The 56,456-nt window shown below is 63.7% G+C and carries 55 protein-coding genes (2 of these 55 running past the window's edge); 18 read left to right on the forward strand and 37 right to left on the reverse strand.

The window, feature by feature from the left end; all coding sequences use genetic code 11:
* Positions 1–1,745, forward strand: the 3' portion of a protein-coding gene (locus ACN0X7_RS05380; protein WP_417514896.1) for an ankyrin repeat domain-containing protein. 88 nt of this gene lie to the left of the window's left edge; only the last 1,745 of its 1,833 coding nucleotides appear in the window; the start codon falls outside the window, past its left edge; its stop codon occupies positions 1,743–1,745.
* 34 nt (positions 1,746–1,779) lie between these two features.
* On the opposite strand, the gene ACN0X7_RS05385 is transcribed toward ACN0X7_RS05380, so the two are convergent.
* On the reverse strand, positions 1,780–2,922 hold the full coding sequence (locus tag ACN0X7_RS05385; RefSeq protein WP_417514898.1) for an acyl-CoA dehydrogenase family protein: 1,143 nt from the start codon (positions 2,920–2,922) through the stop codon (positions 1,780–1,782).
* Complete coding sequence (locus ACN0X7_RS05390; protein WP_417514900.1) at positions 2,922–3,959, reverse strand: NADP-dependent oxidoreductase; 1,038 nt, start codon at positions 3,957–3,959, stop codon at positions 2,922–2,924. The genes ACN0X7_RS05385 and ACN0X7_RS05390 overlap by 1 nt, the downstream gene beginning before the upstream one ends.
* A gap of 156 nt (positions 3,960–4,115) precedes the next feature.
* On the opposite strand from ACN0X7_RS05390, the gene ACN0X7_RS05395 reads away from it, so the two are divergent.
* Together ACN0X7_RS05395 and ACN0X7_RS05400 are read left to right on the forward strand one after the other, a co-directional pair.
* The gene (locus ACN0X7_RS05395; RefSeq protein WP_417514902.1) at positions 4,116–4,772 is read left to right on the forward strand and encodes a VOC family protein; all 657 of its coding nucleotides are present in this window, start codon (positions 4,116–4,118) and stop codon (positions 4,770–4,772) included.
* Positions 4,773–4,804: 32 nt separating this feature from the next.
* Positions 4,805–5,596 (forward strand): NAD(P)-dependent oxidoreductase, encoded by a 792-nt coding sequence (locus ACN0X7_RS05400; RefSeq protein ID WP_417514904.1) that lies wholly within the window; start codon positions 4,805–4,807, stop codon positions 5,594–5,596.
* A 2-nt stretch (positions 5,597–5,598) separates the two neighbouring features.
* Here ACN0X7_RS05400 and ACN0X7_RS05405 read toward each other — a convergent pair whose 3' ends face one another.
* Positions 5,599–7,164 carry an acyl-CoA carboxylase subunit beta gene (locus tag ACN0X7_RS05405; protein WP_417514906.1) on the reverse strand — a complete coding sequence of 522 codons (1,566 nt, stop codon included), beginning with the start codon at positions 7,162–7,164 and terminating at the stop codon, positions 5,599–5,601.
* A gap of 110 nt (positions 7,165–7,274) precedes the next feature.
* On the reverse strand, positions 7,275–7,715 hold the full coding sequence (locus ACN0X7_RS05410; protein ID WP_417514908.1) for a MucR family transcriptional regulator: 441 nt from the start codon (positions 7,713–7,715) through the stop codon (positions 7,275–7,277).
* A gap of 403 nt (positions 7,716–8,118) precedes the next feature.
* Between ACN0X7_RS05410 and ACN0X7_RS05415 the strand changes: the two genes are divergently transcribed.
* The 3 genes from ACN0X7_RS05415 to ACN0X7_RS05425 are packed head-to-tail and all read left to right on the forward strand — an operon-like array spanning position 8,119 to position 11,557.
* A complete protein-coding gene (locus tag ACN0X7_RS05415) occupies positions 8,119–8,898 on the forward strand; it encodes a class II aldolase/adducin family protein (protein ID WP_417514910.1) in 780 nt (259 codons plus the stop codon).
* Between the two features lie 2 nt (positions 8,899–8,900).
* Positions 8,901–10,226, forward strand: a complete 1,326-nt coding sequence (locus ACN0X7_RS05420) for an NAD(P)/FAD-dependent oxidoreductase (protein ID WP_417514912.1) — start codon at positions 8,901–8,903, stop codon at positions 10,224–10,226.
* The gene (locus ACN0X7_RS05425; RefSeq protein WP_417514914.1) at positions 10,226–11,557 is read left to right on the forward strand and encodes an MATE family efflux transporter; all 1,332 of its coding nucleotides are present in this window, start codon (positions 10,226–10,228) and stop codon (positions 11,555–11,557) included. The genes ACN0X7_RS05420 and ACN0X7_RS05425 overlap by 1 nt, the downstream gene beginning before the upstream one ends.
* On the opposite strand, the gene ACN0X7_RS05430 is transcribed toward ACN0X7_RS05425, so the two are convergent.
* The 4 genes from ACN0X7_RS05430 to ACN0X7_RS05445 are packed head-to-tail and all read right to left on the reverse strand — an operon-like array spanning position 11,541 to position 14,395.
* Entirely contained in the window at positions 11,541–11,783 is a 243-nt protein-coding gene (locus ACN0X7_RS05430) for a hypothetical protein (RefSeq protein WP_417514916.1), read from the reverse strand. The two genes, ACN0X7_RS05425 and ACN0X7_RS05430, sit on opposite strands and share 17 nt — an antisense overlap.
* A 24-nt stretch (positions 11,784–11,807) precedes the next feature.
* A complete protein-coding gene (locus ACN0X7_RS05435; RefSeq protein ID WP_417514918.1) occupies positions 11,808–12,878 on the reverse strand; it encodes an AbrB family transcriptional regulator in 1,071 nt (356 codons plus the stop codon).
* Positions 12,875–13,831 (reverse strand): succinylglutamate desuccinylase/aspartoacylase domain-containing protein, encoded by a 957-nt coding sequence (locus tag ACN0X7_RS05440; RefSeq protein ID WP_417514920.1) that lies wholly within the window; start codon positions 13,829–13,831, stop codon positions 12,875–12,877. Before ACN0X7_RS05440 ends, ACN0X7_RS05435 begins: the two co-directional genes overlap by 4 nt.
* 33 nt (positions 13,832–13,864) lie before the next feature.
* Positions 13,865–14,395, reverse strand: coding sequence for a class I SAM-dependent methyltransferase (locus tag ACN0X7_RS05445; protein WP_417514922.1), 531 nt, complete (start codon positions 14,393–14,395; stop codon positions 13,865–13,867).
* Positions 14,396–14,484: 89 nt separating this feature from the next.
* On the opposite strand from ACN0X7_RS05445, the gene ACN0X7_RS05450 reads away from it, so the two are divergent.
* Together ACN0X7_RS05450 and ACN0X7_RS05455 are read left to right on the forward strand one after the other, a co-directional pair.
* Complete coding sequence (locus tag ACN0X7_RS05450) at positions 14,485–14,901, forward strand: DUF1178 family protein (RefSeq protein WP_417514924.1); 417 nt, start codon at positions 14,485–14,487, stop codon at positions 14,899–14,901.
* Between the two features lie 95 nt (positions 14,902–14,996).
* A complete protein-coding gene (locus tag ACN0X7_RS05455; RefSeq protein ID WP_417514927.1) occupies positions 14,997–16,850 on the forward strand; it encodes an SLC13 family permease in 1,854 nt (617 codons plus the stop codon).
* Positions 16,851–16,858: 8 nt separating this feature from the next.
* Here the strand turns inward: ACN0X7_RS05455 and ACN0X7_RS05460 are convergent, their stop codons facing one another.
* The 4 genes from ACN0X7_RS05460 to rmuC form a co-directional block, all read right to left on the reverse strand.
* The gene (locus tag ACN0X7_RS05460; protein ID WP_417514929.1) at positions 16,859–17,542 is read right to left on the reverse strand and encodes an ABC transporter ATP-binding protein; all 684 of its coding nucleotides are present in this window, start codon (positions 17,540–17,542) and stop codon (positions 16,859–16,861) included.
* Positions 17,535–18,779, reverse strand: coding sequence for a lipoprotein-releasing ABC transporter permease subunit (locus tag ACN0X7_RS05465; RefSeq protein WP_417514931.1), 1,245 nt, complete (start codon positions 18,777–18,779; stop codon positions 17,535–17,537). The genes ACN0X7_RS05460 and ACN0X7_RS05465 overlap by 8 nt, the downstream gene beginning before the upstream one ends.
* Positions 18,780–18,787: 8 nt before the next feature.
* Complete coding sequence (gene proS / locus ACN0X7_RS05470; RefSeq protein ID WP_417514933.1) at positions 18,788–20,104, reverse strand: proline--tRNA ligase; 1,317 nt, start codon at positions 20,102–20,104, stop codon at positions 18,788–18,790.
* 109 nt (positions 20,105–20,213) lie between these two features.
* Positions 20,214–21,611 (reverse strand): DNA recombination protein RmuC, encoded by a 1,398-nt coding sequence (gene rmuC / locus ACN0X7_RS05475; protein ID WP_417514935.1) that lies wholly within the window; start codon positions 21,609–21,611, stop codon positions 20,214–20,216.
* A gap of 37 nt (positions 21,612–21,648) precedes the next feature.
* Here rmuC and ACN0X7_RS05480 point away from each other — a divergent pair, with 37 nt between their 5' ends.
* On the forward strand, positions 21,649–21,861 hold the full coding sequence (locus ACN0X7_RS05480; protein ID WP_417514937.1) for a hypothetical protein: 213 nt from the start codon (positions 21,649–21,651) through the stop codon (positions 21,859–21,861).
* A 40-nt stretch (positions 21,862–21,901) separates the two neighbouring features.
* On the opposite strand, the gene ACN0X7_RS05485 is transcribed toward ACN0X7_RS05480, so the two are convergent.
* The 9 genes from ACN0X7_RS05485 to ACN0X7_RS05525 form a co-directional block, all read right to left on the reverse strand.
* Positions 21,902–22,291, reverse strand: coding sequence for a hypothetical protein (locus ACN0X7_RS05485; protein WP_417514939.1), 390 nt, complete (start codon positions 22,289–22,291; stop codon positions 21,902–21,904).
* 67 nt (positions 22,292–22,358) lie between these two features.
* Entirely contained in the window at positions 22,359–22,892 is a 534-nt protein-coding gene (gene ppa, locus ACN0X7_RS05490; protein ID WP_417514941.1) for an inorganic diphosphatase, read from the reverse strand.
* 54 nt (positions 22,893–22,946) lie between these two features.
* Complete coding sequence (gene acs / locus ACN0X7_RS05495; protein WP_417514943.1) at positions 22,947–24,887, reverse strand: acetate--CoA ligase; 1,941 nt, start codon at positions 24,885–24,887, stop codon at positions 22,947–22,949.
* A gap of 24 nt (positions 24,888–24,911) precedes the next feature.
* A complete protein-coding gene (locus tag ACN0X7_RS05500; protein ID WP_417514945.1) occupies positions 24,912–25,565 on the reverse strand; it encodes a hypothetical protein in 654 nt (217 codons plus the stop codon).
* A 2-nt stretch (positions 25,566–25,567) separates the two neighbouring features.
* Positions 25,568–26,326: an ABC transporter ATP-binding protein gene (locus tag ACN0X7_RS05505; protein WP_417514947.1), complete on the reverse strand. Its 759-nt coding sequence runs from the start codon at positions 26,324–26,326 to the stop codon at positions 25,568–25,570.
* On the reverse strand, positions 26,323–27,075 hold the full coding sequence (locus ACN0X7_RS05510) for an ABC transporter ATP-binding protein (protein ID WP_417514949.1): 753 nt from the start codon (positions 27,073–27,075) through the stop codon (positions 26,323–26,325). The genes ACN0X7_RS05505 and ACN0X7_RS05510 overlap by 4 nt, the downstream gene beginning before the upstream one ends.
* 9 nt (positions 27,076–27,084) lie before the next feature.
* Positions 27,085–28,242, reverse strand: a complete 1,158-nt coding sequence (locus tag ACN0X7_RS05515; protein WP_417514951.1) for a branched-chain amino acid ABC transporter permease — start codon at positions 28,240–28,242, stop codon at positions 27,085–27,087.
* A gap of 3 nt (positions 28,243–28,245) precedes the next feature.
* Positions 28,246–29,274: a branched-chain amino acid ABC transporter permease gene (locus ACN0X7_RS05520; RefSeq protein ID WP_417514953.1), complete on the reverse strand. Its 1,029-nt coding sequence runs from the start codon at positions 29,272–29,274 to the stop codon at positions 28,246–28,248.
* Between the two features lie 91 nt (positions 29,275–29,365).
* Positions 29,366–30,712 (reverse strand): ABC transporter substrate-binding protein, encoded by a 1,347-nt coding sequence (locus ACN0X7_RS05525; RefSeq protein ID WP_417514955.1) that lies wholly within the window; start codon positions 30,710–30,712, stop codon positions 29,366–29,368.
* A gap of 211 nt (positions 30,713–30,923) precedes the next feature.
* Here ACN0X7_RS05525 and ACN0X7_RS05530 point away from each other — a divergent pair, with 211 nt between their 5' ends.
* The 4 genes from ACN0X7_RS05530 (at position 30,924) to ACN0X7_RS05545 (ending at position 36,058) form a co-directional block, all read left to right on the forward strand.
* A complete protein-coding gene (locus tag ACN0X7_RS05530) occupies positions 30,924–32,516 on the forward strand; it encodes a helix-turn-helix domain-containing protein (protein ID WP_417514957.1) in 1,593 nt (530 codons plus the stop codon).
* 80 nt (positions 32,517–32,596) lie between these two features.
* The gene (locus ACN0X7_RS05535) at positions 32,597–32,965 is read left to right on the forward strand and encodes a response regulator transcription factor (protein WP_417514959.1); all 369 of its coding nucleotides are present in this window, start codon (positions 32,597–32,599) and stop codon (positions 32,963–32,965) included.
* A gap of 119 nt (positions 32,966–33,084) precedes the next feature.
* On the forward strand, positions 33,085–33,339 hold the full coding sequence (locus ACN0X7_RS05540) for a hypothetical protein (protein WP_417514961.1): 255 nt from the start codon (positions 33,085–33,087) through the stop codon (positions 33,337–33,339).
* Positions 33,326–36,058, forward strand: a complete 2,733-nt coding sequence (locus ACN0X7_RS05545) for an ATP-binding protein (RefSeq protein ID WP_417514963.1) — start codon at positions 33,326–33,328, stop codon at positions 36,056–36,058. The genes ACN0X7_RS05540 and ACN0X7_RS05545 overlap by 14 nt, the downstream gene beginning before the upstream one ends.
* Before the next feature lie 41 nt (positions 36,059–36,099).
* Here ACN0X7_RS05545 and ACN0X7_RS05550 read toward each other — a convergent pair whose 3' ends face one another.
* The 6 genes from ACN0X7_RS05550 to ACN0X7_RS05575 are packed head-to-tail and all read right to left on the reverse strand — an operon-like array spanning position 36,100 to position 41,566.
* Entirely contained in the window at positions 36,100–37,332 is a 1,233-nt protein-coding gene (locus ACN0X7_RS05550; RefSeq protein WP_417514965.1) for a cytochrome P450, read from the reverse strand.
* Positions 37,333–37,380: 48 nt separating this feature from the next.
* Positions 37,381–38,049, reverse strand: coding sequence for an HAD family hydrolase (locus tag ACN0X7_RS05555; protein WP_417514967.1), 669 nt, complete (start codon positions 38,047–38,049; stop codon positions 37,381–37,383).
* On the reverse strand, positions 38,039–39,010 hold the full coding sequence (locus tag ACN0X7_RS05560; RefSeq protein ID WP_417514969.1) for an NAD-dependent epimerase/dehydratase family protein: 972 nt from the start codon (positions 39,008–39,010) through the stop codon (positions 38,039–38,041). Before ACN0X7_RS05560 ends, ACN0X7_RS05555 begins: the two co-directional genes overlap by 11 nt.
* The gene (locus ACN0X7_RS05565; protein ID WP_417514971.1) at positions 39,007–40,149 is read right to left on the reverse strand and encodes an SMP-30/gluconolactonase/LRE family protein; all 1,143 of its coding nucleotides are present in this window, start codon (positions 40,147–40,149) and stop codon (positions 39,007–39,009) included. The genes ACN0X7_RS05560 and ACN0X7_RS05565 overlap by 4 nt, the downstream gene beginning before the upstream one ends.
* Entirely contained in the window at positions 40,146–41,231 is a 1,086-nt protein-coding gene (locus tag ACN0X7_RS05570; protein ID WP_417515576.1) for a sulfotransferase family protein, read from the reverse strand. Before ACN0X7_RS05570 ends, ACN0X7_RS05565 begins: the two co-directional genes overlap by 4 nt.
* Before the next feature lie 5 nt (positions 41,232–41,236).
* Positions 41,237–41,566 carry a DMT family transporter gene (locus ACN0X7_RS05575; protein WP_417514973.1) on the reverse strand — a complete coding sequence of 110 codons (330 nt, stop codon included), beginning with the start codon at positions 41,564–41,566 and terminating at the stop codon, positions 41,237–41,239.
* 76 nt (positions 41,567–41,642) lie between these two features.
* Between ACN0X7_RS05575 and ACN0X7_RS05580 the strand changes: the two genes are divergently transcribed.
* Positions 41,643–42,170 (forward strand): gamma carbonic anhydrase family protein, encoded by a 528-nt coding sequence (locus tag ACN0X7_RS05580; RefSeq protein ID WP_417514975.1) that lies wholly within the window; start codon positions 41,643–41,645, stop codon positions 42,168–42,170.
* Here the strand turns inward: ACN0X7_RS05580 and ACN0X7_RS05585 are convergent.
* Entirely contained in the window at positions 42,167–42,601 is a 435-nt protein-coding gene (locus tag ACN0X7_RS05585) for a DUF3429 domain-containing protein (RefSeq protein WP_417514977.1), read from the reverse strand. The genes ACN0X7_RS05580 and ACN0X7_RS05585 overlap by 4 nt on opposite strands.
* 272 nt (positions 42,602–42,873) lie before the next feature.
* Between ACN0X7_RS05585 and ACN0X7_RS05590 the strand changes: the two genes are divergently transcribed.
* The 3 genes from ACN0X7_RS05590 to ACN0X7_RS05600 are packed head-to-tail and all read left to right on the forward strand — an operon-like array spanning position 42,874 to position 45,552.
* Positions 42,874–43,824 carry a GNAT family N-acetyltransferase gene (locus tag ACN0X7_RS05590; RefSeq protein ID WP_417514979.1) on the forward strand — a complete coding sequence of 317 codons (951 nt, stop codon included), beginning with the start codon at positions 42,874–42,876 and terminating at the stop codon, positions 43,822–43,824.
* A gap of 2 nt (positions 43,825–43,826) precedes the next feature.
* Positions 43,827–44,369: a DUF1190 domain-containing protein gene (locus ACN0X7_RS05595; RefSeq protein WP_417514981.1), complete on the forward strand. Its 543-nt coding sequence runs from the start codon at positions 43,827–43,829 to the stop codon at positions 44,367–44,369.
* Positions 44,362–45,552, forward strand: a complete 1,191-nt coding sequence (locus ACN0X7_RS05600; RefSeq protein WP_417514983.1) for a glutathionylspermidine synthase family protein — start codon at positions 44,362–44,364, stop codon at positions 45,550–45,552. The genes ACN0X7_RS05595 and ACN0X7_RS05600 overlap by 8 nt, the downstream gene beginning before the upstream one ends.
* Here the strand turns inward: ACN0X7_RS05600 and ACN0X7_RS05605 are convergent.
* Genes ACN0X7_RS05605 through ACN0X7_RS05625 form a run of 5 tightly spaced genes read right to left on the reverse strand, consistent with a single transcriptional unit; the run spans position 45,539 to position 51,507 of the window.
* Positions 45,539–48,877: a toll/interleukin-1 receptor domain-containing protein gene (locus ACN0X7_RS05605; RefSeq protein ID WP_417514985.1), complete on the reverse strand. Its 3,339-nt coding sequence runs from the start codon at positions 48,875–48,877 to the stop codon at positions 45,539–45,541. The genes ACN0X7_RS05600 and ACN0X7_RS05605 overlap by 14 nt on opposite strands.
* Positions 48,878–48,891: 14 nt before the next feature.
* Positions 48,892–49,269, reverse strand: coding sequence for a carboxymuconolactone decarboxylase family protein (locus ACN0X7_RS05610; RefSeq protein WP_417514987.1), 378 nt, complete (start codon positions 49,267–49,269; stop codon positions 48,892–48,894).
* A 9-nt stretch (positions 49,270–49,278) separates the two neighbouring features.
* A complete protein-coding gene (locus tag ACN0X7_RS05615; protein WP_417514989.1) occupies positions 49,279–49,707 on the reverse strand; it encodes a Zn-ribbon domain-containing OB-fold protein in 429 nt (142 codons plus the stop codon).
* Entirely contained in the window at positions 49,707–50,879 is a 1,173-nt protein-coding gene (locus ACN0X7_RS05620; protein WP_417514991.1) for a thiolase C-terminal domain-containing protein, read from the reverse strand. Before ACN0X7_RS05620 ends, ACN0X7_RS05615 begins: the two co-directional genes overlap by 1 nt.
* A gap of 13 nt (positions 50,880–50,892) precedes the next feature.
* Positions 50,893–51,507: a glutathione S-transferase family protein gene (locus ACN0X7_RS05625; protein ID WP_417514993.1), complete on the reverse strand. Its 615-nt coding sequence runs from the start codon at positions 51,505–51,507 to the stop codon at positions 50,893–50,895.
* A 112-nt stretch (positions 51,508–51,619) separates the two neighbouring features.
* On the opposite strand from ACN0X7_RS05625, the gene ACN0X7_RS05630 reads away from it, so the two are divergent.
* Entirely contained in the window at positions 51,620–52,408 is a 789-nt protein-coding gene (locus ACN0X7_RS05630; RefSeq protein WP_417514995.1) for an SDR family NAD(P)-dependent oxidoreductase, read from the forward strand.
* Between the two features lie 344 nt (positions 52,409–52,752).
* Here ACN0X7_RS05630 and rpsD read toward each other — a convergent pair whose 3' ends face one another.
* The 4 genes from rpsD to gltX all read right to left on the reverse strand — a co-directional run.
* Entirely contained in the window at positions 52,753–53,373 is a 621-nt protein-coding gene (gene rpsD, locus ACN0X7_RS05635) for a 30S ribosomal protein S4 (protein WP_417514997.1), read from the reverse strand.
* Positions 53,374–53,468: 95 nt separating this feature from the next.
* A complete protein-coding gene (locus tag ACN0X7_RS05640; RefSeq protein ID WP_417514999.1) occupies positions 53,469–54,257 on the reverse strand; it encodes an RNA methyltransferase in 789 nt (262 codons plus the stop codon).
* 29 nt (positions 54,258–54,286) lie between these two features.
* Positions 54,287–55,921, reverse strand: coding sequence for a citramalate synthase (cimA, locus tag ACN0X7_RS05645; RefSeq protein ID WP_417515001.1), 1,635 nt, complete (start codon positions 55,919–55,921; stop codon positions 54,287–54,289).
* Between the two features lie 32 nt (positions 55,922–55,953).
* A protein-coding gene (gene gltX, locus ACN0X7_RS05650; protein ID WP_417515003.1) for a glutamate--tRNA ligase crosses the window boundary here: on the reverse strand, positions 55,954–56,456 show its final stretch. It continues 832 nt past the right edge of the window; the window shows 503 of its 1,335 coding nt (coding positions 833–1,335); its start codon lies beyond the right edge, outside the window; it ends in the stop codon at positions 55,954–55,956.

The following is a 56,456-nucleotide window of genomic DNA, read 5'->3' on the forward strand; positions in this document are numbered from 1 at the left end:
TGCTCGGCGGTGTGATCGTGGCCGCACCCCAGCTTTTCGGCAAGACGCCCGACGAAGCCGCGATACCGATCACCATCCAGGTCTTTGACGGGGTCTATGACGTCCCGGAAATCAATGTCGGGGAACCAACCAGAGATCCCGAGCCTGAGCAGCCTGACAATGCGGTCGCGACTGTTACGCCCGAACCCGACAAACCGGCAGAGATCCGGAAACCCGAGAAGGCCCCCGACGTCGCCGTGCCTGATGTCACGCCGGCTGCCGTTGCAGCGGCCAAACTTGCCGAACGGCCTGACGACAGCGGCCCGATCCCCGAGCCGAACAAGCCGGGCGATGTTGCGATGGTCTATGAGCGCGGCGCGCCCCTGTCGCCCGCGCAGGAACGGGCAGACCGTCCTGCACCCGCTGCCGTGCCTCAGGATGGGAAAGCCATCAATGCCGAGTTGCGCCGCCTGAAAGCGCTGCAGGCCCAGGCCCGGATCGAGAAACGTGTGGCGGCGGGCAAGGAGAACCCGGAGCAGCTCGCCGATGCGCAGAAGCGGCTCGCGGCCCTCCAGAAAAGAATGAAACGCCTGTCCGTCGCCAAGGCAGCGGCACAGTTGCCCAGGGCGGATCGGCCGAAGTCGGCGTCCGATCCGGTACCACGCGCGCTGACGGGCGAGAAACGCACGCGCCTGGCCACCGCAGAACCGCGACAGGCGCTTGCTCGGACCGTGACACCCAAACAGAAACCGGTGCCCAAGGCCGATGAACTGCCGCCGCCGCCACTGCCGAAGCTCTCGGCTGCGGACATTCTGAAGAAGTCGGAACGTCGTGAGGCGAAACCGGAGCAGATGACCGAGGCAGATCGGGATCGCGCCCGCAAGTCGCTGGAGCGCTTCAAGAAAGCCGCCGATGAGGGCATCAAGAGCGCCGAGATGAACGTCGCCCGGTCGCTGGACAAGGGCAAGGGCGTCGAACAGGACAAGAAGAAGGCGACGCAGATTCTGGAGAAGCTTGCGCGCGAGAATTATCAGCCCGCGCAGATCGAGCTGGCCAAGAAGCTGCTGACCGGCGACGGCGTCGAAAAGGACAAGAAACGCGCCTACATCATGCTGAAGACGGCGGCCGACGACAACAACACCGTGGCGCGCCGGGCGCTGAAGGCGCTGAACAAGGAACTCAGCGTCAAAGACCGGCAGCTTGCCGAGAAAGAGGCGGGCCGCTGGCGCCGCTTCATCGAGAAACAGCGGGCCGAGAAGAAACTGGGTACCGTCAAGCAGCGTCAGCTTGACGACAACCTGCGCGTCGCGGTCGACAAGGGCAATGTGCAGCGCATCGAGAACCTGCTGCGTTCCGGCGCGAACCCGAACGCCATTGATGCCTCGGGCCGGGATGCGATCATCGCGGCGGCCTGGCGCGGCCGGGAGATGGTGGTCGAATTCCTGATCGACAAGGGCGTCGATATCGACACCATCGACCTTCAGGGCCGCACGCCGCTGATCTGGGCTTCCATCAACGGCTATCAGTCCATCGTCGAGGACCTGCTCTCAGAGGGTGCCGATCCCAATGCGCGCGACGATTCCGGTCTCACCCCGCTGATGCGCGCGGCCTGGAACGGCCATCATGACGTGGTACTGACGCTGTTGCGGAACGGCGCGATGCCTGCGGTCACCGATGCGGACGGCAAGACCGCGCTGGATCGTGCCCGTGAAGAAGACTGGCAGCAGGTCGTTCAGGTGCTGGAAGGCTATCCCCGCGCCAACTGAGGGTCGCTCCGCCATCCGACGGAAGCGGCCCGGATCAGAGGAACGTCGCGTCTGTCGGAAGACCGAAGGCTACCCGCCCCGTCAGTTCCCAGGTCGCCGGATTGATCATCATGTGCTGTGTCATCACGTGCGCATCGCGGAAACGGCGCTGGATCGACGATTTCAGATAGACGCTGTCACCGCCGCCCAGATCGTACATCTGCCGGGCCACATCCGCGGACGTGCGTGTCGCGTGGGTCGCCGCCAGCCGGAGATCGGCACGGACTTCAACGGTCAGGTCATCGCCGGCCTCAGCCATGCGCCAGGCATTGCCGACGGCTTCCTCGACAAACGCCGTCGCAGACCGCAGCGCCGCGGTGGCCTGTGCCAGCGTCGCCTGCGCATAGCCACGCTCTGCCAGCGTCCGCCCGCCGCCCGTCGGCTTCTTGCCCGCGGCGAGTGCGACAAGATCATCGACAATGGCGTGCGCATTCCCGAGCGCGACGGCCCCGATACCGAGCGACAGCAGACCGAAGGTCGGAAAGCGGTAAAGCGGCCCGTCGTGCGTCGCCTTGCTGCTCATCAGCGAGACCGCGTGACGCGCCGGCACGAACAGGTCATGGATCGCCATGTCGCCGGAACCGGTCCCCTTCAGACCATGCGCATGCCATGTATCGATCAGCTCGGCGTCGCCTGCGGGAAAGATGACCATGCGCGAATCCGGCGCACCGTTCGGCAGTTTCCGGATGCCGCCATCTTCCAGAATCATCGCGCCGCCCGACAGCCAGGTGCAGTTCGCGCTGCCGCTGGCCCAGGCCCACTGGCCGCTGACCCTGTAGCCGTCCCCTTCTTCGACGGCCTTGCCCATCGGCGCGAAAACACCGCCGTAGATGCCCATCGGGTCGCCGTAGATTTCGCGCCCTGCCTCGTGCTCCAGGAACCCGGCCTTGAAGGCGGATGTGCTGCCGATCATCAGGCACCAGCCCGCAGCCCCGTCGGCAGCCGCCACCCGTTGCATCATCCGCAATGACTCCATCGGCGGCAGTTCAAGCCCGCCAAGCGCCTTCGGGATCGCCATCCGGAACAATCCCGCCGCCGCCATGTCCTGGGCAATATCGGCTGGCAGACGCCGTGCCTGTTCGATCTCGTCCCCGCGCAGGGCGATGGACGCCACCAGTTCGTCGATATCGGATTTCATCACTTGTCCGCCTCCGCCTTAAAGGGATCAGGCCGAAGCCGTGCCAGTCGCCGCCCCCTGTTCTCGCCGCGAAAGAGGCCCGCAAACGCCCGTGGCACGGACTCCAGCCCGTCACTGATCTCGTCGCGATAGACGATATCTCCGGCAACGACGCTGTCGGCCATCGATTTCTCCGCCTCGGACCAGTTCGGCAGGTCGTCGAAGACGACAAGACCCTGCATCTTCAGACGGTGCGTGATAAAGGCTCGCGTGTTCATCAGGCCCGGTGGATCGTCATCGTTGTAGGCGGCGATCTGCCCTGAAACCACGATGGTGCCATTCAGGTTCATGCTCGGGATGACCTGGTCGATCATCCGGTTGCCGACATTGTCGAACAGGATATCCACACCGTCCGGCGCGGCTTCGGCAACCGCCTTGCCGACATCGTCGGTGTTCTTGTAATCGACGGCGTGATCGAACCCGGCCGCATCGCGCAGCCAGCCGCATTTTTCCGGGCCGCCCGCGACGCCAATGACCCGGCATCCCTTCAGCCGGGCAATCTGGCCCGCAGCCGAACCGACCGCACCCGCCGCCGACGTCACGACGACCGTCTGGCCCTCGCTGAGACCGGCAACGCGGTTCAGGCCGAACCAGGCGGTCATGCCGGAAACGCCGAGCACCCCGAGCCAGGCGCTCAGCGGCAGCCTCCGATCGGTGATCCGCCGGATGAAGCCGCGGCCTTTCGAGATCACGTGCTCCGACCAGCCATCCGCCAGAGAGACAATCTCGCCTTCCGCATAATCGGGATGGCGGCTCTCGATGATTTCGCCGACCGAGAACGCGCCGACCACATCCCCCAGTTTCAGCGGCGGTATGTAACTCGGCTTGCCGGACAACCGCGCACGTGTCCCGGGGTCGACGGACACCAGGACATTACGCACCAGAAACTGACCATCGCGAAGATCGGGCAGTTCCCGCTCCACGACCTCGAAATCATCCTCGGACGGCGCTTCGTCTATGAAGCGCTTCAGCACAATCTGTCGTGTCGGCTGGACCATCTTTACGCCCCCTCTTCCCGTCATACTCTAGCGCGATCACAGGTCGGCGCGGCAACAAGTGTTTCGACATGGAAACGCAGCATTTCTGACGGATCGCTTGAGACCGCGCCGGCAATGGTCATCTAATCATCGAGCGAACAGCAACGGGAGCTCATCATGTCCTTCGGCAATATCGACCACCTGGCCTTCATCACGCCCGATCTGGACGGCACGGTGCGATTCTATCGCGATCTTCTGGGGATGGAGCTCACCCTGGGGATCGGGCATGACGGCTTCCGGCACTATTTCTTCAGGACGGGCGACAATCACATTGCCTTCTTCGCCTACGAGGGCGCATCGAAGATGAAGGTGAAGTTCCACGGTCGCCGGACCTCTGAACCGCTGGGCTTCGATCATCTGGCGTTCAACGTCGCAACCCGCGAGGACCTGTTCGAACTGAAGGACCGGCTCGAAGCCGCCGGGATCGAGGTGACCGGCCCCATCGATCACGGGGCGTTCTGGTCAGTCTATTTCTTCGACAACAACAACATCCCGCTGGAATTCGCCTGGAACCTGATGGAAATCGTCGAGTTTCCCGCCGTGGTGGACGATGACCTGCCCGCCATCGTTCTGGAAGGATCAGCACCACAGCCGGGGCACTGGGCAGAGGTCACCTCTCCCACCCCGCCGGAGAAAATGGTTGCTGAAAAGGCAGGCAACGCCTTTGCACTGCGCGAGGAACTGCTGGCTTCGGGCAAGGGCAGACTGACCCGCGCCGGCGAAGTGGCACTGGCCCAGGCGAAAGCGCTCCAGAACGCCGAAGCCGCCGACTGACACGCACGGCCACGGTGTGGCATTCTGGACCGATGAGAATCGGAGTTGCAGGGTGCGGCGCGATGGGCCGTCCGATGGCCGAGCGGCTGATCGGCGCGGGGCATGACGTTGTCGGTTATGACGTTCGCCCACGCGAGGAATTCGGTGATTTCGGTGCATATCTGGCCGATGGTCCCCGCATCCTTGGCACCTGCGACGCCGTGATCTCGGTCGTTCGGGACGCGTCCCAAACCCGGCAACTGATCGAATCGATCGGCAACCTGCCAGGCCTGCTGATCATCTCGTCAACGCTGTCGCCGCGCTTCGTTCGCGCGCTGCGTGACGATGTTCCGGCCACCACCGCCATGATCGACGCGCCCATGTCCGGCGCACCGCACAGCGCGCGCGACGGCAGGTTGAGCTTCATGCTGGGCGGAGCCCGGTCTGACATCGACAGGATGATGCCGGCGTTCGAAGCCATGGGCGAGACCATCCACATCCTGGGCGACCTCGGTGCCGGTGCGACGGCCAAGGTGCTGAACAATTTCGTCGCCGCGACCTGCGTCGCCGCCGTCCGCACCGTGCTGTCGCAGGCCGGGCCTCTGGGGCTGGATCCCGAGAAACTGAAAGCCGTCATGCACACGAGTTCGGGCGGGACCTGGTTCGGCTCGAACCTCGACCGGATCGACTGGTCAGCGGAAACCTACGATCCGGCCAATACCATCGGCATCCTGGAAAAGGATGTGACCGCCTATCTCGACGCTGTCGCCACAGACGGAGAACCCGACCCATTGACCGCAGCGGTGCTCGACCGGCTGCGCGGCCTGCCCGGTCTTCCCCGATAGCATCACGGGCGCGTCGGAAAGGTCCGCGGCCCCAGCGTGGGCAGTTGAGCGATACGGTGTGTGTTCAGGTCCAGCCACTGACAGACCATCGGGCGGGTTTCGCGCGGATCGATCAGTTCGTGATACGCGAAGCTTTCGGCCCGCGCGAACGGTGATTGCCGCTCGGCCATCCGCTCCTCCAGATCGCGCCGCATCGCCTCGGGATCGTCCGCCGCAGCAATCTCGCGCCCGAAAGCGACGGCCACGCCCCCCTCCACCGGCAGGGGCCCGGACTCGGCAGATGGCCAGGCCAGCACATGCGCATGGTTGCCGTAGTGCGCGGCGGCGGCGACGCCATAGCTCTTCTTGATCAGGATCGAACACCAGGGCACCCGGCAGCTTGCCGCGGCGAGTACCGCCGCCGTACCGGGGCGAATGGTTCCGGCCTTCTCTGACTCCGGGCCGATCATGAAGCCCGGCTCGTCGACGAAGGCGAGGATGGGCAGATGAAAGGTCTCGCAGAATTCGATGAACCTGCGGGCCTTGCGCGCGCCTTCTGCGGTCATCGCCCCCGCGTAGAAACGGCAGTCATTGCCGAAAATGCCGACCGCATGTCCGTTCATCCGGGCCAGACCGACGATCTGCCCCGGACCGTACTGACGCCCCATCTCGAAGAAACTGTCCTCGTCGACGACCATGCCGATCAGCTTGCGCTGGTCATAGGCCTTGCGCCTGTCCTTCGGCACGATGCCGGCCAGCCGGTCGTCGCAGCGGTCGACCGGATCCGCGCATGAGACGACGGGCGGCAGGTGATCGATGTTCGGCGGCAGATAGCTGAGGAATCGCCGTATCTGCCGGAAGGCGTCTTCCTCGTCCTCGGCGACATTATCGACCGCCCCGCTCTTCAGATGGACCTCGGGGCCGCCCAGTTCTTCCTTGGTCATCTTCACGCCCAGCGCGCGCTCGACCACTGCGGGGCCGGCGATCAGCACCTGTGCCGTTTCCCGGGTCATCACCGTGAAATGGGAGGCGACCAGGCGCGCCGCAGGCAATCCTGCGACCGGTCCCAGCGCAGCCGAGGCGACCGGCACCGTGCCCAGCGTCCGCGCGACGGAATTGAACCGATGGCCGTGACCGACGGATTCGCCGATCGGACCGGATGATCCCTTGCCGCCCGACCCCGTGACCGAGCCGCCGCCGCCTTCGTGCAGACGGACCAGAGGCACCCTGTACTCCAGTGCCACTTCTTCGGAATAGACCGACTTTCGCAGGCCTGCCGGATTCGGCGAACCGCCGCGCACGGTGAAATCCTCGCCGCCAACGACACAGGTTTGGCCGCCGATCCTGCCGAACCCGAGGATGAAGTTGGCCGGTGTCAGGCCCGTCAGGTTGCCGTCCTCATCCCGTTCAGCAACGCCCGCACCGCGCCCGAGTTCAGCGAAACTGCCGTCGTCGAGCAGACTGTCGATGCGCTCGCGCAGACTCAGCCGCCCCTTCGCATGCTGTTTCGCGACCGCTTCGGGTCCGCCCTGCGCCTTCGCCATTTCGCGGCGACGATGGATCTCTTCAATTCTGTCGTCCCAGTTCACTGTCTCTTGCTCCCCTGATCCGGTCAGACCGATGATGGCGTGCTTCAGGCAAAAGAAAACCCCGAAGCCAGACGGCTCCGGGGTCCTGTTCGTCAATCGCCGTGCAGCCGTCAGCTGCCCTTGCGACGGCGTCCACCGCGACCAAGGCCGATGGCCTTCGCCATTTCGGCGCGCTTCTGGGCGTAGTTCGGCGCGACCATCGGATAATCGGGGGGCAAATTCCACTTCGCCCGGTATTCCTCGGGCGACATGTTGTAGTTGGTCCGCAGATACCGCTTCAGCATCTTCAGCTTCTTGCCGTCTTCCAGACAGATCAGATGTTCGGGCGTAATCGAGCGGCGAACGCTGACGGCAGGCTTCTGCTTTTCGGGTTCCGGTTCTTCCTCGGCCGCGCCCGCAGAAGAAAGGGCATTGTGAATACGGCTGATCAGATCCGGCAGTTCATCCGAAGGCACCACATTGTTGGAAACGTAGGCGGCCGCGACCTCGGCCGTCATTTCCAGCAAATCCTGCTGGGTCGGTGCGCTACTTTCCGATGCGCTTGCGTTCATGAAATAAAACTCCTGATTGGCGTTGTTTGATCGTCAGTCCTGTAACATTGCTGACTTGTGGCGGCAAACTATCAGAACTTCTGGGAACTGGAAGTATAATTATGCCGCATGTCTTTCAAGGCGCGACATATTCATGTTTAGCTAAAGGAAGTTAAAATTTTCGCGACAACGATCACAGTTCTGACCCTACGGAACTTGGATTCCTCAAGTGTTTGGCCACAGAAAGGTCACGGCAGCAGCGATTCGAACGCGCCGTAAACTTGATCGGAGCATCATAATACCAAGACAAGCGGGTCACCAAGGATGCATGGGGCAACCGGAACGCGGGTCAAAAGCGGTGTCCAGAAAGCGTCAAACAATGATAATCTGCGCCGTGAAAAAATGAAACATACAGGAAGCGGACATGGCCACAGCGGCAAATCTGAGCAGAACGCAGGACCTTTCCTGCAGCGATGAGGAATGGCAGGCCAGGGTCGAACTGGCCGCCTGCTACCGCATCTTCGATCACCTCGGATGGATCGAACTTATTTTCAATCACATCACGCTGAAAGTACCCGGCAGCCGCGACCACTTCCTGATCAACCCTTACGGGCTCTGGTACAATGAGGTCACGGCCTCGAACCTGGTCAAGATCGACCTTGAAGGCAATATCGTCGGGCATTCCGACTGGCCCGTGAACCCCGCCGGCTTCGTCATCCACTCTGCCATTCACGCCGCCCGCGCGGACGCCCGGTGCGTCATGCACACCCACACGACCTCCGGCATCGCAGTGGCCTGCATGGAAGACGGCCTGTCGCGCGACAATTTCTACGGCTCCATCATCGGCGATGACGTCGCCTACCATGATTTCGAGGGCGTGACCTGCGACGATGACGAGAAGCCGCGACTGGTCGCCGCGATGGGCAATCGGAACCACGTCATCCTGAGAAACCACGGCCTGCTGGCCTGTGGTGATTCGGTTGCGACGGCGTTCATCCGGCTCTGGCGGCTGCAGCGCGCCTGCGATGTCCAGCTTGCGGCGCAACAGTCCGGGCAGAAACTGATCTCCCTGGGCCAGGACATCGTCGAACGATCGGACGCCGCCACCCGGAATTTCGAAGGCAATCAGGCCCGGATGGAAGACCGGGTATTCGAGGCCATGGTGCGCAAGATCGACCGGATCGATCCGTCCTATCGGAACTGAACGTGGCAAGCGCGAAGTCAGGCTCCCTGAAGCTTTCCGAAGACATCCAGTTCGAACCGTGGTGGTGGCAGGCGCGTGCGCGCAGCACCCTGCCCGAGCCCGAACTGCCGGGCCGCGTTGACCATGCGATCATCGGCGGCGGATACACCGGTCTTTCGGCGGCGCTGACGCTGGCCCGGTCCGGCGCATCGGTCGTCGTCTTCGACAGCGGCGATCCGGGAGACGGTGCCAGCACACGCAACGGCGGCATGGTCGGTGACCGCCTGAAGCCCGGTTTCCCGGCGCTGACCAGGACATTCGGGGCCGAATCCGCGAAAGCCATGATGGACGAGGCCGCCGCGTCCGTGGACTTCATCGAGCGTCTGATCATCGACAACGGCATCGCCTGCGATTTCGGTCGCATGGGGCGGTATTACCCAGCCGTGTCCCGCAAACACTTCGATGCGATGACGCGGAAACTGGAAGCCGAACAGGCCGCGCGCGAGGTCAGTGCGGTCATGGTCCCTGCCGAAGAGCAGAGCCAGTTCCTGCACTCTCCCCTCTATCACGGCGGTCGCCTGCATCACGACACGGGCGGGCTGCACCCCGCGAAATTTCATGACGGGCTGCTCGCCGCCGCCCGCGGCGCGGGCGCGCGCATCGCGGCACGCACTGCCGTTCTGGGCATGGAGGAAACGGACACGGGCATCGCGCTGGAAACCGGCGTCGGCTTCGTCGAGGCCGACAAGGTGCTGATCTGCACCAACGGATACACCGGTCCTGCGACCCCCGAACACCAGGCGCGCGTCATCCCGGTGACCAGCGCCATCGTGGCGACCGAAGAACTCGATCCGGATCTGGTATCGCGCCTGATTCCGGGCGGACGCATGATCACCGACAGCTATCATCTGCTGAACTACTATCGCCCGTCGCCGGACGGCAAGCGGATCCTGCTGGGCAGCCGTCCCGGTCTGGGCGGCGGCAATGACCAGAAACTGGCGTCCTATCTCGGCCGCCGGCTGGGACGCATCTTCCCCGAACTGGACGGAACGGCCATCACGCATTGCTGGAGCGGCAAGGTCGCGTTCAGCTTCGACACCTTCCCCAAGATCGGGATGGGTGGCCGCATCGGCTATGCCATGTGCTACGGCGGTTCCGGTGTCGCCATGTCGAACTGGCTGGGGCACAAGCTGGCGCAGAAGGCGATGGGCGATCTGGCCGGGCGCACCGCATTCGACGACATGCCGTTCCCGGGCAAGTTCTATTACAACGGCTGGCCCTGGTTCCTGGGTCCCATGATGGCCTGGTACGGGTTGAGCGATGCCTTGAGCGGCGGCACCCGGCGCTGATGCACACTGTCAGCCGGCAGTCGCTGGTCAGGGTCTGGAGCCTGGCCTGGCCCATCATCCTGTCCAACATCACGACACCCCTGCTCGGTATCGTCGATACCGCCGTGGTGGGCCGCCTGCCCGGCCCCGAATATATCGGCGCGGTGGCGATCGGTGCGATCTCCTTCACCTCGGTGTTCTGGCTGTTCGGATTCCTGCGCATGGGCACCAGCGGCTTCGCGGCGCAGGCGAACGGTGCCAACAACCAGCCGGAGGTGTTGGCGGTACTGGCACGGGCGGTGCTGCTGGGCGTGGCACTGGGTCTGCTGATGGTCACGATCCAGCAGCCGGTCTGGTGGCTGTCGCTGAAGCTGTTCGAGCCGAGCGCCGCGGTCGAGGGTCTGGCTGCGGACTATTTCATGATCCGTATCTGGAGCGCGCCGGCAACGCTCGCGAACTATGCCCTGCTCGGCTGGCTGATCGGCATGCAGAGGACACGCCTCGCGCTGATGCTGCAGATCTGGCTGAACGGGGTGAACATCATCCTCGATTTCGTGTTCGTCGTCGGATTCGATCTGGGCGTGCCGGGCGTGGCCTGGGCCACGCTGATCGGTGAATGGTCCGCCGTCTTTCTGGGCCTGTTTCTGGCGTACCGGCTGCTGCGGCCCGGGCCCGGGGACTGGCAGCAGGCCCGGATCCTGGACCGGGAACGGCTGAAGGCCTTCTTCAGCGCCAATTTCGACATCATGATCCGGACCGCCTGCCTGATTGCGTCATTCGCCTGGTTCACGCGCCTTGGCGCGCAGTTCGGCGACCTGACACTCGCGGCGAACGCCGTGCTGCTGCAACTGGTGCACGTCACCGCCTTCGGACTGGACGGCTTTGCATTCGCAGCCGAGGCCCTCGTCGGCACGGCGCTTGGCGCACGCAGCCGTCGCGACCTTCGCGAGGCAGTCGTCGCCAGCACGGTCTGGGCCGGACTGATCGCGATCGGCATGACGATGATGTTCGCCCTGGCCGGCCCGCTGATGATCGCAGCCATCACCACCCTGCCCGACGTGCGGATGGCTGCTGAAAGCCATCTGATCTGGGTGATCATCTATCCGCTGATCGCCGTGTGGTGCTTCCAGCTTGACGGCATCTTCATCGGAGCAACCCAGACCAGGGAAATGCGCAATGCAATGATCGCGTCCCTGATCCTTTTCATGATCGCGGCCCAGATCCTGCCGGAACATCTCGGCAATCACGGGCTCTGGCTGGCCCTGACAGTGCTGAACCTGGCGCGCTGCATCACAATGGGATTGTATTATCCGCGCATCGAGCGCCGGGCCGCGCCTACTCCAGCGGCTTGATATTGTTGATCGCGGTCTTGTTGACCAGCGTGATCTCACCGGTTCTCGCGCAGGACACCGGAAAGAAAAGCCCCGGCTCGTTCATCAGGTCGAGCACGCGCTGCGTCGCCCGGATGAAGACACTGCCTTCGATCTCGGTTCCGTCGGTCATCAGGATCAGGGTATCGACCTTGACCTTGGGTACGTAATTCTTGCGCGAGGACATGGTGTGAACTGTGCTTCTCATGCACGCGAGAATCAACTGAAATGCTTAAGAATCCGTTGTCCCGCGCAGGCGGCGGCCGACGCGGAACAGGGTCGGTCCCAGCACGATGATGATCATGATCCGGAACATGTGCATCGAACTGACAAACGCCGTATCGATACCCAGCGCCAGCGCGATCAGGGACATCTCGGCCAGACCGCCGGGGGCCAGCACCAGAATCATCGCCGACGGCTCGACCCCGATCATCCCGGCGAACACCGCCATGAACGCCACCGCCAGCGCGAGCAGAAGCGCGGTCGTGCACACCGCCAGTCTGGCCACATCGCCGATCAGACGCAGGCTGGTGCCCGCGAACCGGCACCCCACCGCTGCACCCAGCACCAGTTGAGCCGCGGCGACAGGTGCGGCGGGCGGCTGGACATATGTCAGCGCGGTCAGGTGCGCGATCGCCGACAGGATCATCGGGCCGACGAGCGAAGCCGCCGGTATCCGGCACAGTTTCGCCAGCGGCCAGCCGACAACGGCGCAACCGACCAGGATCGCCCAGTCGAGCCACTCGGCAGGCGGTCCGGGCCGCGGCGGCATGATCGAAGGCACATCCGCTCCCACGACCAGACGGAACCAGAACGGGATGACCAGGATGATCATCAGCACGCGGATGGTGTGGATCAGCGATACCTTCCGCATATCGCCGCCCATTTCCTCGCTGGCCAGCGCCATCTCGCTCAGGCCGCCCGGTGCCGAGGAGAAATAGGCCGTGACGTGATCGAACCCGCCGACCCTGCGCAGGAAGACGTACCCGATCGCGCTGCCTGTGAAGATGAACAGGATCAGCACCAGAAGCGCCATGGCCCACTGCCCCGCCTGACCGATCACTTCGGGACTGAAGGCGCTGCCCAGAAACACGCCCAGTATGCTGACCATAACCGCCCGGAACGTACGGTTCATGAACGGTTTCAGCCCCGCCAACGCGGCAATGGTGACGAAAATCATCGATCCCATCATCCAGGCCAGCGGCATGCTCATCCAGAAGAACAGCGCACCACCCACCGCGCCGATACCCAACGAGACGAGGTGACCGCGCCAGTCCGCCCTATGCAGCGCAAGTCGCCTCAATCGACGTAGCGTCCCAGACGGACAGCGGTCTGACCTGTCGTCAGCCGGCGCGACGGCATGATCATCACGCAATTGTCGTAGGGCGTGCGGACGGGCTGGTCACCGTCCATGCCGATCAGCGTTCCGGCCTCGGCGTAGATATCGAGACTCTGCGGCTGGCCTTCGAAACGGAAGTTCCCGTGCCGGACGGTGATGCGGTCCGTGACCTCGATCGTCCTTGGTCGGGGCCTGTCCGGCATCGGGGACAGCGCGAGCGCCTGCTCCCATGTAACGGTGCCGGTCGCTACCAGAAAGCGGGCGAGGATTTCTTTCGCGTTGATTGCCGCCTGCGGGTCCAGGTGCTGTCCGCACTCGGCCAGCAGGGCAATGCTTTGCTCCGCGGCCGCGCCGAACGCGCCATAGTCGCGCATTCGAAGTCCCGCCGCATGGCCGGGGTCGGCAACCACGATACCGGGAAATCCGATCTGCACGGCCAGTTCGCGTGACCGTTTCAGCGTGCCGGACAGCATCAAAGGTTCACTGTCGGACTGCATCGAATGCAGGTCCAGCAGGATATCCGCCTTCTCCAGAAGCGGACGCAGTTCACGCGCCCGCGCCAGTTCGACCGAGTGCCGCGGGCCATCCAGCACCTGCGGATCCCACACCCGGTTGAAGTCCTCGTCAATGAAACGCGCGCGCACCGGATAGACGGGATCGAAGCTGTCATAGGCCTCGATGTTGCAGAAGCAGCAGGTGATCGCACCTGCTGTCGGCCGGATCGCCGCATCGAAGAAGGCACGCAGCGCATGGGCGCCGCAAAGCTCGTTGCCGTGCACCAGTGCTGTGACCAGAATCTCGGGACCGGGATTGCCGCTTTCGAAGCGATGCGCATACGCAATGCCCGTGTTCCCGTCTGCCAGATCTGACAGGTCTACGGGTCGAAGCAGGGCTGCATCGGGAAGGGACGTCATCATTGATCCGGTCTGGTGTCGGTGGTCGGATTTCTATCACCCTGCTGACGTATGGTCCACGTCAGGGCGTCGCGCGGCAATGCTTTGACGAACTGCCGGTGTCGGCCTGTGTACCAGACCGTGGCTGTACGCCAGAACCTCCAGTTCGGGCAGGACCCGTTGCAGAAGCTCGTTCCGGCGCAGCAGGAAGTCGGGGTTCCTTGGCCGGCCGAAAGCCTCGTTCCCGGTCGCAAAGGTGGTCCAGATCAGGCAGCCACCAGGTGCGAGGCAATCCAGAACCGTCGGGAAAAGCGCCCGCCAAAGATAATTACAGACGATGATCCCGTCGAATCGCTCACCCGGCAACGGCCAGGCCCTGTCTTCCAGATCCGCCTCCAGGATCGTCACATCGTCGTCGTTGCGGAACTGCTGCAATCCGGACACATCGCGATCCACGGCAACCACCTTCAAACCCAGGGTTCGGCAAAGCGCCACATGCCGTCCTTCTCCGGCGGCGATATCGAGGACCCGGCCACCGTCAGGCACGAGATCGATGTGGCGCTTGATCCAGATGTCGGGTGCGTTCATCTGCGGCTTCTCCTTGCGAACGGACGGTCGCTCAACGATATATGTCAGATGGACAGCGCGGATACCAACATGCGGGCACCGGAAAACCCATGATCAGCTTCGATCTGAAATGCGGACAGGAACATGTCTTCGAAGGCTGGTTTTCGTCGAATCAGGACTTTCTGGACCAGAACGAGCGCGGACTGGTGACCTGTCCGATGTGCAATGACGACAAGATCATCAAGGCCCCCATGGCACCCAATGTGGCGTCGAAGGGGGATGCGTCTTCCGCGCCGGAAATATCGCCCGCCCAGATGATGGTCATGCTGAAACAGATGCGCCAGCATGTGGAGAAGAACGCCGAGTACGTCGGTCCGGCCTTCGCCGAGGAAGCCCGCAAGATCCACTATGGCGAAACCGAAGTTCGCGACATCTACGGCGAAAGCACGCCGGATGAAACCGAGGCACTGCGGGACGAAGGCATTGAATTCGCCCAGATCCCCTGGGTTCGCGACGCGGAACACTGAAGGCAATCTGCCGCTGATGCGGGCGCTTGTGCAGAATCGGCACCCACCGCATAGTCGCCGCTGAAAAAACAGAAGTTCCGGGGAGTGGCGCGCGTATGGTTGTCGTCGAACCGACCTTGCACATGTGGCTCGTCTTCGCGGTCGTCGGTATCGCCGTCGTCGCCTATGTCAGCGAGAAGCTGTCGATCGAGTTGGTGTCGCTGCTGGTCGTGGCATCGCTGGCGACGATCTTCCACGTCTTCCCCTACACCCCGATCGAGGGCGTGCCGGAAATCACCTTGCGCAGCCTGCTGGCCGGGCTTGCCGACCCGGCGCTGATCACCGTGCTCTCGCTGATGGTCATCGGCCAGGGCATGATCCGCACCGGCGCGCTGGACGCCCCGATCCGCCAGATGGCGAAACTCAGGCGGTTTCACCCGTTTCTCGCCGTCTTCGCGGGGCTGGTCGTGGTCGGCGTCACCAGTGGCATCCTGAACAACACACCTGTTGTCGTGATCTTCATCCCCATCATGGTCGCGCTGGCCGCACGGCTGCGGCGCAGCGCCAGCAGCCTGATGATCCCGCTCAGCTACGCGGCGATTCTGGGCGGCATGACCACGCTGATCGGGTCGTCGACCAACCTGCTGGTCTCCGCATCGGCCGTGAACGCCGGTGCCGCGCCTCTCGGTTTCTTCGACTTCACGATCACGGGGTCGATCCTGGCCGCCGTCGGTCTGGTCTACGTCATCTTCATCGCGCCCAGGCTGCTGCCCGACCGCGCCTCATACGCCCAAAGCCTGACCGAAGGCGCGGTCGGCAAGCAGTTCATCGCCCAGATCGATGTGCGCGAAGGATCGCCGCTGATCGGTGAAACGGCACGTCTGGGCCTGTTCTCCAGTCTGCCCGGGATCACCGTGCGTCTGATCCAGCGGGGCGAGCGTTCCTTCCTGCCGCCGTTCGAGGATGTGGCCCTGGAACCCGGCGATGAACTGATCGTCGCCGCAACCCGCGCCTCGATCACCGAAGCGATAAGCCGCCTGCCCGCCCTGATCCAGGCCCTGCACACCAGCGACGATCTGCCTGAACCCAGCGAAACCGAGCATTCGATGGATCGCGATTTCATCCTGGCGGAAGTGGTCATCGCACCGGCCAGCCGGATGATCGGCCGCAATCTGGCCCAGATCGTCTTTCACAGCCGCACGCGCTGCACCGTGATCGGCATCCAGCGCCGCAGCCGGATGATCCGGCAGGGCGTACAGGACATCCGCCTTGAAGCGGGCGACGTGCTGCTGCTGCTGGGACACCGGCGCGACGTGCGCCGCCTGCGCGGGCAGCGTGATGTGATCCTGATGGAATGGTCGGCCCACGATCTGCCCGCCGTCGAACTCGCCTGGCGGTCCGTGCTGATTTTCGCCGTAACCGTCACGCTCAGCGCGACGGGCATGTTGCCGATTGTCGTCTCGTCGCTGCTTGGCGCGGGCGCGATGCTGGTGTTCGGATGCCTCAACATCAATCAGGCCGTCCGGTCGCTGGATCGCCGCGTCGCGATGCTGATCTGGGCTGCGCTCGCCATGGGGACCGCCCTGCACGGCACCGGTGGAGCATCCTACATCGCCGCCAGCATGATGGGGGTGATGCAGGGCGCGCCGACCATCGTCATCCTGTCGGTGTTCTTCCTGATGGTCGCGACCTTCACCAACGTGCTGTCGAACAATGCAACCGCCGTGCTGTTCACCCCGATCGGCATGGGACTGGCGCAATCTCTGAACGTGCCGACCGAGGTCTTCATTCTGGCCACGCTGTTCGGGGCCAACTGTTCCTTCGCCACGCCGATGGGATACCAGACGAACCTGCTGGTGATGGGACCCGGCCATTACAAGTTCATCGACTATCTGAAGGCCGGTGTGCCGCTGATCCTGCTGGTCTGGATCACCTACACCATCATCGCGATGGTACGCTACGACCTGTGAGCGCCGGCTCAGGCGCCGGGAACCAGCAGCCCGTCCTTCAGTTCCACGGTACGGTCCATGCGTGCGGCGAGCGCCAGATTGTGGGTCGCCACCAGCACGCCGATGCCTTCCGCCCGGACCAGATCGACCAGATAGTTGAACACATGGTCCGCCGTCTGGGGGTCGAGATTGCCCGTCGGTTCGTCGGCCAGCAGCACGGCGGGCAGATTGGCCACGCCGCGCGCGATGGCAACGCGCTGCTGCTCGCCGCCGGACAGGCGCGCCGGCCGGTGGTCTCCGCGCTCCGACAGCCCCATCGTCTTCAGCAGTTCGCCCGCCCGAACCCGCGCGTCGCGGCGCGACTTGCCGGAGATCATCTGCGGCAGAACGATATTCTCCTCAGCGGAGAATTCGGGCAGCAGGTGATGATACTGATAGACAAAGCCCAGCCTGTCGCGCCGCACGGCGGTGCGGGCATCGTCGTTCATGGCACCGCAGCTTTCGCCCGCGATCCGGACATCCCCGGCGTCGGGCTGTTCCAGCAGGCCTGCGATCTGCAGCAGGGTCGACTTGCCCGCACCCGACGGTCCGACAAGCGCAACGATCTCGCCCGCCGGCACGACCAGTTCGGCCCCCCGCAGCACTTTCAGTTCGCGTTCCCCCTGACGGAACGTGCGGTGCACATCCACCAGTTCCAGGGCGACCTCACTCATAGCGCAGTGCCTCGACCGGATCGAGCCGCGCCGCCCGCCAGGCCGGATAGAGTGTCGCCAGCAGCGAGAGGAACAGCGCCATGATCAGCACCATGACCACCTCGCCAGTCTCCATGCGGGCCGGTATCTGCGACAGGAAGCGAATTTCGGCCGACCAGAGCTCGGTGCCGGTCAGGCTTTCCAGAAACCGCCGGATGGCATCGATGTTCAGGCAGAAGACGACCCCCAGCGCGAAACCGATCAACGTGCCGACGACCCCGATGCTGGCACCCGCAATGAAGAAGATCCGCTGGATCGCACCGCGCGTCGCGCCCATGGTCCGCAGGATCGCGATGTCCCGCCCCTTGTCCTTCACCAGCATGATCAGGCTGGAGATGATGTTGAACGCCGCGACCAGAATGATCAGCGTCAGGATCAGGAACATCACGTTACGTTCCACCTGTAACGCGGTGAAGAAGGATGCGTTCGCCCGCTGCCAGTCAAAGACCTGATACTTGCCCTCGGTCAGACCGTAGACTTCCAGCGCCAGTGCTTCGGCGCGGTCGGCATCCTCGACCACGATCTCCAGTCCCGTGACCCCGTCTCCCGTTCGGAAATAGCCCTGGGCCAGTTGGAGCGGCATGTAGATGTAACTGGAATCATATTCGAACATGCCGATCTCGAAGGTCGCACCGATCCTGTAGGTCGCGATGCGCGGCACGAAGCCCATCACCGTCGTCGCACCCTTCGGACTGATCAGGGTCAGCTTGTCCCCCACCCCCAGCCGGAAACGCTGCGCCATGCGTTCACCGATCAGAATCGTGCCCGGCTGTTCCAGGTTCGCAAGATCCCCGTTCACGATCTTGCCGGCCAGCGCGCGATGGTTGCGGATGTCAGCGATCGAGAGCCCGCGCACCACGGCGCCGCGCGCTTCCTCTCCCGCCGAAGCCATCACCTGGCCCTCAATCAGGGGCGAGGCGTTGATCACTCCGTCAATCCCCATGATACGCTTGGCGAGTGCGTCCTGGCCCTGAATCGGGTCTTCGTAGGCCATGACCGAAATGTGGCCGTTCAGACCCAGGATGCGGTCGAGCAATTCGGTCCTGAACCCGTTCATCACCGCCATGACGATGATCAGCGTCGCCACGCCCAGCGCAATCCCGACCAGCGAAAACCAGGCAATCACGGAAATGAAACCTTCCGCCCGGCGGGCGCGAAGATAGCGGATGGCGATCATCCATTCGAACGGGGAAAACATGCGCTGTGCTACTCGAACCCTACGATCTTGTTGACGGCTGCCTCGGTCGACAGCTCTTCCTTCTCGCCCGTCCGGCGACGCTTGACCTCGATGATGCCGTTCTTGACACCGCGCGGACCGATCACGGCCTGCCAGGGCAGACCGATCAGGTCCATCTTGGCGAATTTCGCGCCCGCGCGCTCATCGGTGTCGTCGATCAGCACGTCCAGACCCGCGCCGGAAAGCTGCGCTTCCAGCGCCTCGCAGGCTGCGTCGCAGTCCGGGTCGCCCGGTTTCAGATTGATGATCCCCGCATTGAAGGGCGCGACCGACTTCGGCCAGATGATGCCGTCATCGTCGTGGCTCGCCTCGATGATGCCACCGACAAGGCGCGACACGCCGATACCATAGCTGCCCATCTGCAATGTCACTTCCTGCCCGTCGGGTCCCGCCACCTTCGCGCCCATGGGTCTGGAATACTTGTCGCCGAAGTGGAAGATGTGCCCGACCTCGATTCCGCGCCGCGTGACCAGATCGGCTTCCGGAACGGGGCATTCGGACGGTACATGCTTGTCATCGGCGGCGGCATAGACGCTCGTCCACTGATCGACGATGGGCTGCAGGTCGTCCGAATAGTCGATCTCGCCCGGCGTCGGCATATCCAGCAGATCCTTGTGACAGAACACCTCGGATTCGCCCGTATCGGCCAGCACGACGAATTCGTGACTGAGGTCGCCGCCGATCGGGCCTGTATCCGCACGCAACGGAATCGCCTTCACGCCCAGACGCTCGAACGTCTTCAGGTAGGCTACGAACATCTTGTTATAAGCTCTTTTGGAACTTTCATAATCCAGATCGAACGAATAGGCGTCCTTCATCAGGAATTCGCGCCCGCGCATGATGCCAAAACGGGGACGGACTTCGTCGCGGAACTTCCACTGGATGTGATAGAGCATGCGCGGCACATCGCGGTACGACCGCGCCGACGCCCGAAAGATCTCGGTGATCTGCTCCTCGTTCGTGGGGCCGTAGAGCATGTCGCGGTCATGCCGGTCGGTGATGCGCAGCATTTCCTTGCCGTAATCGTCATAGCGTCCCGACTCCCGCCACAGGTCTGCCGGCTGGATCGTCGGCATCAGCACTTCCTGCGCCCCGGCTGCATCCTGTTCCTCGCGCACGATCTGCTCGATCTTCTTCAGCACCCTGAAGCCGAGAGGCAGCCAGGAGTAGATGCCCGCGCTGGACTGACGGATCATCCCGGCCCGCAGCATGTAGCGATGCGACGCGATCTGCGCCTCGGATGGCGTTTCCTTCAGGGTCGGCAGGAAAAATTCGGAAAGCCGCATCGGGGCACCGCTCCATGGATTGTCGGGTCAACGTACCCGCTTTGTAGGCAAGGGTCGTGGGCTGCGCAATAGATGTGGAGCCAAGCGCCCCGGCGCGCCGGAGCGCGGCTCAGTCGTCCGCCGTTTCGATCATCGGAACGCCCGCGTCCTCGACCAGATCCGTGGGCAGGGCCTTCTTTGTCTTTGCCCCGAGCAGGCGCAGCGACTCCGCCTGGCTGACCAGATTGCCGCGTCCCGTCGACAGCTTGTTCATCGCCTTGTCGTGCGCCTGGGCGGCATCGTCGATCCCCTTGCGAACGCGCGCCATGTCACCGACAAATCCCTCGAACTTGTCGTAGAGCAGACCGGCCCGGCTGGCGATTTCCTCGGCGTTCTTCTGCTGGCGATCCACCTGCCACAGATGCGAGACCGACCGCAGGATCGTAATCAGCGTGGTCGGCGCGGCAAGGGTGATGTTCTGGTGCAGGGCCGTCGCGGTCAGATCGGGTTCCGCTTCCAGCGCGGCGGCAAACGCCCCCTCGATGGGCACGAACATGATGACGTAGTCGGGTGTCAGGCCGGAAAGGCGCGTGTAATCCTTGCCCGACAGCTGCCGGATGTGGGTCTTCATGGCGGTCACGTGATCGCGCAGGCACGCCATGCGCTCCGCTTCCGAATCGGCATTCGCGTATTTCTCGTAGGCGACCAGGGAAACCTTGGAGTCGATCACCAGCCGCCGGTCTCCGGGCAGATTGACGATCGCGTCGGGCCTCAGACGGCTGCCGTCGTCCAGCGTCTCGCTCTCCTGGGTCGTGAATTCCTCGCCCTGCCGCAGGCCCGAGATCTCCAGAATACGCGTCAGCACCATCTCGCCCCACGCACCACGGACCTGGGAATCGCCTTTCAGCGCGCGCGTCAGGTTGACGGTCTCTTCCGTCATCCGGGTCGAATGCTCGCTGAGATGCCGGATCTGTTCGGCAAGGCGCGCGCGGCCCTCGGCCGCCTGCTTCTGGGCATCGGTCATGCCGATCTGGAACTCGACGATCTTCTGCCGCAACGGGTTCAGCAGACCGTCCAGCTGCTCCCGGTTCTGCTGCTTGAAGGTCTGGCTGTGCTTCGACATGACCTCCTCGGCCAGCAGCCGGAACTCCTTGGTCATGGCCTCGCGCGCGTTGGTCAGTTCCTGAATGCGCTGCGTCGCCGCCTCGGCTTCCCGTTCGCGTCGTTCGACCAGCGTTGCCATCTCGCGCTCGCGCACCGCCAGGGCATCGCGTGCCTCGTCCAGCCGCGCCGCCAGTGCATCGGACCTCTGCCCCTGCGCAGCAAGGTCCGCTTCCAGCCGCCGGACGGCCTCGTCCAGACTGGCCGACCGGTTCTCCGCGTTGCGGCGCGCCTCTTCCGCCTGCGACAGCGCCTGCCGATGCCCGCCCGTCCGGCGCATCGCCAGGTACACGGCAACCGCAACGACACAGCCCGCGATCAGGCCGGTGACGGCAAACTGCCAGATCTGTTCAGAAAATACGTCCAAGCGATTCGCTCCCTGCGCTGCGCGGGAGCATACAACATTGGCGAACGGACTGGGAACGTGCTATCGGAACATCATGAGCGAAGACGGCTACATGATCGCGCGGGTGATCTTCCTGCTGTGCCTGCTGGTACTGATCGCGCCCGCATTCATCAGCATGCGCGTGAATCTGAAGACCACGCTGCGGTACGCCGCGCTCTGGATCGGTATCGTCGCGGGGGCCGTCCTGATCTACCCGCTCTGGAAGGGGTAGAATGTTCGCTCCGGTCGCGTGCCGTTCTGGAAGACCGGCGTCAGGCTGACTGCGTCTTGGCGGAGTCTGCGGTCCGGCGCTCCTGCTGGAACCTGACCTCGACCTCGCGTGCAGCCCGGAAAGCGGGCTTCAGCCGCTCGGCCAGTGTCACCCGCCCCTGCTCCAGCGCCTGTTCGACGGCAGCCGCGATCTTGTCGGTCAGGCGGCGCATGTAGGGTTCTTTCTGCGCCAGCTTGCGGATACAGCGGCGCACCCGCAGCCTGGAAATGATCTCGGGCACATTGCCCTCGTCCAGCACGTCGATCATCAGGGTGGTCGCGATGTTTTCCGCTTCGGGGCCGTAGCGCCGGACCATGTCCTCGGCTTCCCAGCGTTCGGCATCCGAGAAATCGTCGAGATCCGACGGTTTCACTTCCACGACATCTTCCATGATTCATCCCTTCTCACGCCTTCGGGCAGAGTTGAGCATCAGGAAGTGAAAATGTCGTAAACTTAAGTCAATTCGCCTCGATCTCGGCCTGAATCGCCTTTTCGATGATCCGGCTGGCCTCTTCCGCTTCGGCCCAGCGGTGCACCTTCACCCACTTGGTCGGCTCCAGATCCTTGTAATGCTCGAAGAAGTGCGAAATCTGGTCCAGTAGGATCTTCGGCAACGTGCGATAGGACGAAACGCCCGAGTAATAGGGATGCAGATCGTCGACCGGCACGGTCAGCAGCTTCTCGTCCATGCCGGCTTCATCTTCCAGTATCAGCACGCCCACCGGCCTTGCCCTGACCACCGCGCCGGGAATCACCGGCGTCTGTCCGGCCACCAGCACGTCCAGCGGGTCGCCGTCGTCCGCCAGCGTGTGCGGAATGAAGCCGTAATTGCAGGGATAGAACATGGCCGTGTGCAGGAACCGGTCGACGAACAGGGCCCCTGACGCCTTGTCGACCTCGTATTTGACGGGCAGACCGCCGATCGGGATCTCGATGATGACGTTCACATCCCAGGGCGGGTTCTTGCCCACCGAAATCTTGTCGAGGTTCACCGGCCCTGCTCCCTTCGGAAACGGAAGGGGCTGCCGCAGCAGCCCCGAAGATCGTCACCTGTTCTGACGGTTTTCGATCAGATCATCAACCACTGCCGGGTCGGCAAGGGTCGATGTGTCCCCCAGACTGCCGAAATCATCCTCGGCGATCTTGCGCAGAATGCGGCGCATGATCTTGCCCGACCGGGTCTTCGGCAGGCCCGGTGCCCACTGGATCAGGTCCGGAGATGCGATGGGCCCGATCTCCTTGCGGACCCAGGTCACCAGTTCCTTCTTCAGCTCATCGGAGGGTTCCTCTCCGGCCATAAGCGTGACATAGGCATAGATGCCCTGCCCCTTGATGTCGTGCGGATAGCCGACAACGGCCGCTTCGGACACCTTGTCGTGGGCGACCAGGGCGCTCTCGACCTCGGCCGTGCCCATGCGGTGTCCGGAGACATTGATCACGTCATCGACGCGGCCCGTGATCCAGAAATACCCATCCGCATCCCGCCGCGCGCCGTCGCCGGTGAAATACCGGCCCGGATAGGTCGAGAAATAGGTCTGGATGAAGCGTTCGTGGTCGCCATAGACCGTGCGCATCTGCCCCGGCCAGCTTTCGGTGATGCACAGGTTGCCGCTGGTCGCGCCGTCCAGTTCCTTGCCCTGTTCGTCGACCAGGATCGGCTTGATGCCGAAGAACGGACGCGTCGCCGATCCGGGTTTCAGCGCCGTCGCGCCCGGCAGCGGCGTGATCAGGATGCCGCCGGTCTCGGTCTGCCACCACGTATCGACGATCGGACAGCGGCTTTCACCAACCACCTTGTAGTACCAGTTCCAGGCTTCGGGATTGATCGGTTCGCCCACCGAACCCAGAATGCGCAGGGATTTCCGGCTGGTCGATTTCACCGGCGCGTCGCCTGCCCCCATCAGCGCACGGATCGCCGTCGGCGCGGTGTAGAAGATGCTGACATCGTGCTTGTCGCACACCTGCCAGAAACGCGAGTTGTCGGGGTAGTTCGGCACGCCCTCGAACATCAGGGTCGTCGCGCCGTTGGCCAGCGGCCCATAGACGATATAGCTGTGGCCGGTGACCCAGCCGACGTCGGCGGTGCACCAGTAGATCTCACCATCCTGATAGTCGAAGACATACTTGTGGGTCATCGAGGCATAGACGATGTAGCCGCCCGAGGTATGCAGCACACCCTTCGGCTTTCCGGTCGACCCCGACGTGTAGAGAATGAAAAGCGGATCCTCGGCGCTCATCTCCTCGGGCGGGCATTCCGCCGACGCTTCGGCCATCAGATCGTGGTACCAGTGATCGCGACCGTCCTTCATGTCGATGTCGCCGCCCGTGCGCTTCACCACGATGCAGGTCGTGCAGTCCGGACATTCCGCCAGCGCTTCATCGGTGTTGGCCTTCAGCGGAATCTTGCGCCCGCCCCGGATACCTTCATCGGCCGTGATGATGCAGTTCGAGGCGCAGTCCTGAATCCGCCCGGCCAGCGCATCCGGCGAAAAACCGCCGAAGACGATGGAATGCACCGCACCGATGCGCGCGCAGGCCAGCATCGCCACCGCAGCCTCGGGCACCATCGGCATGTAGATCGTGACGCGGTCGCCCTTCGCGATACCCCGGTCTTTCAGGGCATTCGAGAACTTGCAGACCTCCTCGTGAAGTTCCCGATAGGTGATCTTCCTGTCATCGGCAGGGTCATCGCCTTCCCAGATGATCGCAACCTGATCGCCACGGGTCTCGAGGTGGCGGTCCAGGCAGTTCGCGGACACGTTCAGCGTGCCGTCGGCATACCATTTGATGTGCAGGTCGGACTGGTCATAGGAGACGTCCTTCACCTGCGAGAACGGCTTGATCCAGTCGATCTTCCGCCCCTGCTCGGCCCAGAAGCCTTCCGGGTCGGAAATCGACTTCTCGTACATGGCCAGATAGCCGTCGTTGTCGATCAGGGCATTTGCGGCGATCTCCGCCGGAACCTGATAGATGTCTTCGTCGCTCATGTGTGCCTCCCCGTAATGGCGCGGTCAGTTGCCGGTGCCCGCGCGTTCCCGCCGCAGAAAATCGATCGCCGCCTGCCGCGAGCGAAACATGCCGTCATCGCCGGACTGACCCCCGGATTGTTCGCGCAGTTCGTTCCGGCTGTCCACCGGCACGGCATACCGCACCGTGCCCAGAGAGTAAGCCAGATTGGTCTTCTTGCCACGATGCGAGAAAGCGACCCAGGCCGCCGGGTCGATGGTGCAGTTCCTGAAGTTCACCATCAGATACCACTGCCGGCCCGTCGCGTGCAGGATGTCGTCGATCACGTCATGAAAGGCGTCGATGGCGTCCGCCCCCTCGAAACTGAGATCGCTGAAGTCGAGTTCCGCGATCCGGTCGGCTTCAAGGAAGGAGACACGGGCCGCCAGCGCCCCGCGGTCAGGTCCCGCAGAAACGCGGTCGGAAGGTGTCGCGCCGGCCGCCCGCTTGACGAAATCCGGATTGTTCTCGATCAGGCGGTCGATGCTCTCTCCCAGGCGATCGCAGTCATCCAGCGCAAGTTCCAGAAACCGGCGCCGCACGGTATCGGGCAGATCGTCCGAGTCGTGCAGCATCTCCAGCACCCCGCGGATCATCGTGAGCGGCGAAACGAAATCGTCTTCAACATCGTCACCCGCTCTGTCGCGGCGGCTGGCCATCGTCAGATCGCCAGATATTCCTGACGCAGATCGGCGTTCTCGAGCACTTCCTGAGCGGTTCCCTGGAAGACGACCTGCCCCATGTCCAGAATGATTGCACGATCCGCGAGTTGCAGCGCGGCAATGGCATTCTGTTCGACGATGATGGTGGTGATCCCAAGCCCCTTGATCTCGGCCACGATCCGCTCGATCTCCTGAACGATGACAGGGGCCAGGCCCTCATAGGGTTCGTCCAGCAGAAGCAGCTTCACGTCACGGGCCAGCGCGCGCGCAACGGCCAGCATCTGCTGTTCACCGCCGGAGAGGGTCACGCCCTCCTGCTTGCGGCGCTCCGCCAGGCGCGGAAAGTGACGGTAGATCCGATCCAGCGACCAGCCGACGGGCTCGGCGATCTGTGCCAGTTTCAGGTTCTCCTCGACCGTCAGCCCCTGGATGATGCGGCGATCCTCAGGCACCATTCCGACGCCGAGACGCGCTGCCTCATGGGACTTCATGGTGTGCAGCGGCTGGTGGTCCAGCCAGATCTCGCCGCCCTTCAGTTGCGGGTCGTCCATCCGGGCGATGGTGCGCAGCGTGGACGTCTTGCCCGCTCCGTTGCGTCCCAGCAGCGCCAGGATTTCGCCTTCCCGGACATCGAAGCTGACCTTCTGGACGATATAGCTCTCGCCGTAATAGGCCTCCAGATCCCAGCAGGAGAAGAAGGCGGGATCGGAGCCCGTGTTGCGCGTCGGTTCCTTCGCGGGGCGATAGGTCATGCTCATAGGTGCGATCCCCCCAGATAGGCTTCCTGAACCTTCGGGTTGCCCTTGATGTCCGCCGGCTTGCCGCCCGCGATCGGCGTCCCCTGCGCCAGCACGGTGATGTAGTCCGCCAGCGAGAAGACGACGTGCATGTCGTGCTCGATCACCACCTTGGTGATGTTCGTCCCCACCCGCTGCAGCAGGTCGACCGTATTGTTGGTGTCCGCGCGGGACATGCCGGCCGTGGGTTCATCCAGCAGCAGAAGCTTCGGATCCTGAACCAGACACATGGCCATCTCCAGACGCCGCTTGTCGCCGCGGGACATGGAAGAAACCAGACCGTCCTTCTCCTCGATCAGACCGACCTCGGAGAGCACGCTCTCGGCCTTGTCGCGGATCTCGCCGCGGCTGGCGACCGACTGCCAGGCATTGATCCGGAAGGCCCCGTCATACTTCGCGAAGGCCGGGATCATGACGTTTTCCAGGATCGTCAGTTCGGTGAAAATCTCCGGTGTCTGGAAGACCCGCGCCACGCCGGCCTGATTGATCTGGTGCGGCTTGATACCCAGCAGCGACCTGCCGTCGAACATCACGCTGCCGGTATCGGGGATCAGACGGCCGACGAAGCAGTTCAGCAAGGTGGATTTGCCGGCACCGTTGGGGCCGATGATGGCGTGCACCGTGCCTTCCTCGACCGACAGGTTGACCTCGTTGAGTGCCTTCAGGCCGCCGAACGCCTTGTTGACGTTGCTGACTTCAAGAATGCCCATGCCCGCCCCCTACTCTGCCGCCTGCGGGGCGGGACGGGCCGCACCCTCATCGTCATCGTCCGGCTTGCCGCCGAACAGGCCCCGGATGCGCCTGAAACCTTCCATCAGACCGCCCGGCAGAAAGATCACGATCACCATGAAGAGCGCGCCAAGGGTCAGGTGCCAGCCTTCGCCGACAAACATCGACGAGACTGACACCATCGCCTCCTGCAGGCTTCCGGGGAGGAAGCTGTAAAGATCGGAAAGAATGCCCTTGTTGAAGGCCGAGAAGATGTTCTCGAAATACTTGATCACGCCCGCGCCGATCACCGGACCGAGCAGCGTGCCCGCACCGCCGAGGATGGTCATCAGCACGACCTCGCCGGACGCCGTCCACTGCATCCGCTCGGCGCCGGCCAGAGGATCGGTCACGGCCATCAGCCCCCCGGCCAGACCGGCGTACATGCCCGAAATGACGAAGGCCGTCAGCGCATAGGGCCGCGTGTTCAGGCCGGTGTAGTTCATCCGGTTCTGGTTCGTCTTGATCGCCCGCAGCATCATGCCGAAGGGCGAACGGAAGATGCGCATCGAGATGTAGAAGCAGATGATCAGCATCACCGCACAGAAGTAGAAGCCCGGGTAGCCGGTCATGTCGATCCCGAACAGGTCCGACGACGGCAGCACCGCGCCATAGTCGCGGCCGAAGGCGACATCTAGCACGCGCGGATCGGCCTGGCGCAGCTGCAGTCCGGTCTCGCCGTTGGTGATCGGCGTCAGCACCGAATAGGCCAGATTGTAGGACATCTGCGCGAACGCCAGCGTCAGGATGGAGAAATAGATCCCCGTCCGGCGCAGCGAAATGAAGCCGATCAGCGCCGAGAAGGCACCGGCGACCAGCACCGCCAGAATGATGGCCGGGATGGGGTTCATGCTGAACAGCTTGAACGTCCAGACCGCCGTGTAGGAACCGACCCCCAGGAACGCGGCGTGACCGAACGACAGATAGCCGGTCAGGCCGAACAGGATGTTGAAGCCCATCGCGAAGATGCCGAAGATCGCGAACTTCTGCAGCAGGTCCGGATAGCCCGCGCCGACGGGCTGCAGGATGATCGGCCCGGCAAGCACCGCGACCGTGAAGCAGAGCAGCAGGATCGCGTCGCCGCGCGTCATGTCAAAGAGAGATCTCATGGCTCAGCTCTCCATGACGCCCTTGCGACCCATCAGCCCGCGCGGACGCACGAGAAGGATCACAACGGCAATGAGATAGATGATGATCTGGTCGATGCCCGGCAGGATGTCCTTCACCTCGTTCATTGAGGCGAAACTCTGCAGGATGCCGAGCAGGAAACCCGCCAGCACCGCGCCGGTCAGCGATCCCATGCCGCCGACGACGACCACGACGAAGCTGAGCACGAGGAAATCCATGCCCATGTGATAGTCGGGGCTGAGGATCGGCGTGTACATGGCCCCCGCCAGACCCGCCACGACCGCGGCCATGCCGAAGACGATCGTGAAGCGCCGGTCGATATCGATCCCCAGCAGGCCAACCGTCTCGCGGTCCGCCATGCCGGCGCGCACAACCATGCCGAAGGTCGTGAACTGCAGGAATGCGAACACCGCACCGATGACGCCGAGCGAGAACAGGAAATAGACCAGCCGCCAGGTCGGATAGACTACATTGCCAGGATCGAAGCCGATGGTCGCGCCGAAGTCGAGCATCCCCTGGGCCGCGTCCGGCGCGGGCTGCGGGATCGGATTCGCACCGAACTGGGACTTCACGATCTCCTGCAGCACGATGGCGAGGCCGAAGGTGACCAGGATCTGTTCGGCGTGCGGGCGCTTGTAGAAATAGCGGACGAGGCCGCGTTCCATCGCGATGCCGATCAGCAGCATGACGGGAATGGCGATCAGGATCGAGACGGGTACCGAATAGTCGAGCATCCAGAGGCCGAAATCACCGAACCAGTCTTCGACATAGGAGGTCCGGATTTCAACCGGCGATCCCCAGGCCGTCTTCTCGGTCGGATGCAGGGCGACCTTTTCCAGCCCCAGCACCGCCTTGACCGTCACGGCGCAGAAGGCACCGAGCATGAACAGCGCGCCATGCGCGAAGTTGACGACACCCAGGGTGCCGAAAATGACCGTCAGACCCAGCGCGATCAGCGCATATGCGCCGCCCTTGTCGAGGCCGTTCAGCAGCTGAAGGAAAAAGACATCCATCGGTCACGTTCCCGTGGAGAAAACAGGGTGAGTGGCCGCCCCCGACAGACAGGTCGGAGGCGGCACCCAAGCAGGTCGTGTCGTGTCGCGATCAGCCGCCGTCGTTGTACGGACCAAGCTCACCACCCAGCAGCGATGCCGGATATTCGACCTGCGCGCGCGGAGTGACTTCGACGACTTCCAGGACGTCGAACTTGGACGACGGGTTTTCCTTGCCCTTCACGACCAGGACATCCTTGAAGCACTGATGGTCCTCGGCGCGGTATTCGGTCGGCCCGTTGCCCAGACCGTCGAACTTGAAGCCTTCCAGTGCCTTGCCGACGCCTGACGGCCGGAACGTGCCCGCCCGCTGCGCGGCGTCCGCATACAGCAGCGCCTGACAGTAGGTCGTGTGCGCGGCCTGTGACGGCGGAAAGCCGTACTTCTGGCCGAAGGACTTCACGAAGGCCTGCGAACCTTCGTCCTGCAGCGACCAGTGCCAGTTCGTCGAACCGAAGATGCCCTTCACGTTCTCGCCCGCGCCCTGCGCCATCAGACGCGAGTACAGCGGCACCACGATGGCGAAGTCCTTGCCGTTGACCTGCTTGTCGCGCAGGCCGAACTGCACGGCCTGGGTCAGCGAGTTCACCATGTCGCGGCCATAGTGGTTCAGCACCAGCACGTCGGCGCCGGAATTCAGGACCGGCGTGATGTACTGCGAGAAGTCACCGGCTCCGAGCGGCGTACGGACCGCATCCGCCGTCTTCCAGCCCAGCTGTTCGGTGTACTTCTTGATCGAGCCTTCCTGCGACCAGCCCCATGTGTAGTCGGCGGTCAGGTGATAGGCGACGCGGTCGGTGCCGAAATTGTTCTTCAGCACCGGGGCCAGCGCAGCGCCGGTCATCTCGGTATTGAAGAAGTGGCGGAAGCCGTTGGCGCGCTTGTCCTTGCCCGTCGTGTCATTCGAATGGGTCAGGCCCGCCATGAAGATCACGCCGGCATCCTGGCAAAGCCCCTGCACGGCGATGGCCACACCCGACGAGGAACCGCCGGTGATCATGATCGCGCCGTCCTTCTCGATCATCCGCTTGGCGGATGCGCGGGCGGCGTCGGACTTGGTCTGGGTGTCACCAGTGACATAGACGACCTTCTTGCCGTTGATGCCATTGCCCTTCAGCTCCTTCGACGAGAAGGTGTTGAGCATGCCGCCGTCGCCTTCGCCGTTGATATGCTCGACCGCCAGCTGATAGGCGCGCAGTTCGTCGGCACCCTCGTCGGCATAGGCACCCGACTGCGGGACGTTGAACCCGAAGGTCACCGTGCTGCCGGTCGGCTCGTTGGTGTAGCCCGCCGCCCAGGCGTTGCTGGTGATGATGGTGGGCATGGCGATCCCCGCGCCGAGGGCCGTACCGGCCTTCAGCAGCGAACGCCGCGACATTCTTGAATCAGTGATCTTCATGGATTGCCTCCCGTAGGGATCGTCGTTGATTTTGAAATCGACTTTTTTCCGGCTGGATGCGGTCACCCCGCCAGATCGCGATCATCGTTAGCGAAGATGTCAATTTTTTCAACCAAGCCCCGGAAAACTGCTATTCTTATGTAAATTTCTGCCTCATGATCGAGCGTGATCTGTAAATAATTTACACTTCATTGAGCTTTGGAGCGCGTCATTGTCAGTTGCAGGCCCCATCGGGATCCGGATCAGGCAGCGTCGCAAGGCGCTGGGCATCACCCAGTCGGCGCTGGCGCAGGATGCGGGCATCTCCGCGTCCTATCTGAACCTGATCGAGGCCGACAAGCGCGCGATCGGCGGCACCCTGCTGCGCAGGATCGCCGAGCGACTGGATGTCAGCGTCGACACACTTGCCGGCACCGAGGAACGCCGCCTGATCGAACGCCTGTCGGAAGTGGCAGCGACACCGAACATCCAGGCCTACGGCATCGAACCGGAGACCGCGAACAGCCTGGTCAGCCGCCATCCCGACTGGGCGCGCGCGATGCTGGGGCTCTGGCGCAGCTATCGCGACGGTGAACAGTACATCGCAGCCCTGACCGACCGCATCGATCAGGATCCAACGCTTTCCGAAGCGGTCCATCACATCCTGAACAATGCGACGGCGATCCGTTCGACATCGGAAGTCCTGGATACCGTGGATGATCTGACAGGCGACGAACGCAGCCGCTTCGTCGACATCATCCTGTCCAACAGCGGCGAGCTCTCACGGCAGGCCGAGCTGCTGATCCACCTGTTCGAGAGCGGCAGCGTCGAGCGCGGCTCACGCACACCGGCCGAGGACGTCGACGATCTGTACATCCAGAACCGCGCCTGGTTCCCCGAGGTCGAGCAGGCGGCCGAGGATCTGCGCCGCCTGCTCGCCACGCGCTCGGCCAGCGACGAGGAAGCGCTCTCGGATCTGCTGCAACAGAGGTTCGGCATCGGCATCCACACGGTTCTGCCGGGAACGGTGGATGAAACCGGGTTCAGGAACGCCGCCCGTTTCGACGCCTCGGAACGGCACCTGCAACTGCTGAGCACCGCACCACCGGCGACCCGTCGCTTTCAGATGGCACGAATCGCGGTGGAACTGGCCCTGCCCGACTGTGTCGAGGAGATCCTGACCTCGGATGTCCTGACCACCGACGAGGCGCGCTCCCGGGCGCGCTCGGCCCTCAGGTCATCCGTCGCCGCGGCGCTTCTTCTGCCCTATGACATGTTCCTTGAGGACGCCGTCACCACCCGATACGACATCGAGGCGCTGGCACAACGATATGGTGCCAGCCTGGAGCAGGTCTGCGTCCGCCTGATCACCTTGAAGAAACCCGGCGCGGAAGGCATTCCGTTCGGCCTGATGCGCACCGATCCGGCGGGCTTCATCAGCAAGCGCTATCCCCTGCCCGGCCTTCCGCTCCCGCGCGGCGGCAGCGGTTGCCCGCTCTGGCCGCTCTATGGTGCGTTCCAGACACCCGAGCGTACGGTGCGCCAGCTGGCCGAATTTCCGAACGGCGCACGGTTCCTGTTCATTGCCCGCACCGTGCGGCACGAGCCCGCCGCATTCCACGCCGCGCCCTTCCTGAACAGCATCATGCTGGCCTGCGATGTCGCCTATGCGGATCGGACGGTCTACGCCGACGGCATGGACCTGGGCGCACGCCTCACGGCGACCAAGGTCGGTCCGGCGTGCAGGCTCTGCCCCAGGCAGGACTGCCAACACCGCGGCGAGCCCTCTGCGTTGACGAAACGAAATGTTTGGATGACGCCCTGAAAAGGCATGTATAGAATTCGGGCAACAATGATCCGGCAGACAAGAGCAACAATGCGCCGGGCTTCTGGGAGGATACCGGTTTGGCGACGAACGTCCTTATCGCCGAAGACGAGCCGCATCTGGTTGAACTGCTGAAGTTCATCCTGGAACGCGAAGGGTTTCACGCGGACGCCGTTTTCGATGGTGAGGCCGCGGTCGATACGCTGCGCCGCGACATCCCCGATGTGATGATCCTGGACCTGATGCTGCCCAAGCTGGACGGATATGAAGTCCTGAAGACCGTCCGCAATGACGACCGCCTTGCCAAGCTGCCGGTCCTGATGCTGACCGCCAAGGGCCAGGACAAGGACCGGAAGGTTGCCGAGGATCTCGGCGTGAACGCGTTCATCACCAAGCCCTTCTCGAACCGCGAGGTGGTGGATTGTGTCGTCGGACTGGCGGGCCAATAGTGCGAACCCGTGTTTGATGGAAGCCTCAGACACGGGTCAGGGACTGGCCGGCCCGGGCGAGTCGCGTTTCAGGAAATGATTGAAGCGCAGTCATTTCCTGAAACACCATAGGCCACCCCGTGAATCGCCAGAAACTGCGTGATGCGGCCCTGCTGCTGCCGCTGATCGGGCTTTTCCTGCTGATGCCCCCGTTTGTCGGCCTGTTGAGCGGACCGGCCAGGCTCGCAGGCGTGCCGGCAATCGTCGTCTACATCTTCGCCGTATGGGCCATGCTGATCGCCCTCGGCTTCCTGCTCTCGCGCAGGCTTTCCACCGGCGGAGAGGCCGCGTCGACGGAGCCACCCCCGGCAGAGCCGTCAGATGCTGACACCTGACATCGTCATCACCATCGCGATCGGCTATGTGGGGCTGCTGTTCCTGCTGGCCTTCGCAAGCGACCGCTGGGCGCGCAGGGGTCAGGGCTGGATCGGCAACTCGCCGGTCATCTACACGCTGTCCATCTCGGTCTATTGCACATCCTGGACATTCTACGGCGCGGTCGGTTCGGCGGCGCGCGGCGGACTGGACTTCGCGACCATCTATCTGGGGCCGACGCTGGTCTTCCTGGGCTGGTTCTATCTGCTGCGCAAACTTGTCCGGATCGGGCACGAACATCGCATCTCCTCCATCGCCGATCTGATTTCCTCCCGGTACGGCAAGTCGAACACGCTGGCCGTTCTGGTCACCCTGATCGCCGTGATCGGCACAACCCCCTACATCGCCCTGCAGCTGAAGGCCGTCACGTCCAGCTTCGAGGTGCTCAGCGCGCCGGCCAGCACCGGTTTCGTTCCAGCCGCTTCCTCCGGCGGCTTCTTCGACGGCGCGTTCCTGGTTGCCGCCGGCATGGCCGTGTTCACGATCCTGTTCGGCACCCGCAACCTGGAAGCGAACGAGCAGCATCCGGGCGTTGTCGCCGCCATCGCGTTCGAGGCGCTGATCAAGCTGATGGCGCTGGTCATGGTCGGCCTGTTCGTGGTGATCTCCATCGGCGGCGTGGAACAGCTTTTCGACAACGCCGCCGCCGAACGCCTGCTGCAGCGGGAGAACATGTTCGAGGGCCGCTGGATCGCGCTGACCGTGCTGTCGGCCACCGCCGTCCTGTGCCTGCCGCGTCAGTTTCAGGTCACCGTCGTCGAGAATTCGGACGAGCGACACCTGCGCACCGCGGGCTGGCTGTTTCCGGCCTATCTGTTCCTGATCAGCCTGTTCGTCCTGCCGATCGCGCTGGGCGGCCTGACCACGCTTCCCGCCGGGTCCGATCCCGACATGTTCGTGCTGACGCTGCCCCTGGCCGCCGATCAGGAAATGCTGGCGCTGTTCGTCTTCATCGGCGGTTTTTCCTCGGCGACCTCGATGGTGATCGTCGCCTGCATCGCCCTGTCGATCATGATCTCCAATCACATCGTCATGCCGATCGTGCTGCGGATGCAGTCGATGGGCGTGCGCCGGCAGGGCGACCTGAAGACGCTGGTGCTGAACAGCCGCCGCTTCAGCATCATCTTCGTGCTGTTCATGGGCCTGATGTACTACCGCTTCAGCGCGCAGACCGAGGCGCTGGCGTCGATGGGACTGATCGCGTTCGCCGCCGTGGCGCAGTTCCTGCCGCCAATGCTGGCCGGGCTGTACTGGCGGCAGGCCACCGCGCTGGGCGCCAAGATCGGCCTGCTTGGCGGCTCGGCCTTCTGGGCCTACACGCTGCTGCTGCCCAGCCTTGCAGCGCCCGGCAACTGGGTCGCCGATCTGGTCGCGAACGGCCTGTTCGAGATCGCCTGGCTGCGCCCGCAGGCCCTGTTCGGGATGACCGGCATGGACCCGCTGGTTCACGCGATCGTCTGGAGCCTGTCCGCCAACACCCTGCTGCTCGCGCTCGGCTCGCTGTTCAGCGAAGCCAAGCCACTGGAGCGCTTGCAGAGCACATTGTTTGTCGATGTCTTCCGCAATCCGGCCGGGCGGCAGTCCAGTGCGCTCGTCAGAACAGCCGCCATCGACGACCTGCGCGTGCTCTCCAGCCGTATTCTGGGGCGAGCCACCGCCAACCGCCTGTTCGACGAGTACGCCGCCCTGCAGGGGCGCGAGCGCGGCAATCCGATTCCCGATGCCGCACTGATCGCCAGTCTGGAACGCGAGATCGGCGGCAGTGTCGGTGCGGCCTCGGCGCGGGTCATGATCTCGGAAGTGGTTTCCGGCGAAAGCATCAGCCTCGACCAGATCATCCGCATGGTCGACGAGACACAACAGATCATCGAGTACAGCCAGGCTCTGGAGGCGAACTCGCGCACGCTGGAACGCACGGCGCGGCAGTTGAGTCAGGCCAACGAACGGCTGATGCGGCTGGACACGGAGAAGGACGATTTCCTCAGCCAGGTAAGCCACGAACTGCGGACGCCGATGACATCCATCCGGTCGTTCTCGGAACTGCTGCTGAACGGTGTCGATCTGCCGGACGCACAGGTTCAGCGTTTCGTACGCATCATCCACGACGAGAGCATTCGCCTGACCGGACTGCTGAACGAAATCCTCGATCTCAGCCATCTGGAGAGCGGCGAGATCCAGTGGAAATCCGAACCGCTCTCCCCCGAGACCGCCGTCCAGGTGGCCGTCTCGTCATGTGAGGGGCTGGCGGCGGAATCAGGCGTCCGGATCGAGCAGGTCTCGGCCGATGAAGGGCATATCGTGCTCGGCGACCGCGACCGGATCACCCAGGTCGTGATCAACCTCGTTTCCAACGCGATCAAATACAACGACAGCCCGTCACCCTGGGTCCGGGTCAGCCGCTATGTGGAGGACGGCCATTTCATCATCGATGTCGCCGACAATGGCCCGGGCGTCGCCGACGTCGAGGAAGGGCATCTGTTCTCGAAGTTCTCCCGCGGCTGGCGTCAGATCGAGAAGGGCCGTTCGGGCACGGGGCTCGGCCTCGCCATCAGCGCCGAGATCGCCCGAAAGCTGGGCGGTCGGCTCGAACTCGTGCGTGGTGGCACTGAAGGCAGTTGCTTCCGCTTCGCGATCCCGTTGAGCGAGGACGGCCCGCAGGCGGACACCGCCGCGTCATAGATGGCTGCCACCTGTCCGGGCCGGTCCCCCGTCGCTTCGGCTCAGTCCGCATCCCAGGCCAGCGGCAGACCCGTCAGACCGCGCAATGTGAAGGTCGGCTTGAATTCCGCATCGCCTTCAAAGCCAAGACGCAGGTTCGGCAAGCGCTCCAGCAAGCAGCGGATCGCCACTTCTGCCTCGACCCGCGCCAGTTGCGCACCGAGGCAGAAATGGATCCCGCCACCAAAGGACATCGGGCGCACATTCACCCGGTCCACCGCGAATTCATCCGGATCATCGAACTGTTCGGGATCGCGGTTCGCCGCACCCAGCAGGCAGATCACATGTTCGCCCGCACCGATGGTCACGTCGCCCACCTGCACGTCTTCAAAAGCCGCGCGGCCCGTCATCTGGACCGAGGAATCGAAGCGCAGCATCTCCTCGACGGCACCGGGGATCAGGTCCGGATTGTCGCGCAGTTTCTCGTACTGACCCGGCGTCGACAGCAGCGCCAGCATGCCGTTGCCCAGCAGGTTAACCGTCGTCTCGTGACCGGCACCAAACAGCAGGATCATGTTGCCGACCAGCTCGTCCTCGCTCAGACGGTCGCCAGCCTCCTCAGCCTGCACCAGCACGGTCGTGAGATCGTCCTGCGGTTCGGCGCGACGGGCCGCGAACAGTTCCTTGAAATAGGCTTCCTGCTCCAGGAATCCCTCATTGGTTGCGGCCAGTTCTTCCTCGGTCATCGGGGTCGGATCGATCAGGCGGCCCGAGACCTTGCCCCCCACCTCGAAGCGCGCTCGGTCTTCGGGCGGAATACCCAGCATGTCGCAGATGACATTGACGGGTAGCGGATAGGCGAATTCGCGGATGAACTCCATGCCGCCCCGGTCCGAGACCGTGTCGAGCAACTCATCCACCAGCGCCTGAATTTGCGGACGCAGCCCTTCGATCCGCCGGGCCGTGAACGCCTTCGACACCAGACCGCGCAGCCGTGTGTGATCCGGCGGGTCCTGCGTCAGCATCCAGTGACGCATCGATCGGTAGGCGGCGTTCTGGAAGATCTCCTCGCCATAGCGTTGCAGGGTGCGCGCCTCGAACCCCTTCCCGAAGCGCCTGTCCTTCAGGATCATCGCAACGTCGTCGTAGCGGGTCGCGACCCAGAAACCCAATGGCGTCTTCATGGTGGGCTGGCTGGCCCGCAGCATGTGGAAAGACGGATAGGGATTGCGGACGAATTCCGGCGAGAACGGGTTGAACATCGCTTCGGTGTTCGGCGGAGACTGGTCGTTCATGGATTTCCTCCCGACGGAAATGACCGCTGTTCAGTTATTGCCGCAACCCTAATGCATCGCGACGATCCCCGGCAAGCGCGCCATGTCATCGAAGACGATTTCCGCGCCCGCATTCAGCAGCATCACCGAGTCACGCTGCAGGTCGCGATGCCCCCCGCCGCAGAAGCCCAGCGCCCGCATACCCGCCGCCACAGCACCCTGCACCCCGTAGGGACTGTCCTCGATCACCACGCACCGGGCCGGATCAATGCCCATGGCCTCGGCTGCATACAGGAACAGGTCCGGCGCAGGCTTGCCGTTCTTCACCTCGGTCGCCGAATTCAGCCGTCCCTCGAACAGATCGAGCAGACCGGTCCGGCCCAGGGTCAGTTTCATCTTTTCGACCTCGCCGGAGGAGGCCACGCAGGTGGCAAGCCCCATCCTCGTCACTGCTTCCCGCACGCCGGGGATGGCTTTCACCTCCACGGCCAGCACTTCGGCCGTGATCCGTCGGATGTCAGGGATGAAACTGTCCGGCAGCCCTACGCCGTACTTCTCCAGCGCGATCCGGGCGCAGGTCTTCAGCGACAGGCCGACGAACTCTTCCATGACCTGCTCGGTGGTCAGGTTCAGACCATGCGCCTGCAGATAGCGCGCGAACTCACGATTGGCGGGCAGTTCGCTGTCGACCAGCACCCCGTCACAATCGAATATCACCAGTTCGGTTTCAGCCGTCACGCGTCCAGTATCCTTCGTGTTCAAACCACGCGATGGCATCGCGCAGCATGTCCTCAAGCGGCCATTCGGGAAGATCCAGGGCCGCCGCCGGGTTCCCGGGCACGGGCTTCAGCTGTTTCGCCAGGCGCACACCCTCGACCGAGGCGCGCGGCGGTTTGCGGGTCACCAGCGCCGCGCCCTCGAAGGCCCACGCCGACGCCAGGGCGACGGCAAACGGGATCCGCCGCCGCGGCATGGGCTTCTGGCTGAGGCGCTCCACGAGGCTCAGGAACTCCGACATCAGAACGTTGTGGCGCCCCAGCACATAGCGCACACCGACCTCGCCACGCTCCGCGGCCAGCACATGGCCCTCGGCGACCTCGCGGACGTCGATCAGGTTGGTCTCGAACTCGTAATAGGCCGGATTCTCGCCGCGCAGGAACTCCAGCAGCATCCGCATCGGCGGCGTCAGGTTCACGTCGCCCGGCCCCATCGGCATGGTCGGCGCGACGGCAATGATCGGTGCCCCTTCTCCGATCAGCTTCAGCGCGTATTGTTCCGCCCGGAACTTGGCGCGGGTGTAGGGTCCGGGCATCGTCGCTTCCTTCACCGGCCCCTTCGACTTCACATCGATCGCGTGCGTCGAGGTCAGGATGATGCGTCGCGCCCCGGCTGCAACGGCGGCATCGAGAACCATCTCCGCACCGGTCCGGTTGGTACGGTCGAAGTCATGCTGCCCTTTCGACCAGAGCGAGGGATCGCCCGCCACATGATAGACATGCTCGACGCCTTCGACCGCCTCGTCCACCGCCTCATGGCTCAGGATCGAGGCCTGATGATGCACGACGCCGGACATGCCAGAGGGCAGTCCGGCTGTATCCAGCACGCGCACCTGCCGCCCGCGCGCGTGAAGCGCCGCCACCAGATGCCGGCCGATGAAGCCGCAGCCACCCGTGACCAGATCGAGGCCGCTATCCGTCATTGCAGATCACACACGACCAGTCCCTCGTCGAAGGCCGCGCCGGCAACATAATGGTCACCTGCCTGAATGACCGACGTCGCGCCGGAGACGAGCGCGCCATCCGGATCGTCCAGGATCGTCTCAACTTCAGCCTCCGGGGCAGTCCCGGAGAGCCTGACGATGCGCGTGGCCGAACTCTCGTAGCCCCACACCCTCATGGAATAGAGACCGAAATCCGTCACGTCGGGATGCAGCGCGACCAGCAGCATGCCGTCCGCATCGAACGCGAGATTGTCGGGCGCGCCCGGCAGTTCCACAGTCTGCAACGTTTCAGAACTCATGCCTTTCGAAGGCTCCGCGTCAAGATCGAGGGAGAAGCGCGAGAGGCGCGCAGCGCGGGATTCCGTCAGGAAAAACTGCCCCTCGGAAGCGGGATCGAGCGCGATCCCGTTCGGGAAAGCCAGATCAGTCAGCAGATCGGTCAGGGTCTGCGCTTCCAGATCGACCAGAACGACGCGCCCGCGCTGCTGGCCGCGCGCCAGTTCCAGAAACCGCCAGAAACCGCCGCAGTTTGCCCGGTCCAGCGTCACAATCAGCCGGTCACCGCCGTCCCAGTCCAGATCGTTGGCAGGACAAAGTCCGGCATGTCCGAACTGCCGCAATGGAGCCAGCGCGCCGTCGCCGGTAACATCGTACTCCTGCAGGATCGTGCCGGGCTGGCCGTCACGTTGTTCCTCACGGTAGAAACGATGATCGATCACCAGCAATCGCCAGACACCCGCTTCGCGCTCGGCAAGTGACATGCCGTGCGGGCGCATCGACCGATCGGCTGGACCGGCAATCCGCCGCGCTGTCGCCGGACCGCCGGCAACCAGCGATTCCAGCGCCAGGCCGAACAGGCCCATCAGCGCGTTGGGGTCTTCATCCGCATCGCCCCAACGGTCGTGCACGGACAGGATCAGCGTATCGCTGGGCGGGTGATAGACGAGATCCTCGATGCCTGCGAGGGGTCGGCCGCTGTCCGCATCCGTCACCTGCACATGGCGGCAATCATGGCTATCGGCCAGGGAAGCCGTCGGAAGCAGCAAACCGCAGACGAGCCAGAGGCCCGGCAATGACAGGCGACGGGCCGGTGGCGCAGTTCCGTGACGGTCTGTCATGTCTCCCTGACCGGATATCCCAGCGCTTCGATTTCGTCCGCCCAACGTGCGTTGACCTTTTCGATCACCTCCGCCGGCATGGCGAAGTCGTTCTTCCTGTAGCTCTTTATGCCACCCAGATAGGTGCGGAAGGATTCAACACTTGTTTCAAAGCCTTGCAGCCCGAGTGCGTCGTAGGCGCGCTGCACGGTGGCAAGCGGATCGGTGTCCAGTTCCTCGTAGCGCAGTTCGACAAAGTGGCCGGCGGGCAGTTCAACCGCGTCCTGCCGCAGACGCTGCATCAGCTCGGGGAAAACGCTCAGGACGGCCTCGTCGACATCGACATGCGCATATCCCTGCAGCGCCAGCTCCGGCAGCAGCTTCACATAGAAGTTCCGCATCGACACGAAGATGTCGTAGGGGTCGCGCACCATGTTGACGAACCTTGCGCCCGGGAACATGCGCGCCAGTTGTGCCACGCGTCCTGTGTAGACCGGGTTCTTGATCAACAGCCGCCTGCCGCCCTGATCGTGCACCAGCTTTGCATAGAGATGCCGGACCTGACGTTCCCACTCGGCGACCCCGGCCTGATCGACGCCCTCGAAGAACAGCCCGGCGCGCAGATGCCGCTCGAAGCGCTCAGGGAAATAGAGCGCGTGATAGAAGGACTGCACCGTCATGTTGGCGATGGCGATCTCGTCTTCCTGCGGCGCGTCCGGCGTGACCGGCACATTGTCGATGGCCCGGCTTTTTGGCAGCGCCTTCTCCAGCAACGGACGGAACAGCCCGCCGATCAGCAGAAGGTCCCACGGCAGTCCGGTCGCGACCGGCGGCACATAGGCGAAATCGCCCTTGGCCATGATGTTGTAGAGGTGCGTCGTCCCGCTGCGCCAGTGCCCAACGATGAAGATCGGTGGCTGCTCCAGATCGACAGGCAGGCGCGCGGCGCAGTAGAGCCTCTCGGCCAGCGTGAACGGCGTCCGGCCCAGCACGGCACCCGCAATGGCCGCGGTACGCAACGCCTGCCCCTTCGCCACACCACGGTTGCCGAGCAGCGCTTTCAGGAAGGTCGCAGGGTCAGCCCCGGACAGCGGATGTTTCATCTGACTCAATGGCGCACCGTTTCCGAAAACATCTGGATCACGACGACGCCGCTGATGATCAGCGCAAGCCCCAGATAGGCCGGCGTGTCGAGCCGGTCGCCGTAGATCACCGCGCCCGCGATGGCGATCAGCACCACACCCAGGCCCGACCAGACCGCATAGAGCACGCCGATGGGAAAGCGTTCGACGGACAGCGACAGCAGGAAGAAGGCGACGCCATATCCCGCGACCACGATCAACGACGGCCAGAGTTTGGTGAATCCTTCCGTCGCCTTCAGCGCACTGGTGCCGACGACTTCACCGACGATGGCGCCGATCAGATAGAGATAATGCATGTCAGGTCTTCCGTGACTTGGCCTGCGGCTCACGAGCGGCTACAGCAGGCGGGAGATAACACGAAAGGCAAGCGACATGGAACGAGGCGGCATTCACACTTTCCGCGGCATGACGCCCGAGATCGCCGACGACTGCTTCATCGCACCGGGCAGCCAGATCATCGGCGACGTCAAGATCGGCGCGGGTTCCAGTGTCTGGTTCAACTGCGTGCTCCGCGGCGACGTCAACTACATCCGCATCGGCGAACGCACGAACATCCAGGACGGTACGGTGATCCACGTCAACAACAACGGCACGCCGACCGTGATCGGCAGCGACGTTCTGGTTGGACACAACGTGATGCTGCATGGCTGCGAACTGCAGGACGACGCCTTCATCGGCATGAACGCGGTGATCCTGGATGGCTGCGTGATCGAAGGCGGCGCGCTGATTGCGGCGGGTGCGCTGCTGCCGCCGGGCAAGGTGGCGCGCAAGGGAGAGATGTGGGCCGGATGGCCCGCCAAGCCGCTGCGGGACGTCACCGACAAGGACATCGCGATGATGAAGCGCGGTGCCGCGCACTATGTCGAACTGGCGCGCGAGTACCGCGCACAGCAAGGCTAATACGTGCTGCCGATCACCATCGAACCGGCAGCGATGATCGTGATCGGCCAGCGCAGCTTCGGATACCAGTCCGGTGCCCAGCCCCTGCGCGCGTAGACGTGATCGATTGCGGCCCACAGGATCAGCAGGCCCGCGAACATCAGATACTTGTTCTGCGGCGCGGTGAACGGCAGCGCCATGATCAGCCAGCCGGCGATTGACGGCACCATGGCAATCAGCAGCCGGACGGCCCGAGCATCCTGCCGGGCGCCGGGCGCCAGCGCGAATCCCCACTGGGTCCCCCCCAGAAACGACAGGATGACCGCCGCATAGATCGGCATCGAAAACCGGGCGATCCCCAGCCAGCCGCCTTCGCCGAAATGGACCATCCAGGCACCGCCGACGAATGGGACCAGCCCGGCCATGGCCAGAAAAACGGGCGTTCTCGGCATCTCGGTATCCTTTACTGACGTTCGGCGAATCCTAGTGCGGATCGCCGCGCGCACCAACGGTATTGATCTGTGTTTAGTTGACCGTCAGGGCCAGCGAGATTAGGTTCAGCCCCGGCAACATGAGGTTTTTTCGTGCCCCCAGTCATCCCGACGCGTGGCCCCATGACCAAGGAAAGGAAAGGCTTCCAGGCCTTTCATTCTGAATGAATCCAATGAGAAAACTTCGCCGGGTCAGGCCTGCCGGTACCAAGGCACCCGGTCGGAAGCGCAGGATGATCAAGAATGTGATCTTCCTGCCCAAGGTTGCGGCGACCAAGCTGAAAGAGCGCAGGGCCGCAAAGCGGGCCATTCGCACGCCGTCGAACCAGAATGCGGATCAGATCGTCGCCATGTCCGCCGGCCGTCCCGGCGCGTCCCGCCTGCGCTGGAATCTGCCTGCCTCGGGCCCGGTCTGCTCGGCCGGCAATCTGGAGGTCTACATCACCCGCAACCGTGACGCGATCCGGGCGGCCCAGACGCTCCGCTACACCGTGTTCTATGACGAGATGGGCGCGCGTCCCGACCCCGTCGCCCGCCGCCTGCGGCTGGATATGGACCGCTATGACGATATCTGCGACCACCTGATCGTGATGGACCGTGCGCTGCCGGAGGCAGATCAACTGGTCGGTGCCTACCGGTTGCTGCGCGGCAGCGTCGCACGCGACAACGGCGGATTCTATTCCGCCGACGAATATGACCTGTCACCGCTGATGGACCGTCCGATGGAGAGCCTGCTCGAACTGGGCCGCTCCTGCGTGGCCTCGACCCATCGCTCGAAAGCCACCATCCAGTTGCTCTGGCGCGGCATCGCGGCCTATCTGGCCGAACACAAGCTGACGACGCTGTTCGGCTGTGCCAGCTTCCATGGCCGGGATCCGAAGGCGCATGCGGAAGCCCTCTCCTATCTGCGGCATTTCCATGGCGGTGATCCCGCGCGGACCGTGCGCGCGCTCGACGCCCGCTATGTGAAGATGGAGATGGTCGAGAAAGACGACATCGACGCGCGGCGCGTCTGGAAAGCGATGCCGCCGCTGATCAAGGCGTACCTGCGGCTGGGCGGTGTCATCGGCGACGGTGCCGTGATAGACGATCAGTTCGGCACGGTGGACGTCTTCGTCACCGTGGAAATGGACAAGGTCGGCGAGCGCTATTATGCGCACTTCGACAAGCGGACGGAAGGCTGACCATGAAACGATCCCGACAGATTGCGTTGATCACGATGGGTGCCGCCGGGCTGACCCTGACCGCCTGTGAAGAGCAGCAGGTGACGACACAGATTTACGAAACGGTTCAGCAGTGCACGACCGCAGGCGTCTTCTCGGAAGAGCAATGCGTCGCCGATTTCGCCCAGGCCGAGCAGTTGCATGCCGAGGTTGCACCGAAGTATCTGAACAAGGCCGACTGCGAAGCCGATTTCGGCGCACAACAGTGCGAAACCGCGCCCTATGAGACCGCATCGGGTGGCAGCGTGTTCATGCCCCTGATGGTCGGCTACATGATGGGCAGCATGCTGTCCGGCAGCGCACGCAGCGCGGCAACGCAGCCGCTGTACCGGTCCGGTGACGACAGGAATGGATTCCGCACCGGCAGCAATGTGAAGGTCGGCAACGCAGTGGGAGCCGCCACCATTCCCAAGTCCGCTGCGGCACGACCGGCGGCGAACATGCGCCCGACGCCGCGTGGCGGTTTCGGTGCCTCGGCCCGCGCCTTCGGCAGCGCCGGTGGCTGATTCCGCGGGTGATCCGGCAACGCACCCGGTTCAGCGGATCGACATCGCCCCCCGCCCCGACTGGAAACAGACGGCAGAAGCGCACGGGTTCACCTTTCACTCACCCGAGGATGACGCCTACTGGGACGAAAGCGCCTGTTATGCGCTGACCCTCGATCAGGTCGAAGGCGATCTGGAACCTGCCGTCGAGGCGGTGGAAGAGATGTGTTTCGAGGTGGTCGAGCGCGTCGCTGCCGACGAAATGTTGATGTCACGTCTCGGCATTCCTGCGTCCTTTCATCAGTACGTCGCGGACAGCTGGCGCTACAGGGAACGCAATCTCTACGGGCGCATGGATTTCGCCTACGACGGGTCCGGGTCACCGAAGCTCTACGAATACAATGCCGACACCCCCACCGCGCTGTACGAGGCATCGATCTTCCAGTGGGTGTGGCTGGAACAGCAGATCGAGCGCGGGCACATCGCCGAAGGGACCGACCAGTTCAATTCGCTGCATGAACAGCTTATCGACGCCTTCGGCAATATCGGCGTCACGGGCAAACTGCATCTCGCCGCCGTATCCGACAGCGACGAGGATCGCGGCACCGTCGAGTATCTGGCCGATTGCGCGGGCCAGGCCGGCCTGGACGTCGAACAGCTGACCATGGAAGAAATCGGCCTGGGGCCGAAGGGCGCCTTCGTCGACCTGTGGGACCAGCCCATCGACTGGCTGTTCAAGCTCTACCCCTGGGAATGGCTGATGCGGGACGACTTCGGGGCGAACGTCCCGGCCTCCGGGTGCCATTTCATCGAACCGGCCTGGAAGACGATCCTGTCGAACAAGGGGTTGCTGCCGGTGCTGTGGGAAATGTTCGAGGGTCACCCGAACCTGCTGCCCGCCTATTTCGCCGACGACCCGAAAGCCGATGCACTCGAATCACGCGTGATCAAGCCGATCCTCGGTCGCGAAGGCGCGAACATCTCCATCGAGGCCCCCGGCACCTCGGTCAGCAGCGGCGGCGACTATGGCAAGGAAGGTTATGTCGTGCAGCAGTACGCGCCCCTGCCCGACTATGGCGGACGTCATCCCGTGTTCGGCTGCTGGGTCGTTGCCAGTCAGCCCGCCGGTCTGGGCATCCGCGAGGACAACGGGCTGATCACGACCGACGACGCCCGTTTCGTTCCCCACATCATTCTTCCCTGACTGACCGGTCCCCGAGCAGCTGCCTCGCGCGCTGCTGCAGCTTCCCCAGATCGGTCTCTACATTGCTGAAGAACAGGTCGCCGCGATCTGTCAGCAGCCAGAGCGTCCTGTGATCCCCGAAGACCAGACGCGCCCGGTTATGGGCTGCGCCGCTGCCGACTTCCTGAACAAGGTTGCAGGTTCGTGTGTCGTACAGACGCGTGACCTCTGCCCGGTCATCGCTGACGGCAAGCAGCGCGCCGTCCGGCGAGAATGCCGCCGCGTCCGCGTCCTGTCCGATCAGTTCAGGGCACACCCCATCCGGGTCTCCGAGCGGCTGCATGAAGAAACGCGAGTCATGAACGCTGATGACGGCGCGGCCTTCAGGGTCGTCGGTCCGCCACGCCTGCAGCATGCTGGCCGGCAGCGCGGCGATCAGGGTGGAGATGGCGTTCGTGTCGACTTTCCCGTCCTCCGCGATGCGCACCAGTTGTGGCGGTGCCGACTGATCCGGAAAGAACAGGGCGACCTGTGCATCCGCGTCGAAGAAGGATACCGCCTGCAGGCTCTCGCCGGACATCCTTGGGAACGGCATCTCGAAAGCGTGAGAGATGCTGTCGCCCCGGATCACCTGATACTGCGGCCGCGACTGCGCTTCGTGAATGACGTCAAAGCTGATCACAGCGGCGTTGCCGCTCTCGGAAGGAAACAGCCGCGCGCCCTGTGCACGCACTCTCGACATCTCGGATGAAGTTCCGTTCTCATCGAATCGGAGCAGAACAATCTCACGATCGACGGGTTCGTCCGCCCTGTCATCGGCCAGCATCCAGATGCTGCGGCCAACGAACAGCGCCTGCCGCGCATGCCATCCCTCGGGAACCCCCAATTCCGTGGTAGTTCCGTCGCGAACCTGCACCACGAAGGCCCTGCCATCCGTTGTCGTCAGGGCCAGACGCTCCCGGGTTCCATCAAAAGCCACCGAGACCGTCATGTTTGCCAGAAATCCGCCGTATCCCAGTTCTGCGGGCAGCGGCACGCGAGAGCCGTCCTGCCAGTTGACCAGCGTCCCGCGCCGCGGTGTACCGGGCGGGCACCCCAGAAACCCGCAGTCATGGCTTTCGACGAGCAGGGCATGAGGCTCCGCCAGCGGCCACGCGGACAACTGAACCCTGCGACCGGGCACCGGATCCATCTTCATGCCTGCAACCGGGAATGGAAACGGCGACCCGGCCTTCTCACCGCCCGCATGAAACATCTGCACCAACAAGGGGGCATCGTCGGGATCATGAATCGCCGCCACCAAGCCGCCCCAGCCGGATACGGCCACGGCAGGTCCGGACAGCCCGGCGTCACGTGCGCCCCGGTTCAGGTTCCACGCCCGCAGTTCACCATCGCCGCCGCCCGAGAACAGCATGGCCGATGCCGGATCGTAAGCGACGGCGGATATCGTCTGGGAATGCCCCCGCAGCCTCTGCCCCATCTCCATGTGCTGGCCGGACTCCACATCGATGACCGTATCGTTTGCGCAAATGGAGCGCCGGATGCTGTCGTCGATGATCCAGCGGCCGCTGTCCGCGCGCAGCCCGAACATGTCCTTGCGCGGCATCAGGCAGTCGATCGGACGCACGCGTTCAGAGCCGCGCACCAGAAGCCCGGACTGCTGCTGCCAGCCGGTCGGACTGCCCTGAATTGCGAGTGTGTGGGCATCCAGCGCGTCGGCACCGGCGATCCGGCCATCGGCATAGAGGACAGGCTCCAGCGCTTCACCGGTGCGAACGTTCCAGACAGAAATGCACCATTCTTCTTCAGTCACCGGCCGCGCGAGCGTCAGCAGGGTACGATCCGCCGAGAGAGCGATACTGTCACGGATCTTTTCCGAGCCGTCCCGGTCATGCCCGCAGCGTGTCCCTTCGTCGGGCGCCGATAACAGACGGTACGTGTTGTCGGTCAGGGTCCAGATCAAAGCGCCTTTGCGTGCCGAACCCCACGTGATGACGACGATATCGTCGGCGGCAAACTCGGTCGTGATCAACCCGTCCTGATCGATCCGGGGTATGGTGACCTCTGCAACGGTTCGCGGTGACCCGCCCGCGACCTCAGGCAGTTGCCAGACCGCAAACCTGTGCCCGTTGAAGCCCTCGTTTTCGTCCCAGGCCACGGCCACGACGCGGCTTCCATCCGGCGAGAGCGGCGCAAACGGACCCAGCCACCAACCGTCCTGACGGTGATCCAGGGATCGCAACAGCTTGCCTGACGCCAGATCGCGTACTTTGGCGCGGTGGGTCACAATCAGGTTGCCATCCGCATCCGCTCTTTCATCGCTGAATGTCGTGTAGGCCAGCGCACCGCTTCCTGCCCAGCGCAAACGCTCGTCCGCCGGAAAGCGCCGCAACTCGCTGCCGTTCCGGTCGATGACCACTACCTCACCGCCGTCCAGCGCAACCATCAGGGTGCTGTCGGGAAGCAGCCGCACATCCATGATGGCTGTCTCGAAACGACGGATGACACCTTCGGACAGGTTGGCACTCATCAGCCGGCGCAGCGCTGCGGCAGCTTCCTGTACCAGAGGACGATCAGGGGAGCCAACGTCTGACGGCAGCGCGCGCGTCACAAGGTCCGCAGCATCGCCCAGCCGTCCGTCATCCATGGCCTTCTGTGCCTGAGCCGCTAGGTTGACGGATTCTTCGACCAACTGTTGATCGACGGCATCGTCATAGAAGGCGTAGCCGATCGCGGCTGCAGCAAGCAATACGAGCCCCACGAGGCCGGTCACGAGCTGACGGCGGCGTTTCCGTCGCTTCTCCCGTTGCCACAGGGCGTCGAACGCGACACCGACCAGTCCGGCGACCAGACGTGCAATCAGCCGGTCGAAGGCTTCCTTGCTGGCGTCCGGTGCCAGTGGCTCGTCCGGTTCGTCTGTCAGATTGCCGTCCGAATCCACTTTCCGAAGCAGCGAAGGCGGAAAGCACATGACATCCGGATCGGTGCTGTCCGGCTGGCCGTCGACGATCACGGCAAGCACACGCGCGTCGGGTCCCCGCGCCTTGAAGTGTCTTATCTCGGCATCGACCCATTTCGATTGCGCCGCATTGGGACTGCAGATGACGATCAACGTCCGGGAATCGTCCAGCGCACCGGTCAGCGCGGCGCCCAGACTGGGCGCGCCGGCCAGTTCATCGTCGTCCCGGAAGAACCGGCCAAGCTTTCGGCCCTCAATTTCGGCGGACGCAGGCAGGCCGACCGGAAGACGGTAGGTTTCCAGTGCCTTGTGGATGCGCTGCGCCCAGCGCTTGTCCTTCTGGCTGTAGCTGATGAAGCCTGCGAAGCGGTAGCTGTTCTCCGGCATGACAGGCTTCTCCCTCAGATCCCGCGTTCGGCAAAGACCTCTTTGGCGGCGCGGAAACATTCGAGACTCTGCGGGACGCCGCAATAGATCGCAACGACATGGATGATGGACCGGATCTCATCCTTGCTGACACCATTGGTCAGCGCGCCGCGGCAATGGATCTTCCACTCGTTCATCTTGCCGAGCGCAGCCAGCATGGCGAGGTTCATCATCGACCGCGTCTTTGCGTCAATGGTGTCGTCGCCCCAGCCGAATCCCCAGGCCCAGGCGGTCATGACCTCCTGGAACTCGCGGGTGAAATCATCCGCCGCCGCCAGGTTCTTCTCGACATATTCCGCGCCCAGCACCGCCTTGCGACGTTCCAGGCCCTTCTCGAACAGTTTCTGATCCATGGTCGTCCCCTACTGTTGTTGTGCAGGCCGGTAGCGCGGCAGAAACAGACCCTCGCCCACATCGTCCCACCACAGGCTGACCCGCATGCCGACATGGACCTGATCGGTCGGAACATCGGTGATGTTGGTGACCAGCTTCACGCCGGGCATATCGGGAAAGGTAACCAGACCGACCACATAGGGCAGGCTTTCAGACACCGCAGGATGGCTGGCATAATGAACCACCGTGAAACTGAACACCTCCGCGTCGGGCGGTGCCGCGATCCAGGCGACCCTTGTCGAATGGCAGGCAAAGCAGACCGGGGTCGGCGGATGGCGTACCTGTCCGCATGTGCCGCAGGCCTGAAACTTCAGCTCCCGGTTCCGGCAATGCGCGAAGAACGCCGCCTCGTCCATCGTCGGGTCGATCCCGGGCATGCTCTCGGGAAAATATGCCATCAGACCGTCCCCAGAATGATTGCACTGGTCGGCGCGACACCCAGTCCGCCGGTCACCAGGCAGGTCTGTGCGTCCTTTACCTGTGAGGTGGACTGTCCGCGCAGTTGCCGGACACCCTCGTTGATCAGATTGACGCCATGCACATAGGCTTCGGAGAGTTGCCCCCCGGACGTATTCAGGGGCAGGCGTCCACCGTCCCAGCGGATGTGGCCGTCGCTGACGAAGTCGCCGCTCTCGCCCCGACCGCAGAACCCGAAATCCTCCAGCGCCATCAGGATCAGGCCGGAGAAATGATCGTAGATCTGCGCCACATCGATATCATCGGGCGACACGCCCGCCTTCGCATAGAGTTCCTGCGCGATGCGGCGGTTGTTGGTGGAGGCATAGTCGCTGTCGGGCATGTTCTGCGCCCCCAGCGGCCCTGTGCTCCAGCCCGGTCCGCTGCCGTGCGCCGCTGCCAGTATTTCGACCGGTTGCGATTTGACATCGCGCGCCCGCTCCGCCGTCGTGATCACCACTGCCGCCGCGCCGTCGCTTTCCAGGCAGCAGTCGAACAGGCGGAAGGGCTCGGCGATCCAGCGGCCGGCGAAATATTGCTCCCGGCTGAGCGTGCGCCCGTGCATGATTGCGCGCGGGTTCCGGTTGGCGTTGGCCCGGAAAGAGAGCGCCACCTCCGCCATCGCCGCCGGATCGATCCCGGTTTCATGGAAGAACCGCTGCACCATCAGCGCCAGCATCTGTGACGGTGCGAACAGGCCGAAAGGATAGATGAAACTGGCATGCGTCCGGCTGAGACCTGCCTGCCCGAAACGACGTCCCTGCCCCTGACACAGGCCGCGATAGACGACGACCGTTTCGGCCTGCCCGGATTCGACTGCGGCACAGGCCTGCGCGACGGCCCCGCAGGAACCGCCACCGCCGCCGCCCCAGACCATGGACGACCAGCGCAGATCGGGGATCCCGAGCGCCGCCTGCATCAGCGGCCCTTCGTTGCCGTCGTTGGAAAAGGACGCCAGCCCGTCCACATCGTCGGTGGACAGGCCGGCATCGCCGACGGCTGCAAGGATCGCCTCGGCGGTCACCTGAAACTGGCTGCGGTCCATGATGCCGCCCCATCGGGTGAACTCGCTCTCCCCGATCCCGACAATATGCGCCTTGCGGGTGCCCGCCATTCGACCGAACCGGTCAGGCGTCGGCGCTGGGCCGCGCCTTCATGCGCTCCATCCAGGCGGTCAGATTCTTGTGCTCCTCCGTCGGGCCCTGCTTGAAGGACGCGCCGAACGACAGAAATGCGAACAACAGAATATCTGCCATGGTCAGGCGGTCACCGCAGACGAAGTCCCTGCCCGCCATCTGTTCGTCCAGCCAGGTCATCTTCTTCTGGGCGATCTCGGCAAAATCGCCGGCCGCCGACGGAATGGTATGCATGCGGCTCTGGAACATCTTGAGGCCCGGCCCGAAGCGGAACGCCGCCCCGAGCGGTTCGCAGATGCCCAGGTCAATGCGGCGCGTCCACATGCGGGTCTCCGCGCGCTCTTCCGGCGTGTCGCCGATCAGGCTCGGACCGTCGCCCTTTTCGTCCAGATACTCACAGATCGCCGTGATCTCAGCGAGAATGTCACCGTTCTCCATCACCAGCGCCGGGCACTGCCCGCTGGCATTCACATTGTTCACATATTCGGGCTGACGGTTCTCGCCACCGCGGATATCGACATCGACCATGTCCATCTCGATGCCCTTCTCGGCCATGAACATGCGGACCATGTGCGGATTCGGTCCAACGGAATTGTAAAGTTTCATGAGTGCAGCCTCCCCTGTTGCTTCCATTCGGGTTAAGGCCAAGCGGGCCTTGCGTCAACCGAAGGGCCATGACATTCCAGTCAGACAGACGTGCAGGACAGGCGGGGGAACCATGACAGAGAGAACAGGCAGGCTGGCGGGCAGACGCGCCATCGTAACCGGTGCCAGCCGGGGCATCGGCGCGGCCATCGCAACACGCTATGCTGCGGAAGGGGCGGATCTGCTGCTGGTCGCGACCGGCGTACCGCAACTGGCGGAGACGGTGGCGGCGGCACGGGAAAGCGGCGCACGGGTCGAGACCATGGCCGTCGATGTCTCCGACCGCGGGCAGGTCGAGAAGATGATCGCCAACGCCATCAGTCTTTTCGGCGGTCTGGATGTGCTGGTGAACAATGCCGGCGTCTACAAGGCCGGACGGTTCATCGACCATAGGCCCGAAGACTTCGACCGCGTCATGCAGGTCAATACCTACGGCACCTTCCACGCGATGCAGTTCGCGCTGCGGCACATGAAGGACGCCGGAGGCGGCAAGATCGTCAACATCGCCTCGACCGCCGGCAAGTGGGAAAGCATGAACCAGAGCGCCTACAACACCTCCAAGCACGCGGTGATCGGCATGACCCGCTGTGCGGCGCTGGAACATGCCAAGGACGGCATCACGATCAACGCGATCTGCCCCGGCTTCGTCGAGACCGACATGATCGACCAGTTCGACGACCATGCCGCGCTGGCCGGGATCTCCGTCGACAAGCTGAAGGAGATGCTGCTGGGCCGCGTGCCCATGGGCCGGATGCTGCAACCGGTCGAGATCGCGCACCTGGCGGTCTATCTGGGCTGTTCGGAATCCGATGGCATGACCGGACAGGCGATGACGATCTCCGGCGGGATGCGGATGGGTTGAGCACGGCAGGCGAGACCAGAGCATTTCTGAGCTCGACTGAACCGGTCGGACGCACAGCGTGTCGCCCCCTGCGTGCGGGGGCGGCGGACGACCCGGCGAACCCCTTGCATGTCGGGTATTCGGGAAGGCCCCCGGATAAACCGGGGGTGACAGTCCGGGACTCGGGGAGCAGCAAACGGCGAGACTGCCCTGGCTGCGGTGCAGCACCGCACAGGGCAGCATGACGGTCGGCTGGACACCGGGATCAAGCCCCGGTGCGGGGCGAAACCAGCATCCCTGCCCAGCAAGGAAAACGGCGCCAGGTTTCCCTGACGCCGCTTCCAAACTTCACAATGTGTCGCCGATCAGCGCGAGTAATACTCGACCACCAGGTTCGGTTCCATCTGCACCGCGTAGGGCACGTCGCCCAGGTTCGGGATGCGGGTGAACTCACCCTTCAGCTTGTCATGATCGACATTCACGTAATCGGGCAGTTCGCGCTCCGGCGAATCGATGGCGTCCAGCACCAGGTTCATCTGGCGGGATTTCTCGCGGACCTCGATGACGTCGCCCGGCTTGCAGCGGTAGGAGCCGATGTTGACCTTCTTGCCGTTCACCTTGACGTGCCCGTGGTTCACGAACTGGCGCGCGGCAAAGACGGTCGGCACGAACTTCATGCGATAGACCAGCGCGTCCAGACGGCTTTCCAGCAGACCGATCAGGTTTTCCGAGGTATCGCCCTTGCGGCGGGTGGCCTCGTTGTAGATGCGGCGGAACTGTTTTTCGGTGATGGAACCGTAATAGCCCTTCAGCTTCTGCTTCGCGCGCAGGTGCAGGCCAAAATCGGAAATCTTCTTGCGCTTGCCGGCCTGGCCATGCTGGCCGGGACCGTAGTCACGCTTGTTCACCGGGCTTTTCGGGCGACCCCAGATGTTCTCGCCCATGCGGCGATCGAGTTTGTATTTCGCAGTAATGCGCTTCGTCATGGGTAAAATCTACCGATCCGACTGGTGAAACATATGAACGCGGCCAGTGCGTGCTGACAGCGGAAGGCGTGCTATAGGGCTGCGAAACCGGGCTGTCAACCACCCTGTTCGGTATCGTTCGGCGCGGGTTTGCGGACGCCCTGCCGATGGCCGGACAGTGCGCGCACCATGCCGAACAGGGTGCGGACCTCATGGTCCCGCATCTCGGCACGGTGGAACATGGCGCGCATGTTCCGCAGCATGACCGGGCGCTTGTCCTCGATCAGGCGGAACATCCCCGCGCGGTCCAGTTCATCGGTCATGAACTCCAGAAATGCGGTCATCTGGGCGGCGGCGACCGGCCTGTCCATCTCATCGAAGTCCGGCACATGGGTCTCGCCTTCCAGTGCGGCGAGCCGCCATTCATAGGCACACAGCAACACGGCCTGGGCCAGATTGAGCGACGAGAACGCCGGATTGGTCGGGATCTGCACAACGGCACGGGCCAGCGCCACGTCATCATTGTCCAGGCCCGCGCGTTCCCCGCCGAAGAGGATGCCGACCTTCTGCCCCTGCCCCAGCGCACGCACGCCGCGTTCCGCCGTCTGACGCGGCGTGATCACAGGTTTGGAGAGCTCCCGCCCGCGTGCCGTCGTCGCGAAGACGTGCTGCAGGTCCGCGATGGCCGCTTCGGTCGTGTCGAACAGTTGCGCATTGTCGAGCACCTCGTCCGCGCGGGAGGCCATGGCGCGTGCCGCATCGTTCGGCCAGCCGTCGCGCGGGGCCACGATGCGCATCTCGCCCAGCCCGAAATTCAGCATCGCCCGCGCCGCCGCGCCGATGTTCTCCCCCAGCTGCGGCTTCACGAGGATGATCGCGGGCTGCGGGATGGCCTGATCCCTCATGCTCCGGTCGGTGCCTGCCATCGTCCCGATTACTCGGCTGCGATGCGCGGTGCCACGCGTGCCCCGTCGCGGTACAGCTTGTAGGTGATGGAATCGTGCAGCGCATCGAAGCTGGCCTCCACGATGTTGGGGGACACGCCGACGGTGAACCAGCGTTCACCCGATGCGTCCGCGCTCTCGATCAGGACGCGTGTCACGGCTTCGGTGCCGCCGTTCAGGATCCGGACCTTGTAGTCCACCAGCCGCAGGTCGCTCAGTTCGTCATACAGGCCGACGAGACCCTGACGGATCGCCATGTCCAGCGCGTTGACCGGACCATTCCCCTCGCCCACCGTCAGCTTCTCGCGACCGCCGGCGATCATCTTGACCGTGGCTTCGGAGATCGTGATCAGTTGCCCCCGCGCATTGTAGCGACGCTCGACCATGACCCGGAATCGGTCCACCTTGAAGTAATCAGGCACTTCGCCCAGGGCCCGGCGCGCCATCAGCTCAAAGCTCGCCTCTGCGCCGTCGTAGGAATAGCCTTCGAACTCGCGCTGCTTCACGGTTTCCAACAGGCGTCCGATCCGGGGATCGTCCTGGGCAACGTCGATTCCGACCTCTTCCATCCGCGCCAGGATGTTCGACCGACCGGCCTGGTCCGAGACCAGCACATGTCGGCGATTGCCGACGATCTGCGGCTCGATGTGTTCGTAGGTCTTCGGATCCTTCTGCACCGCCGAGACATGCAGGCCGCCCTTGTGGGCAAAGGCCGAGTCGCCGACATAGGCCTGATGGCGGTTCGGCGCGCGGTTCAGCAGTTCGTCCAGCAGACGCGATGTCGATGTGAGCTGTTTCAGGTTGGCCGCGCTGATGCCGGTCGTCAGATGATCCGCATAGGCCGGCTTCAGGCAGACCGAAGGGATCACTGACATCATGTTGGCATTGCCGCAGCGCTCGCCCAGACCGTTCAGCGTGCCCTGCACCTGACGGGCACCCGAGGTGATGGCGGCCAGACTGTTGGCGACGGCATTCTCGGTGTCGTTGTGCGCATGGATGCCGATCTTCTCGCGCGGAACCTTTCTGGCAACTTCCTCGACGATGCGTGCCACATCGACCGGCAGGGTGCCGCCGTTGGTATCGCACAGCACGACCCAGCGCGCCCCGCCTTCCAGCGCCGCCTGCAGACAGGCCAGCGCGTAGTCGGGATTGTCGCGATAGCCGTCGAAGAAATGTTCGGCATCGAACATGGCTTCACGCCCGCGCTCGACCCCGCCCGCGATGCTCTCGCGGATCGAGATCAGGTTTTCCTCATTGGTGATGCCCAGCGCCAGATCGACATGGAAATCCCAGGCCTTGCCGACCAGGCAGACAGCGTCCGTGTCCGCGTTCAGCACCTCGGACAGCCCCGGATCGTTGGAGACCGAGCGCCCGGCGCGCTTGGTCATGCCGAACGCGACCAGCTTGGCACCGTTCAGTTTCGGCGGGTCGCGGAAGAAGGCCGTATCGGTCGGATTGGCACCCGGCCAGCCACCCTCGATATAGTCGATACCCAACTGATCCAGCGCGATCGCAATGGTGCGCTTGTCCTCGACGGAGAAGTCCACACCCTTGGTCTGCGCACCGTCGCGCAGCGTCGTATCGAACAGATACAGCCGTTCTCTGGCCGTTGCATCCTGTGTCATTGGATTCAGTTTCGCGTTCAAGCTGTTGAAATTCAGGCGATTTCGCCGCGCAACCTTGCTCTGGCCCGCGCCGCGCCGATGAGGGGTAACAGCTTTTTCATTTCCGGTCCATGATCCAGCCCGGTCAGGGCCTGCCGCAGCGGCATGAACAATTGCCTGCCCTTGCGCCCCGTTGCGTCCTTGATCGCGCCGGTCCAGGCGGGCCAGCTTTCCTCGGTCAGCGGGTCATCGGGCAACAGGTCTGCCGCCGCGTTGCCGAAAGCGGCATCCTCGATCACGGGTGCCACGGGCCTTTCGACGATGTCGATCCAGGCCGGGAAATCCGAGAACTTCTCGATGTTCTGGGAAACCGCATCCCAGATGGCGCGGGTTTCAGGCCGGTCGTCACCCAGACGGGCGACCGCCTCGCTGGCCGACAGGCCGTGCAGCCGCTGGGCCGACAGTTTTTCCAGCTCGCGCTCGTCGAACCGTGCCGCCGCGCGTCCGAAGCTGCTCAGATCGAACGCCGAGGCCGCATCGCGATTGCTTTCGAACA

The sequence above is a fragment of the Minwuia sp. genome, from assembly GCF_048263705.1.
GTDB lineage: Bacteria > Pseudomonadota > Alphaproteobacteria > Minwuiales > Minwuiaceae > Minwuia.

Coding starts and splice junctions, on each gene's coding strand:
- ACN0X7_RS05385 (WP_417514898.1), bottom strand. CDS start 2,922: ATGAAATCCGATATCGACGAACTGGTGGCGTCCATCGCCCTGCGCGGG.
- ACN0X7_RS05390 (WP_417514900.1), bottom strand. CDS start 3,959: ATGGTCCAGCCGACACGACAGATTGTGCTGAAGCGCTTCATAGACGAA.
- ACN0X7_RS05395 (WP_417514902.1), top strand. CDS start 4,116: ATGTCCTTCGGCAATATCGACCACCTGGCCTTCATCACGCCCGATCTG.
- ACN0X7_RS05400 (WP_417514904.1), top strand. CDS start 4,805: ATGAGAATCGGAGTTGCAGGGTGCGGCGCGATGGGCCGTCCGATGGCC.
- ACN0X7_RS05410 (WP_417514908.1), bottom strand. CDS start 7,715: ATGAACGCAAGCGCATCGGAAAGTAGCGCACCGACCCAGCAGGATTTG.
- ACN0X7_RS05415 (WP_417514910.1), top strand. CDS start 8,119: ATGGCCACAGCGGCAAATCTGAGCAGAACGCAGGACCTTTCCTGCAGC.
- ACN0X7_RS05425 (WP_417514914.1), top strand. CDS start 10,226: ATGCACACTGTCAGCCGGCAGTCGCTGGTCAGGGTCTGGAGCCTGGCC.
- ACN0X7_RS05430 (WP_417514916.1), bottom strand. CDS start 11,783: ATGAGAAGCACAGTTCACACCATGTCCTCGCGCAAGAATTACGTACCC.
- ACN0X7_RS05440 (WP_417514920.1), bottom strand. CDS start 13,831: ATGATGACGTCCCTTCCCGATGCAGCCCTGCTTCGACCCGTAGACCTG.
- ACN0X7_RS05445 (WP_417514922.1), bottom strand. CDS start 14,395: ATGAACGCACCCGACATCTGGATCAAGCGCCACATCGATCTCGTGCCT.
- ACN0X7_RS05450 (WP_417514924.1), top strand. CDS start 14,485: ATGATCAGCTTCGATCTGAAATGCGGACAGGAACATGTCTTCGAAGGC.
- ACN0X7_RS05455 (WP_417514927.1), top strand. CDS start 14,997: ATGGTTGTCGTCGAACCGACCTTGCACATGTGGCTCGTCTTCGCGGTC.
- ACN0X7_RS05460 (WP_417514929.1), bottom strand. CDS start 17,542: ATGAGTGAGGTCGCCCTGGAACTGGTGGATGTGCACCGCACGTTCCGT.
- ACN0X7_RS05465 (WP_417514931.1), bottom strand. CDS start 18,779: ATGTTTTCCCCGTTCGAATGGATGATCGCCATCCGCTATCTTCGCGCC.
- proS (WP_417514933.1), bottom strand. CDS start 20,104: ATGCGGCTTTCCGAATTTTTCCTGCCGACCCTGAAGGAAACGCCATCC.
- ACN0X7_RS05485 (WP_417514939.1), bottom strand. CDS start 22,291: ATGGAAGATGTCGTGGAAGTGAAACCGTCGGATCTCGACGATTTCTCG.
- acs (WP_417514943.1), bottom strand. CDS start 24,887: ATGAGCGACGAAGACATCTATCAGGTTCCGGCGGAGATCGCCGCAAAT.
- ACN0X7_RS05500 (WP_417514945.1), bottom strand. CDS start 25,565: ATGGCCAGCCGCCGCGACAGAGCGGGTGACGATGTTGAAGACGATTTC.
- ACN0X7_RS05505 (WP_417514947.1), bottom strand. CDS start 26,326: ATGAGCATGACCTATCGCCCCGCGAAGGAACCGACGCGCAACACGGGC.
- ACN0X7_RS05510 (WP_417514949.1), bottom strand. CDS start 27,075: ATGGGCATTCTTGAAGTCAGCAACGTCAACAAGGCGTTCGGCGGCCTG.
- ACN0X7_RS05515 (WP_417514951.1), bottom strand. CDS start 28,242: ATGAGATCTCTCTTTGACATGACGCGCGGCGACGCGATCCTGCTGCTC.
- ACN0X7_RS05520 (WP_417514953.1), bottom strand. CDS start 29,274: ATGGATGTCTTTTTCCTTCAGCTGCTGAACGGCCTCGACAAGGGCGGC.
- ACN0X7_RS05525 (WP_417514955.1), bottom strand. CDS start 30,712: ATGAAGATCACTGATTCAAGAATGTCGCGGCGTTCGCTGCTGAAGGCC.
- ACN0X7_RS05545 (WP_417514963.1), top strand. CDS start 33,326: ATGCTGACACCTGACATCGTCATCACCATCGCGATCGGCTATGTGGGG.
- ACN0X7_RS05550 (WP_417514965.1), bottom strand. CDS start 37,332: ATGAACGACCAGTCTCCGCCGAACACCGAAGCGATGTTCAACCCGTTC.
- ACN0X7_RS05560 (WP_417514969.1), bottom strand. CDS start 39,010: ATGACGGATAGCGGCCTCGATCTGGTCACGGGTGGCTGCGGCTTCATC.
- ACN0X7_RS05565 (WP_417514971.1), bottom strand. CDS start 40,149: ATGACAGACCGTCACGGAACTGCGCCACCGGCCCGTCGCCTGTCATTG.
- ACN0X7_RS05570 (WP_417515576.1), bottom strand. CDS start 41,231: ATGAAACATCCGCTGTCCGGGGCTGACCCTGCGACCTTCCTGAAAGCG.
- ACN0X7_RS05575 (WP_417514973.1), bottom strand. CDS start 41,566: ATGCATTATCTCTATCTGATCGGCGCCATCGTCGGTGAAGTCGTCGGC.
- ACN0X7_RS05580 (WP_417514975.1), top strand. CDS start 41,643: ATGGAACGAGGCGGCATTCACACTTTCCGCGGCATGACGCCCGAGATC.
- ACN0X7_RS05585 (WP_417514977.1), bottom strand. CDS start 42,601: ATGCCGAGAACGCCCGTTTTTCTGGCCATGGCCGGGCTGGTCCCATTC.
- ACN0X7_RS05590 (WP_417514979.1), top strand. CDS start 42,874: ATGATCAAGAATGTGATCTTCCTGCCCAAGGTTGCGGCGACCAAGCTG.
- ACN0X7_RS05595 (WP_417514981.1), top strand. CDS start 43,827: ATGAAACGATCCCGACAGATTGCGTTGATCACGATGGGTGCCGCCGGG.
- ACN0X7_RS05605 (WP_417514985.1), bottom strand. CDS start 48,877: ATGCCGGAGAACAGCTACCGCTTCGCAGGCTTCATCAGCTACAGCCAG.
- ACN0X7_RS05610 (WP_417514987.1), bottom strand. CDS start 49,269: ATGGATCAGAAACTGTTCGAGAAGGGCCTGGAACGTCGCAAGGCGGTG.
- ACN0X7_RS05615 (WP_417514989.1), bottom strand. CDS start 49,707: ATGGCATATTTTCCCGAGAGCATGCCCGGGATCGACCCGACGATGGAC.
- ACN0X7_RS05620 (WP_417514991.1), bottom strand. CDS start 50,879: ATGGCGGGCACCCGCAAGGCGCATATTGTCGGGATCGGGGAGAGCGAG.
- ACN0X7_RS05625 (WP_417514993.1), bottom strand. CDS start 51,507: ATGAAACTTTACAATTCCGTTGGACCGAATCCGCACATGGTCCGCATG.
- ACN0X7_RS05630 (WP_417514995.1), top strand. CDS start 51,620: ATGACAGAGAGAACAGGCAGGCTGGCGGGCAGACGCGCCATCGTAACC.
- rpsD (WP_417514997.1), bottom strand. CDS start 53,373: ATGACGAAGCGCATTACTGCGAAATACAAACTCGATCGCCGCATGGGC.
- ACN0X7_RS05640 (WP_417514999.1), bottom strand. CDS start 54,257: ATGAGGGATCAGGCCATCCCGCAGCCCGCGATCATCCTCGTGAAGCCG.
- cimA (WP_417515001.1), bottom strand. CDS start 55,921: ATGACACAGGATGCAACGGCCAGAGAACGGCTGTATCTGTTCGATACG.